We start from the raw sequence: 52,701 nt of genomic DNA, 5'->3' as shown, positions 1-52,701 counted from the left end.
ACCTTGCCAACCTCAAGCATTAAGGAACGAGTATAATAACCGTTTCGATAATCCCGGGAGCCTGTCCCGCGCTCGTAAGGCTTATTATTTAAGTATTCATCACGCTCCTTTTCCATGTACTCGTTTAGAATCAATACGATGGTTGATTTGGTAACTGCTTCGATATTGGAATTCATAATGGAATCTTTTAATTTATCCATATTTAGGGTAAACTGGATTTGGGTCATTTTAATCCCTCCTACTTTTTTTCTCGGTTGAAAACATTGTAACATGGGGGATTAATTTGACCCTTTTTTTGATTCCTTTTTACACAATTATATGGACTTTATCCAGAACGAGCGAGAGCGGCACCGAAACGAGCGGGAAGCGTACCGAACCGAGCGAGGACGGCGCCAAAACAAGTGACAAGCGTGTCAGAACGAGCGGGAGCGACACCGAAACGAGCAACAAGCATGCCAACTCGAGCGAAAGCGCCTTGGACTCGCGCGAGAAACGCCCCGAACTCAAGCGCAATCACCCAAAATAAAATGCTTGCAGAGAAGAGCGCCCCTCTGCAAGCATACCGCATAATCTATTTAACATGTTTCTCTTTATACGCTTTTGCATACTGATCTGCTGCATAGACAGCGTCGGCCACATCATCAGCGGTTACATCAAATGCTTGATGGATGGTTTCACCTTCAGTGGTTGCTGCTTCAGCGACCTTCATGATATCTTCTCTTGATGCGTCTTTTAAGTGAATATCTTCTAATGTGACCGGCAGGCCAAGGCTTGTATAAAGCTCAATATAGCGTTCGATTTCTTTCTTATCATGATGTTCCAAGGCAAGCTGGACGAGTGTGCCAAATGCGACTTTTTCGCCGTGTGTCATGTGGTGAATGTCACCTTTCAGTGCTGTGAAACCATTATGAATCGCGTGAGCTGCGCCTAGTCCGCCGCTTTCAAAGCCTAAGCCGCTGAGTAGTGTGTTGGCTTCCACAACGGCTTCGAGTGCCGATGTAACCGATTTGGCTTGGACGGATTCATATGCGAGATTAGCATATTGGAAAAGCGTTTCTTCGCATTTTTCAGCGATCGCTTGTCCAGCAATGGTTGTGCTGCCGCCAGCCATTGTGTCGCCGCCTGCCTGAATGACGCTACGGGCTTCAACCCATGTGGCAAGCGCATCAGCAATGCCGGAAGCAAGGAAACGTGGGGGCGCGCCTGCAACGATTTTTGTGTCAATAACAACCAAATCAGGGTTCTTTTTATAGAAACGATAGCCTTCAAATACACCGTCATCGGAATATACAACAGAAAGCGCGCTTGTCGGAGCGTCAGTTGATGCCGTTGTTGGAATGATGACAGTGGTGCCATTTACTTCATCAGAGACTGCTTTTGCTGTATCGAGCGTTTTACCGCCGCCGACACCGATAACGACAGATGCCTCAGCTTTATTGGCGATATCTGCAATCCGGTTAATTTCAGTTTCGGAAGCTTCACCATTGAAAACAACTTCTTCCGCTTTAAGGTTTTCTTGTTTCAGTTTATCGACAACATCATTTCCGGCGATATCCCATACTGTTTCGTCTGCTATAACGACAGTGTTTTCGCCTAAATCTTTAACATAGTCACCAATGTTCTGAATCGCGTCTTTACCTTGCACATATTTGGCAGGGCTGATAAAAATACGTTCACTCATGATGTCACACTCCTTTACCATAATTACTCCACTTGTTATTTTCCCAAGTTTGAGGAGAATATAACACCACATTAGGTTCCTAATTCCAACTAGTCATTCACCATTTCCTCATTATTTTTAATCATATCCTGCACGATGCGGGTTGAATCGAATTCACGCTTGCCGCTGATTAAATCAAGGTAAAATTTATGTGTGGCCAATGTTCGTTCGATGCTTTGTGAGTTTTTAAAGTGGATCATTTTAGGCTTAATAATTTCATAGATCGTTTTTCCAATCTCAATGACAAACGGATTGTTTGTGGCTTCCAACACGGCATAATGAAACTCGAGGTCAATTTCCACAAGTTGTGCCGGGCTTAATTCGGTGGTCATTCTGTCGATTTGTGACTGGTAGACGTTCTCGATGGCATGAATGTCTTTATCGTCTTTAGTAATGATCATGTTCATCAGGAGTACTTCAAAATGCTGCCTGAATTGGATTAACGCTTCCATGTCATTACTGTGCAAGATGAGGCTGAAGATTAAAGGGTTTAACGAAAAGTGGGACAAATTATTTGTGATATACATCCCCTCACCGCGCTTGATTTGTATGACACCGATCGCTTCGAGAATTTTTACAGCCTCTCTTACCGGCGTTCGGCTGACACCTATTTGCTCCATTAATTCTTTTTCTGTCGGCAGTTTATCACCGGGTCTCAAGTTTCCGTTCAATAGATTGTCTTTAATGATTTTGACAATTTCAGAGGAGATCGTTCCCTCTAAGTTGATTTTTTCAATTGATAAATCCATAGGCATTATCACCATCCATGTTGGCAAAATTTTCAGCAATTTTCTATTTACATTATGTTCTGAATTTGATAAAGTATATAACCATACTACATATTACGTCATACATCATACGTACGATCTAATCGACTGTAAATTTAATATACTATTAATTTTCTGATTTGCAAAGCCCCAGTAAACACAAAAACATTATCTAATCAATCGTGTAAGCGGTAACAAAGGGTTTGGATTAATTTCGAAAGGAGGCAGTTCCGTGGATTGAAATTCGTGACGCTAAAAAGCGAATGATGCGGCAGCTGTATTGCTCGTAACAATTGATATATAGGAGGGGAAAGAAGGATGAAAGATACTTATTTTAATGATGACTGGCGGTTTAAGGTAGCCAATCGTGAAGCAATAGTGGGCTGTATTCTAGCTGCTATCAATATTTTATGGTGGTTTGGTTTTGCTTATGGACTCGGTTCGAAGCCGCCTGAAGAATATACGTATGTCTTAGGGTTCCCGGCTTGGTTTTTCTGGAGTTGTATCGTCGGGTATCTTGTGATGGTGGTGTTGGTGTTTATCGTCGTCAAATTTGTTCTGAAAGAAGTTCCGTTAAACGATGACGTTGAAGACGAAGAGGAGGAGTCGGCATGAATTGGGGTGTGGTGTTACCACTGTTAGTTTTTTTATTGGTTGTTTTTATGGTAGGTATCTGGTCAAACCGGAAAATGGCTGCGTCCAAATCGTTTCTCAGTGATTATTTCCTGGGCAGCCGTGAATTTGGCGGACTGGTTCTGGCGATGACAATGGTTGCGACCTATGGCAGTGCTTCAAGCTTTCTGGGAGGTCCGGGTGCTGCGTATTCGATCGGGTTCGGCTGGGTGCTGCTTGCGATGACACAAGTGGCAACCGGTTACTTTGTGCTTCTGGTGCTGGGTAAGAAATTTGCCATTGTAGCCAGACGGTATAAAGCTGTTACGCTGATTGATTTCTTGAAAGAACGTTATAAAAGTACACCCGTTGTGCTTCTTTCGGCATTAAGTATCATCATCTTTCTATTTTCAGCGATGGCTGCGCAGTGGGTAGGCGGTGCGTATCTGATTCAATCCCTGACAGGCTTGTCCTACACGGCGGCGCTGTTTATTTTCACATTATCCGTCTTAATTTATGTAATTATCGGGGGTTTTCGTGCGGTTGCCATGACCGATACGATTCAAGGTATTGTCATGTTTATCGGGACATTCGTGCTGCTAGTTGCAGTCATTATGGCTGGCGGGGGTTTATCGAGCATATTTTCTGAACTTGTTGCCGAAAATCCAAATTTTGTCACACCATTTGGTCAGGACGGCCAACTTTCAGCTGCCTACATATCGTCTTACTGGATTCTTGTCGGGGTCGGTGTGATTGCATTGCCTCAGGTTACCGTCAGGGCGATGTCCTATAAAAGTGCAAAAGCGATGCACCGGGCGATTATGATCGGGACAGTTGTTGTCGGTTTTATCATGCTCAATATGCATTTAATCGGCGTTTTTGCACGGCCGGTTCTCCCTGGGATCGAAGTGGCGGATCAGGTGATTCCGCTGATTGCTCTGGATGTGCTGCCGTCATGGCTGGCGGGAATTGTGCTGGCAGCGCCTTTGGCTGCTATGATGTCGACCGTTGACTCACTACTCTTGCTTGTCAGTTCATCCGTCGTTAAAGATGTTTATATCAACTATTTTAAACCTGAAGCATCCTTCAATCACGTTAAAAAGGTAAGTATGGGTGTGACAGCTGTCATTGGAATTGTGGCATTCCTGTTATCAATCAACCCGCCGGAATTGCTTATATTCCTGAACCTGTTTGCGTTTGGCGGCTTGGAAGCTGCGTTTATTTGGCCGATTGTACTGGGATTATATTGGAAGAAAGCGAATAAATCGGGAGCAATTGCCTCAATGATTACCGGTATCGTGTCTTATGTAGCGATACATTTCTACAACCAAGCATATGGCGATCTCTTTGGTGTTCATACCGTCACCGTGCCCGTGTTCTTGTCATTGCTGGCTTTTGTGCTATTCAGTCTTCTATTAAGAGAGCCGGCATACGAATTTCCTAAATCAACAATGAAAAAAGAAGCCTAAGGAGTGGACAGATCATGACGACAATTAAAACAGACCGATTAAAACGAGATTATGAACGGGCGGTCGCTTTAACACAGCAGCTTGTCCGAATACCGAGCGTCTATCGGCCGGAAGACCCGAAAGGCAATGAGGAAGAAGTCGCCAGTTTTACGGCAGATTATTTACGCGACCTGGGCATTGATGTCTATGTTGAGGAAGTTGAGCCAGGCAGGCCGAACGTAATCGGTGTGATAGATTCCGGTAAACCGGGCAAAACGCTTATCTTTGAAGGGCATACCGATGTTGTGACAGAGGGGGATCGCGAAAGCTGGAACTATGACCCGTTTGGGGCGGAGATCGTCGATGGGCGCATGTATGGAAGAGGAACAAATGATACAAAAGGCAATCTCGCATGTATGATCACGGCAGCTCAATCGATTATTGAGGATAAAGAGGCGTTCACCGGTAAAATCATTTTATGTATTCCTGTTGATGAAGAACGCATGATGATTGGCATTAAGCATTTCATTGAGCAAGGCTGGGCAGATAATGTGGATGGCGCCATCATTTGTGAGCCTGAAGAGAACCAGATTTGTGTTGCACAGCGCGGTGCTCTAAGAATTCAAATAACGGTAAATGGCAAAATGGCTCATGGCGCCATTTCCTGGAGCGGGATTAATCCGAATTGGCGCCTGGCTAAAATTATTACGGCATTGGAAGCATTGGAAAAAGAAGAACAGGAAATTCACGGGGAACATCCTTATTTAAAGTGGCCGAGCATTACGCCAACGATTGTTAAAGCACCCGTCACAGGGGATGCTCAGATTAATGTCATTCCGGAAAAAGCGATGACAGCATTGGACATTCGAACGATTCCTTCACAGGACCATGATGTTTTGATCGAAAAAATTGAAACGATCTTTAACACGTTAAAGAAAGAAGATAAACACTTTGATGTTGACTATGACGTCATTGAAAACAGACCGGCAACCGAAACTGACCGGAACGAGCCAGTCGTTGGCGCTGTCCATGCCGCCGTGAAACAAACGCTGAATATAGAACCTGAATACAACGGCGTTCCGGGTGCAACAGACGGCACGTTTCTCCATCTTCATGGGGTGCCGATTGTAACCATTGGAGCGGGTGACCGAGAAGTGCCGCATCATATTAATGAATATGTGGATATCAAGGAATTAGGTGAGACGACCGAAATCTACCGTCAGGCGGCTTTAAACTTTTTAAATGAGGAAGGTAACAACAATGGCGAGTAAAATTGCAATTATCCCGGGTGACGGGATCGGACCAGAAGTGATGAAACAAGCTTTAAAGGTACTGGAAGCGTTGAAATCCGATTATACGCTTGACGTGGATTATGATGTTTTTGACTGGAGCAGTGATTATTATTTAAAGCATGGCCGCATGCTGCCGGAAGACGGTCTTGAAAAACTGAAAAACTATGATGCTATCTTATTCGGTGCCATTGGTGATAGCCGGGTACCTGATGATGTCACGGTATGGGAATTGATTATGCCGATTCGAAAGACATTTGAGCAGTATGTCAATTTCCGGCCGGTTAAACAGCTCAAAGGGATCACGAGCCCTTTGGCCGATTCACACAGCGGAGAAATTGATTTTGTGATTTTGCGTGAGAATTCTGAAGGTGAGTATTCGAATTCAGGTGGTTTAATGTTTCACGGCCAGGAAAAAGAAATGGCCATTCAAAATTCTATCTTCACAAAGGCGGGAATAAAGAATATTGCCGAATTCGCTTTTGAATACGCCCGTAAGCATCATTACAGCAAAGTCACGAGTGCAACAAAATCCAATGCGATTACCCATACAATGAAATTCTGGGATAAAGAAGTTGGGAAAATAGCTGAATCCCACAGGGACATCGACTATGAAAAAGTATACGTGGACGCTTTAGCAGCTAAATTTGTCCAGCAGCCTGAAGAATTCCAAGTCGTATTAGCTTCAAATTTGTTCGGTGATATTCTATCCGATTTAGGTTCCGCAGTTGCAGGCGGACTGGGGATCTCGCCGTCAGCGAATATCAATCCAAGCGGTGAGTACCCATCGATGTTCGAACCCGTCCATGGATCCGCGCCTGATATAGCAGGTCAAGGACGTGCTAATCCGATCGCGCAAGTATGGTCGCTCGCTCTGCTGCTTGAACATATTGGAAGAAACGATTTACATGATCATATTCTAAAGGCGATTGAAAAACTTTTATTAGACAAGACCCAAGTGACGAACGATATTGGCGGATCTGCCAGTACCGAAGAAGCCGGGGATGCGTTAGTAAAAATTTTGCGTGAAAGCAAGGTGGAACTGACATGACATTTGGAAATAAAACCATTGTCGTTGCCGGAGCCGGCGGCGGAATGGGTAAAGCAATTGTGGAAACGCTTCTCAATGAGAATGCCAATGTGGTCGGATGTGACTTGAATATCGCGTCGCTTGAGGCTCTCGAAGCTAATGACCAATTTTTAGGAGTAGAAGGGAACCTGCTTGATGAAGAAACAGTACGAACTGTTTTCAAACAAGGCAAAGCGACGTTTGGCAGAATTGACGGGCTTGTTAATGCAGCCGGCGTGGCACAAAACTCAACCCCGATTGAACAAGTGGAGTTGAAAGAATGGTATAAAATTATCGATATTAACATGACGATGACATTTTTGACCTGCAGAGAAGCGGCCGTCTATATGAAGGAACAAGGAAGCGGTGCGATTGTTAACATTGGCTCGGTTTCAGTAACCAGACCAAGGCCCGGCCTGCAGTCATATGTTGCATCAAAAGGTGCGGTTGAATCATTTACAAAAGCATTGGCTTTGGAACTGGCAGATGACAGGATTAATGTCAATATTCTGCACCCCGGACCGAGCGACACGAACATGCTTGGCCAATTTGCGCAGGAAGGTGCTGATGTTGAAAAAATGAAAGCGACGGTGTTCAAAGACAGTGTGCCGCTCGGCCGGCTTATAAAACCTGAGGATATCGCCCGTTCTGTTAAATTTTTATTATCCGAAGACGCCGGTATGGTAACCGGAAGCGTCTTTCATGTCGACGGCGGTAGGAACATTTGATGTTGGAGGAGGCGGTTTGATGGAATCTTTAAAAATGTATATTAACGGAAATTGGGAAGACAGTCACGACAAAGAAACGATTAATGTTAATAATCCGTCCACCGGAGAAGTCATGACGACTATACCGCGGGGAACAAAAGATGATGTCGATAGAGCGGTTAAGGTTGCCAAAGATACGTTTGGCAGTGCGGAATGGCGCCGTGTCAAACCCTTTGAGCGGGGAAGAATCCTGTTTGATGTAGCAGCTCAAATTAAAGAAGATCGTGATGAGCTGGCGAGACTTGAATCGATGGATGTCGGCAAACCGTTGACGCAAGGGTATGCCGATATCGATGCAGCCATCCGTTATTTCGAATTTTACGGCGGTGCAGCCGATAAAGTAATGGGGGACACGATACCAATTGAGGATGGTCTGATTGATTATGTTATCCGCGAGCCTATCGGTGTGACTGCTCACATCGTACCGTGGAATTATCCGATTCAAATATTATCGCGGAGCGTAGCCGCAGCGATTGCAATGGGTAATACCGTTGTTGTAAAAAGTGCTGAAGATACCCCTTTAACAGCCGTGAAAATAGCGGAATTCTTTGACCGGACAAGCTTGCCAAAAGGAGTTTTTAACCATGTGACGGGTTACGGGTATGAAGCAGGGGCAGCATTATCATCACACCCCCTGATTAACCATTTGACGTTTACAGGGTCGGTCGGAACTGGGACAGCTGTCGCCCATGCCGCCACCTCGAATGTCGTACCTGTAACGCTTGAACTTGGTGGCAAATCGCCTAACATCGTATTTTCGGATTGTGATATTGATAAAGCGGTCGAGGGTGTTGTAAAAGCGATTATCCAAAATGCCGGCCAGACGTGTTCCGCCGGTTCAAGATTAGTGATTGAAGAATCGTTTAAGGAAACGTTTTTGGAAAAGTTGATCGATCGATTTAAAAGCTTATCGGTGGGTCCTGCTTTGGATGATTATGACCTTGGCCCAATTTTAAATCAAAAACAGTTTGACCGGATTATGGAATTTATTTCCTCAGCTGAACAAGAAGGCACAGTCGTTAGTGGCGGCAAACGTGTGAAATATGATCAATACGAGAATGCGTGTTATCTGGAGCCGACAGTTATTGACAACCTGTCGCCTGACAGCGAGGCTGCACAAGAAGAAATTTTCGGGCCGGTTCTATCGGTGTTTACCTTCAAAGACGAGGACGAAGCGATTGAGATCGCCAACAGCACTGATTACGGTCTCGTCACAGGCATTTGGACGAGAGATATCAACAAGGCCCATTTATTAATGAGCCGAATCGATTCCGGCCAAGTGTTCATAAACAATTATGGTGCCGGTGGCGGGATCCAAATGCCGTTCGGCGGTTATAAGAAGAGCGGTTTCGGCCGCGAAAAAGGCTGGATTGCTTTATATAATTACACACAAGTGAAGAATGTGGCGATTAAGTTTGATTAGGTCAGTCGATTGCACTTCAAGGTTGGAAAGGTGAACAGAAATCAAATTAAATTTATAAAAACTGTCTTAAATTTTTTAACTATAATTTAGGACAGTTTTTTAATGGCACTAAAGATAGCTTTACTGATAAGAGGGTTGTTTAGTGGTGATTTAACAGTTCGAAAATGGTCTGGAGATTAAATTAATTGAAACTGTGCATGAAAATACATAATTAATAATTGTTAACAGAATGTCAAAATTATATCTATGATTCTGAACAATTTGTCTAATGCCACAAAAGAATATAACATTCATACTTATATGTAAACGGATACAATTTGAACGAGAGGATGATTAGAGATAAAACAACAAAAAGTGCTTATAAACGGCGAACGCTTAAAAGAACAATTGGATAATTTTGCTGATTTTGGTCGTACGGGTAATAATGGAGTAACGCGCTTAGCGCTAACAGAAGAGGATAAACAAGCAAGAGATCATTTCCAAAAATATTGTGAGGAATTAGGAATGGTAGTAAAGATAGATGATTTAGGTAATATATATGCCATTTTAGAAGGGGTAGAAAATGAAAAACCCCCGGTTGTAATTGGCTCACATTTGGATTCAGTGAAAAAGGGAGGTCGTTTTGACGGGGTCTTAGGTGTGTTAGCAGGTTTGGAAGTCGTTCATACAATGGTTGATTATGGTATCAAACCTCAGATTCCAGTGATGGTCGTGAATTTCACAAATGAAGAAGGTGCAAGGTTTGAACCTTCAATGATGGCCTCAGGAATCCTTTCTGGGAAGTTTGATAAATCTAAAATGATGAATAAAACTGATTCTAGAGGCGTTACATTTGCAAAGGCATTGAATTCCATTGGGTATGTAGGAGAGGAAAAAAACCGATTAAAAGAAGCTAAAGCATTTATAGAAATGCATGTGGAACAAGGTCCTGTTCTTGAAGAGGAATCTTTAAGTATAGGTGTCGTGGAAGGTGTCATGGGAATGGTTTGTTATGACATTGAAGTGACAGGTGAATCCAATCATGCTGGTACAACACCTATGCACTCAAGAAAAGATGCACTATTTGTGACAAATAACTTAATCACTAAAATTCGAGAAAAACTCAATAACTTGGATTCCAGCCTTGTTTATACAATTGGGAGAATGAATGTGCAACCGAACATACACACGGTGATTCCAAACAATGTTTCTTTCACCCTTGAGGCAAGACATCAAGATACAAGAATAATTCAACAGGTGGAGGGAATTATCAAAGAACTTCCTGGATCTATAAATAATGAAGGTTGTAAAGTGGAAACCACCAAGTTATGGGATAGAAATACAGTATGGTTTGATGAAAAAGTAGTTGAATCATTGGAAAAGTCAACTGCTCCATTAAACTATCCATATAAACGAATGGTAAGCGGAGCCGGACATGACGCCCAGTTTGTTGCAAGCTATATACCCACAGGAATGATTTTTGTTCCAAGTGTGAATGGCAAGAGTCATTCTGAAGATGAGTTGACCACGTGGGAAGATTGTGAAAAAGGTGCAAATGTAATGTTGGAGACAGTTCTATTATTAAGTCACTGAGCAGGATCAATAAAAGAAGTTATTTTTTGATTTGAAAACGCTTCATTTAAGTTAAAACAGCATTTCGTATTTACACCAATATGTGAGAAAGGAGATAATCCATGAGTAATAAAAAAAGTAAGATGTTTTTTCACGTAGCAGTCATCTTCGGTTTGATTATGTTGGAAACCCCAATTGTACTAATGGCCAACAATATCGAGCCAGTGATTTTTGGCATGCCTTTTTTAGTTTTTTGGGTGTTATTTTGGTGGTTTTTTTGCACCATTATTTTCTTAATAGCTTATATGAAAAAATGGGGAAAAAAGAATTCTATTAGATAGTTTTATTACTTAATGGGAGGTTCACTTATGTCAGCCGGAGTATTTATTATCTTTCTGTTTTTATTTATACCATTGGTAGTTGGTTTTATAGCAGCTGCTAAATCAAACAAGTCAAGCAGTGATTTTTTTATCCAAGGAAGAAATATGGGCTCTGTGGCTGCTTTCTTTACTGTTGCAGCCACATGGTGGAGTTCATTTGCTTTTTTAGGTTCAAATGCTTCATTTTATACGGAAGGACCAGTATATTTAACCGCCTTTGCATGGAATATTCTTTTTGGGTACCTGTACTACATAGTAGGAAAAAGAGTATGGTATCTGGGGAAAAAATTTGATTATGTGACGCCTTCTGATTTTATGGGGGATTTTTACGATAATGAAAAAGTTCGAATTATTGTCGGGGCAGTTGTCACCATTTTTACAATCCCTTATTTGCAGATTCAATTAACTGGTGGCGCTTATCTAATAGAAGTAGCCTCGGGAGGGGTCATTCCTTTTTGGCTGGCAGCATTTCTATTTTACGCAGTTATAATTGTATACGTTTGGGTGGGTGGTATTAGAGCGATAGCCTGGACGGATATTATATATGGCGCAATTTTGTTCTTTGGTTTACTTTTGAGTGGTGTTTATATATCTAACGTAGTAGGGGGCCCCATTTCCATGTTTAGTGAGATGCAACGTTTGCACCCAGAGTTCTTGACGTTGCCTGGACCAGATGGTGCAGCTGGGTTCTCATCATGGATTTCTTTATGTATTGTTACTGCACTTGGTGCTCTTATGGGACCTCAACTTTGGTTGCGTATGTATGCAGTTAAGGATGGTAATTTATTTAATTTGATGCCCTTCTTAATAGCGCTTGTAGCTGTTACTTATTTAGGTTCTGTTTTAATAAGTTGGACTGGTGTTTTGGAAATGCCTGGAATTGAAAATGCGGATCAAGTTTTACCGGTTATGGTTACCGAATACATGCCATTAGCCCTGGGAGCATTAATTTTAGCTGGAGGAGCAGCTGCAGCAATGTCAACATCCAATAGTCAAATTCATGCAGTTTCAACTGTTATTACAAAGGATTTTTACCAAAGATATAATAATCCTAAAGCTTCAGACAAAAAATTAACAAAAGTTTCGAGGTACGCCATCCTTATCTTCTCTATAATTGCTTACTTTATGGCAATATTTGTTCCTGGTGTTCTTGTTACGATAGGGCTAGTTGCTTTTGGGGGGACAGCACAGCTAATTGTCCCGACAATAGGCGCTCTTTTTTGGAGTAGATCTAATGCAAATGGCGCAATCTCAGGTTTAGTTGGCGGCGTTGGTATAACGGTAATCTTGACTTTTATACCTGGTTTGAATAGCCCGTTGGGTCTGGATCCTGCGATGTGGGGACTTGCGCTTAATATGATACTGTTTGTAGCAGTCAGTTTAGTTACTGCCCCAAGAAATGAAAAAGTGATTGAAAAATTTGACTCAGCCTTAAAATCGTTTAAAAATCAGGAAGAAGGAACGCTGGAAGCAAATGAAGAAAAGGCTCTATAAAAACTTCGTGTGCGAATATTCGAAAGAGGTCAGCTTCCAATGTCAAGAACAATGGAAAGCAAACGAATAAATAACACTGATTAAAAAACTGACTAAACAAAAATCGAACCTTTGCCACCTTGGTTGAAATCTATACTACAAATCGGGGAGAGAGTTTAATGTCGGAAGAAAAAACGCTTTTAGATTTTATGGAAAAACATACTGATCAATTTTTGAAGATGTTAAAAGAAGTCGTAACTTTAGAATCGCCCACTGAAGGCAGTAAGGAAGATTTAAGAAAATGCAGGAATTATTTTGAAAAAATTTTTTCTGAGATAGACTTTGAATGCAGTGTTGTACCAAGTAATGACAGTCGTTATGGGGACCATCTTCTAATGGAATTGGGGGAAGGTGATGAACAGGTCCTTTTTGTGGGTCACTATGATACTGTGTATGAAAAAGGTGCATTTGGGAACCTGTGGGACCAAGAAGGTGCGAAGGTGTGGGGGCCCGGTGCACTTGATATGAAGGGTGGAGATGTGCAGGTTTATATGGTTGCAAAAGCACTGAAGGAACTTAGGCTGTTACCTGAAAATAAAAAAATAGTATTCTTTTTATCCTCGGATGAAGAGGCTGGCAGCCCTTCATCGAACATGCATTATAAGGATCTAGCCAAAAAAAGCAAAGCTTCTTTTGTAATGGAGCCCACTTTTGGAAACTATTCTGGACTTTTGACAAATGGACGCTATGCTCGAGGGAACTATACATTTGTTGCAGAAGGGAAGCCAGCGCATTCCGGTCAGGAACCAGAAGCAGCTGATAGTAGTTTAACAGAACTGGCAAAGCAGGCTATTTACCTGGAAAGCCTTAGTGATTTGGATAAGGGTGTAACAATCGCTTGTACTAGCTTAAATAGCGGGAATGCCGGCTGGCCCACTGTACCAGGTGTTGGAGAACTTACAATAGATGCCAGATTTTCGTCAGGCGATATCGCAAAAAAGTACGATCTACTTCTTCAAAATCTAAAGCCATATAACTCTGAGGTAAAAATAACAACTAAGGGAGGAATAGAAAAACCCCCTTTTGATGAAAAAGATCCCGTACATAAATCCCTATATGAGAAAGCCAAAAAGGTTGGGAAAAAGTTTGATTTGGAGATGGAAGGTTTTGTAGGAAGAGCTGGTACTGATGGCAATTTCACTGCGTCTGTTGGCTGTCCAACTCTGGATGGTATGGGAATGAGTGGAGATTTCGCGCACCAGCCAGGAAAGGAATATATTAACACGGACGATATTGCCGTTAGAGGTGCTTTTGTAGCACGTATGGTACTTGAGGTTTTAAGAAATGAGTAATAAATTTTCGATAGGTTGTTGTTCTACAAAAGTTTTATCATTACAAAAAATATGTTTACTGAGTCCGTCAATGACCAGATGAGCTTAATTGTAAAGAATAACCAAACACCTTAAAGCAGGTGCTTGGCAGGTGTTTGGTTATTCAAACCGCTTTATTCTTTGGGGTAAACATTTTGTGTTAAATGGTATGCCTTTATTGCTAGCTCTGTCGCCAGCCGGTTGCCAGGTTCGAGGTAATCTTTTCCCAATAGTTCTTCTATTTTTTCAAGGCGGTGGTAAAGTGTTTGCCGTACAATGAATAAGCGGTTTGCTGTTTCTTTCTTTGATTCATTAAATGTTAAATAGGTTTCTAGTGTTGTTAGCAAATCCGTGTTCATTTCTGCATCATGCCTGAGCAGTGGACCGATATAATCATCAATATATGATTCGAGTAATTGGTTGTCCTGGAGCTGAAAAAGCAAGCGGTAAACGCCGATATGTTCGTAAAGCGAATCCTCTAAATCGTAATAATCATTTAAATAGAGAACTTCATTTGCTTCCTTGTAAGCGCGCATAAATTTGGAAAGGTCTTGATGTCTGCCGCTGACGCCTATATTTTGAGGATTAATGTTCGGTATTTGTTTGCATTCGGAGGTAATCTCAGTGAACTTAGCCGCTGCTGATTTATCTTGTTTTTCATTAAAAAAACTGATGACGGCTATTTCGTTCTTTTTCACAGAGATCGCCGGATAGAAACCATAACGTTCAAATAATGATCGAATTGACATTGACTGCTGTACTTTCAGTTCATCCCATCCCTCATTCGTATTGGTTGCTGATGCGTGATTATTTTGACAAATAAAGACTCTGAAGTTCAACTGTTTCCTGGACGATGGCAAGATCGTTTTTAACTCATCAGGATTATATGGTTTTCCAAGCAGCAAATTTTGGACTAATTCATCTTCAACATTGAGTTTTCGTTCTTCAATGGTCCGGTTTCTTAATAGAATTTGTGCAATTGCCATGGCTGCCCTGTCCAGTAAGGTAAATAAATATTCATCCGGTGATGTTTCTGTAACTTGAAGACATAAATAACCCCAATTTTGACCGACAACATTTACCGGGGTCAGGGCAAATGTTTGATGGGCCACTTCCACCGTATTGTCGTAAAGCGTGCCAATAGGATAATTTTGAACATATGAGGCGAGTGACTCAATAAACGTTTTACTTTCAGGCGGGTAATAATAAGCTTTGCCCTCATCTGTAATGAATAATGCGTGCGATTTAAATTGGCCGTTCAACTTTTGCAGGATTTTTAGAATGCCATTGGGTGCAAGCGACAGTTCGTTAAATTCTTTGGTCAGGTCACTAATCTCATGGAGCATTTGGTGGTGCTGATTGATGATATGTGTATGTAACTTTTGGGTGATTTCAACAAATTTGACAACGGTTTCAAATGCTATAACAGGAAAGTGATGATCATCCGCAAATTGCTTGATTTCTTTCGGAAGCATTGTGAAATGAGGTCCAATTTCAATGCAGATGCCTGCAACGTCTTTATCGATTAACCTTTTATACGTCTCTAATGAAGAATCCAGATTGAGACCTGTTCCTGTTGTGAGAACAAGTTCGCCGCCGTTGAGCAGGGTGTCAAAATTATCCGTTTCGATAATATGGGTCCATTTAATCGTTTTGTTTAAACCCTTTTCACCGGCTATAACGCGAGCACTTTTAAAGGAATTAGTGGTAAGCGCATCATTAATGGTTAAGTTATAATTGCTCATTACCTTGCCCTCCAAACTGTTAAACTAAAAGAAGGTTTATTTAACATATTGTAAAATGATAATTTTTCGAACACTAAGTATAATGCTAATTATAAAGGAAATGTAATCGCTGTCAATTGTTTAAAATTCATAACAAGGAGTGATTGCAGTTTGTTGGGCAATGAAAAATGGTCACTTGGACATTGTGTAAAAATTTATGAATGAACAGCTGTTTATTACTTTCAGTTAGGAAAGGAGCGTCTAAATGAGTACTTTAAAAAAGGATTCACAGGCACTTGTGGCAAAGGATCAGCAAAATATATGGCATCATATGTCCAAAGATGATGCTAAGAAGGAGCCAATGATTGCAACGAAAGCGGAAGGCTCATGGATTACCGATCATAAGGGTGATAAATACCTTGATGGCTTGTCGGGACTGTGGTGTGTGAACGTCGGGTACGGGCGTGAGGAATTGGCACAAGCAGCCTATAACCAAATGAAAGAGATGGCATATACATCCATGGCTCAAAGTCACTTGCCTGCTATTCAACTCGCTGAAAAACTGAACGACATGCTCGATGATGAGTATATGATTTTTTATTCTAATAGTGGTTCTGATGCCAACGAAGTCGCGTTTAAAATGGCTCGGCAATATCATCAGCAAAACGGCGAGTCATCCCGGTATAAATTTATCTCCCGATACCGGGCGTATCATGGCGGATCACTGGGTGCGCTGGCTGCTACCGGGCAAGCACTCCGTAAATATAAATATGAACCGCTGACTTCAGGTTTTCTACATGTTGCTCCGCCGGATAATTACCGTAAACCCGAAGGCATGTCGGTTAAAGAATATAACCTGCAACGCGCACAGGAAATTGAAGAAAAAATCATTTGGGAACAGAAAGAAACCATTGCAGGCATTATTATGGAGCCGGTCATCACGGGCGGGGGCGTGTTAATCCCGGACCCGGCGTATGTCGAAAAAGTCGACGAAATTTGCAAGCGCTATGGCGTGTTGTTAATCATTGATGAAGTCATCTGCGGATTTGGCAGGACCGGCAGAACATTTGGCCACATGCATTATGATATTAAGCCTGATATTGTCACGATGGCAAAAGGGCTGACAAGTGCGTATTTGCCTTTGTCTGTCACGGCTGTTCGCAAGGATATCTATGAAGCTTTTAGCGGGACTGAGGATAACCACCATTTTCGTCATGTAAATACGTTCGGCGGAAACCCTGCATCGTGTGCTGTCGCGCTCAAAAACATCGAAATAATGGAGAAGGAAAATTTAACACAGCGTGCTGCGGTATTGGGTGAAAGATTACGAGACGAATTAAAAGAATTGGAAAACCATCCATATGTAGGGGATATTCGGAACCAGGGATTTGTAATGGGAATTGAAATGGTGGAAAACAAAGAAACAAAAGAACCAGCAACTGACCAGCGGGTAAGCAAAATTATGTCTGAATGTAAAGCAAATGGTTTAATCATCGGGCGTAATGGCGATACGGTAGCAGGCTATAACAATATACTGGCACTGTGCCCGCCGTTGGCATCGACCGATGAAGATCTCGAATTCATCGTCTCTGTTATAAAAAAAGTGTTTAACCAAAATCAATGAAATTAAAATCAACACTTATAAGGAATTAATTCAGGAGGTTTTATAATGGCACAATCACAAACTGACGTAAAAGCACTTCAAAATTATATCGGCGGTAAATGGGTTGAATCAGGCAGTGACAAAACTGAAGCTGTTATCAACCCGGCTACCGGTGAAACGATAGCGGAAGTTCCGATATCGAGGCAGGAAGATGTCGATCATGCGGTCAGTGTTGCTCAGGAAGCATTTCAGGAGTGGAAAGAGACCGCTGTTCCAAAACGTGCGCGTATTTTATTCAAGTACCAGCAGCTGCTGGTGGAGCATTGGGATGAACTGGCTGAACTCATCACAATTGAAAACGGAAAAAATTTAAAAGAAGCAAAAGGCGAAGTTCAGCGCGGAATTGAAAACGTGGAATTTGCGGCAGGCGCACCGAATTTAATGATGGGCGACCAGCTGTCATCGATTGCTTCAGGTCTCGAGTCAGGCATGTATCGTTACCCGATCGGTGTTATCGGTGGCATCACACCATTTAACTTTCCGATGATGGTACCGTGCTGGATGTTTCCGATGGCAATTGCGACAGGCAACACGTTTGTTATGAAGCCGTCTGAGCGGACGCCGATGCTGGCAAATCGTCTGGCAGAACTGCTCACAGAAGCAGGTCTTCCTGATGGTGTGTTCAATATCGTTCATGGGGCACACGATGTCGTTAACGGTTTACTCGACCATAAAAAGGTAAAAGCAATTTCATTTGTCGGGTCCCAGCCGGTTGCTGAGTATGTGTACAAACGTGCGACAGACAACCTGAAACGTGTGCAGGCGTTGGCTGGTGCGAAAAACCATTCGATTGTCTTGAATGATGCCAATATTGATAATGCATCCACGCAAGTACTGAACGCTGCGTTTGGATCTGCGGGTGAGCGGTGCATGGCAGCGTCGGTTGTCGCTGTTGAAGAATCGGTCGCAGATGAGCTTATTGATCAGCTTGTACAAAAAGCCAACGACGTCAAGATAGGTAACGGGCTTGATGATGATGTTTTCCTGGGACCGGTTATCCGTGAACAGCATAAAGACCGTACGTTAAATTATATTAAAACGGGTGAAGAAGAAGGCGCGAAACTCGTTCGTGACGGGCGTGATGAAGGCCGTGCGCAGGAAAAAGGCTATTTCGTCGGCCCGACCATTTTTGATAACGTGACGACTGACATGACGATTTGGCAGGACGAGATTTTTGCCCCTGTGTTATCGATTGTACGGGTAAAAAACCTTGATGAAGCAGTTGACGTAACGAACGAATCGCCATTCGCAAACGGTGCATGCATTTTCACGCGCGATGGTGGCAGTGTGCGTCAGTTCAGGGAAACAATCGATGCAGGGATGCTCGGTGTTAACATTGGTGTTCCGGCTCCGATGGCGTTCTTCCCATTCTCAGGCTGGAAGGATTCCTTCTATGGTGACTTGCATGCCAATGGTAAAGACAGTGTTGAGTTTTATACACGCAAGAAAGTTATTACGACACGTTGGGTATAATCGTGTAAAAGTGATGGAGTGCAGGGCTGTAATGGCGCTGCACTCTTTTTGTGATTCATGCATAAATATTCTTCCCCCAACTCAACTTAATTATTGCAAAACTCTATAATTTGTGGAAAAATCAGAACTATATACATTATTTTGGGGGAGTGAACGCTTATGAAAATACTTGTTACAGAACTAATGTGGGAAGATGGGATTGAAGAGTTAAAGCGTCTTGGATATACGGTTGATTACGATATGGAATTGGGGAGGAAACGGGAAGAACTGCTCAAACTGCTGCCGGATTATGATGCACTGATTGTTCGTAATGAAACCCGCGTTGATACGGAATTCCTTGACGCGGCAAAACATACGCGCGTCATTGGCCGGCTCGGGGTAGGGCTGGATAATATTGATCTTCAAGCTGCAAAAGAACGCAACATACCCGTGATTGCTGCTAAAAACGCAAATGCCACGTCAGTCGCTGAATACGTTATGGCAGCGATGCTCGATGCGTCCCGTCCGCTTTCAGACGCTGATGCGGACGTACGGCAGGGCAACTGGGACCGCAAGTTCTTCACGGGGTATGAATTGAATAAGCGGACTCTTGGACTCGTTGGAATGGGTGAGATTTCACACCGTGTAGCAAACCGGGCACGGGCTTTTGGTATGGATGTTGTAGGCTATGACCCATTTGTTGCTCCGTTCGATCATATTCTGGCGGAAACGGGTGTCAGACCGGCAGACACGCTGGATGAGCTTCTGGAGCAATCGGATTTTGTCTCGGTCCATGTGCCGTTGACAAACGCGACGAAACATATGATTAATAAGGATAAATTTTCACTGATGAAAAAGCATGCTTACGTTATTAATTCGGCCCGGGGTGGTATTGTCCATGAGGAGGATTTGATTGATGCTGTCCGGTCGGAGGAAATCGCCGGTGCTTACCTCGACGTTTTGGAAAAGGAGCCGGTGCAGAAGGATTCACCGCTTGCGCAGATTGAATCAATCAGACTTTCACCGCACATCGCCGGACTGACGATTGAAGCGCAATCCCGCACCGCCATGCTCATCGCCCAAGAAGTTCACAACGTAGTGAACGGCGAAAAATCAATCTGTGCCGTAGTGTGATTTTCGGGGGACAGGTGTCTGACACTGTCCCCCTCACTTTATAGCCTTCGCGTTCGAGTATATGGCAATGTTGTACATAGTTTTGTGGAGGACTGTTCAAAACCGGACGCCGATGCACTTTTTGTATAAGGAAGATGCGTAAATTCCGTCTTCGAAACTTATATACCAAACTAAAAAACGCCCTTCCCTCAGAAAGGCGTTCTCCAGCAATTACTCTTCAATTAAGTCATTCTCCACTAAAAATTCACGTGCGACTTCATCAACACTTCTTTCCTCGATGTCTACTTCATAGTTCATGGCGCGCATGGTTTCGCTTGTTAGCAAGTCATCAAGGGGTGCAAAGATCTCTTCAATTTCTGGATATTTTTCATACGTTTCGGTTGTCATAGCAGCTGCTGCATTGTATGACGGGAAAAATGTCTGATCATCTTCCAGGTTAATAAATCCGAACGCATCGATACGGCCGTCTGTTGCAAATCCGACTGCTACATCCACTTCTTCATCACGGAGGGCATTGTAGGTCAACCCGGTTTCCATTTCATTTACATTTCCATCTGAAAATTCAAAACCATAGTGTTCCTCAACACCTGGGAGGCCATCTGGACGGTTGTAGAATTCTGCATTCGTTGCGATCGACAGTTCATCAGGGTTGTTATTTATATAGTCTGCAAGATCACTGATGGTGCTGATACCCAGCTCATTTGCATGGTCTTCACGCATCATTAAGGTATACGTATTATCGACCTCATTTAGGTTGGTCCAGACGATATCATTTTCAGACTGGTCAATTTCATTCAATGCGTCAAATGCTTTCTGCGGGTCAGTAATTGGCTCTTCATCAAGATAAGTGACCAGTGCTGTACCAACATAATCCCACGTCAAATCGACTTGTTGATTATTCAGTGCTTGTCTAAGTGCAGTACTTCCAAGATCAGTCGTTTCTTCGATATCAAACCCTTCTTCTTCCAGAAGCAGGGTGGATATTTTAGCAAATAAGTATTGTTCCGTGAAAGTTTTTGAACCAATCGTGATCTGTTTATCACCGTCATCACTGCCACTACAAGCACTTATTATGAGCATAAATATAATCGATAAAATCAGTAAACTCACTTTCTTCATGAACTATTTCCTCCTCGTGTACATTTAAAATGCTACTGTTTTTATTCTGGTTTTTATGTCTGCTTATGAAAGCGATTTTCATTAACTGACTGCTTGTCTAGCCAGGCGAAGGCCTTTAGGAACGAGAACAAACTGCATCCCTCTGAATAAGTAATCAACTGCTATCGCAAGCATTGATACCGGAACGGCACCAGAGATTAAATATGCGTTGTCAAACAATTGAATTCCCGTGAAAATCCATACGCCGAATCCGCCGCCACCAATAAGATAAGCGAGTGCAGCGGTGCCAATATTCATAACCAGGGCTGTACGAACACCGGCGATAATGGAATAGGCTGCATTGGGAAGCTCAATCCGCCAGAGGATCTGTGTATTCGTCAGGCCCATACCGCGTGCCGCATCTTTTTTATCCTCGTCTACGGAGTTGATGCCTGCAATAGTGTTTTGCAGAATGGGAAGAACCGAGTAAGCAAACAGAGCGACGAGTGCTGCTTCCATACCGATGCCCATAAAGCCCATCACCAATGCAAGTATCGCAAGGCTTGGGATGGTTTGACCCAGGTTTGCAATATTGACAGCAAAGAATTCCACTTTACGAAATCGGGGTCTTGTAAGGAAAATCCCCAGCGGAATAGACGTCAAAATAGCCAGAGATCCTGATATCAATACAAGAATCAGATGCTCTCCCAACAAATTAAAAAATGCTCCAGGTTCTTCAAAAATGGGCAAAAACATGTCATTTGAAAAAGCCCAGCTGAAAAAAACGATAAGACCAACCCAAAAAATTATCTTGACAATAAGGCTGATTAATTTATTCCTATTCATGCTGTAATGACACTCCATCGTTTTTCTCTCTGACTTCAACCTGGAGGAATTTCTCTATGTGGTCGAGTGTCAAACTTCCTTTTTTGTTTCCATGAGAATCCTCGACAACCAGATGATCAGCTTCCTGATTCAACAGCATAGAGAGAATAATTCGAAGGGATGTGTTTTCTTTTATGGTCTTTATACGGGCGGAATCATCGTGTGGACTCAGTCCAACTGTTTGTTCAAGATCCTTTACGGAATAGAGGCTGGTACTCTTCAACACGCGGTCCTGGCCGACAAATTCGGATACAAAGTCATTTTTGGGGTGATTCAGTATTTCGGCAGGACGGTCATATTGCATGATTTGTCCGTCACGGAGAAGTGCGATTTTATCTCCCATTTTGACAGCCTCATCGATGTCGTGGCTGACAAACAAAATCGTCTTATTTACTTCTTTTTGTATCTGCAGGAACTCTTCTTGCAGACGGTTACGTATAATCGGGTCAAGCGCACCGAAAGGTTCATCCATCAGCATGACAGGCGGATCTGCCGCAAGTGCACGCGCAACCCCAATCCGTTGTTGCTGTCCGCCTGACAGTTCATGCGGATAACGTTTACGAAATTCATCTGGATGGAGTCCGATCAATTCCATCAGGTGATTGAACCGGTCCTGTCGTTTTTTTCGATCCCAACCTAATAAATCCGGAACAATCATGACATTTTTTTCAATGGACATATTCGGAAACAGCCCATTACTTTGGATGACATAACCAATTTTTCGGCGCATTTCAATTTTATTCAATTCTTTAAGGCTTTTACCGTTAAGAATTATTTCACCATCCGTGATGTCTTCCAATTGGTTAACCATGCGGAGCAAAGTGGTTTTTCCGCACCCGGATGGACCGACCAGAATGACAAATTCACCATCCTGGACATCAAAACTAACATTATCGACAGCTTTTACGCTGCCATTATATATTTTTGAAACATCATTAAACTGTATCATCTGCTCACCTTTTCTAACCCCCTTTAGGCGTAAATTTCTTTTGTATATACTTTAGAACTAAATCGGCGATAATAGCCAAAATTGAAACTACGATTGCTCCAACAAGAACCATCGTGTTGTTGGATCTGGATATACCCTGGTTAATTAATGAACCGAGGCCCCCTGCGCCTATATAAGCGGCAATAGCCCCAATACCAATATTTAAAATTGTTGCTGTACGGACTCCGGCCATAATGAGCGGCATGGCATTAGGAATTTCTACTTTCCAGAGTCTTTGGACAGTAGTCATGCCTATCCCTTGTGCGGCATCCCGAATATTGGGATCCACGTCTTTAATTCCGGTATATGTATTTCGGATAATGGGTAGTTGGGAATAGAGTATAAGCGCTATTAAAGCGGGCAGGAATCCGATGCCCTGACCAATGATGGATAGAATTGGAATCATGATGCCAAACAAGGCGATACTTGGAATGGTCATGATAATGGACGTTATTTGCAGGACAGTACTGGCTAATTCATCATTGGTTGTTAAATAGATTCCAAGTGGAACACCAATGAGAATCGAGATAATAATTGCAAGTCCCACCAATTGAATGTGCTCAAGCGTGTAGTCAAAAATTTGCTCAGAGTTATTTGTGAAGTAGTTTAAGAAATCGGTAATTGTTAACACCTCCAATATTTAAGCCCTAGCTGAAAACTCTTAGGTGGGAAGGAAATGAGTCAACTTTTTAATTCTATCAATATTACCTTAAAGGCACAAAAGCGAATTAACTATCTAAAATCAAGAAAAGTCAAGATAAGCTAAGATATAATGCGATTTAGCGGAGAATTTTGCATATTTCGAAATAAAACACGTAAATATTGAAAAATATAGCGACTTTTGTCTGAAATCTATGAATTAATTGATTTCATGCAAAATCTCATCTATACTGTACAAATGTTCTTATAAGGCATGGTGTCTTTGAGAAGCATCTTAAAAACGAATACAACTAGAGGTGACCAATTGTAATGAGTGGAATATTTGCTATGACAGGCTCAATAGCTGATGGAGAAGTGAGAGAAGTACTGAAATCAATGCATCATCGGGGCCCGGATGAAGGAGACGAAATAATATTAGATTCCTTTCACCTGGCTCATCAACGTCTGTCAATTGTAGGTGTGAATAAAGGAAAACAGCCCATTGCCAACGCGGATAACACTAAATGGATTGTGGCTGATGGGGAAATCTATAATTATTTGGATCTGAAAAAACAAATTTCGGATAAAACAATATTTTTGACTGAATCAGATGCTGAGGTGCCACTGAAACTTTATGAACAGCAAGGATCGAAAGCAGTTAAGCACTTGGACGGCATGTTCGCTTTTGTGATTGTCGATACGGAGAATGATACATTTTTGGCTGCCAGAGATACGCTTGGGAGTAAGCCACTTTATTATGGTGAAAATGACGCTGGGAATATGATTTTTGCGTCTGAGCTAAAGGCGTTATATAAAGTAACTGAAGACGTGAATGAATTTCCGTCGGGGAGTTATTACACGCCTGAGGAAGGCTTTGTCATGTACAGAGAGATCCAGCAACCTGATAGCCTTGAGATTTTTTCCGAAAGTGAATTGCCGCAAATGATGGATGGTATCCGTCACCATCTTGAAAGTGCTGTTCAGAAACACCTGACGGCAGATGTTGAAGTAGGTGTGCTGTTGAGTGGCGGTTTAGACAGCAGCTTGATTGCCTTGCTTGCTCAGGAAAACCGGAAGAGAAAAGAACCATTAAAATCATTTTGCGTCGGCAGTGCGGATAGCGAAGATGTGAAGCGTGCCCGTCAAGTGGCCAAAGAAATTGGCAGTGTGCATGAGGAGTATATATTTGATGAAAAAGACATGATTGATCACTTACCAGAAGTTATCTATCATTTGGAGTCATTTGATTCCTCACTTGTCCGCAGTGCTATTCCAAGCTATTTCGTCTCTAGGCTGGCTGCTGAACATGGCGTGAAAGTAATTCTTTCAGGGGAAGGCGCTGATGAGCTGTTTTCGGGTTATCAGTACCTCAAAGGAATAAATAATACAGAGAAACTGAATCAGGAATTAGTACGGATCATCAATACCATGCATAACATAAACTTGCAGCGGGGTGATCGGATGAGCATGGCCCATTCGGTTGAGCTGCGTGTGCCGTTTCTTGATTTGGAGTTCATTGAGTATGCGCTCAAAATTCCGGCCGAACTGAAATTAAATGCTGCTCAAATCGAAAAGTGGATTTTGAGAAAAGCATATGATGGCCGGTTGTCCGATAATATTATCTGGCGTGATAAGGCAGAGTTCTCCGAGGGAAGCGGGGCACTGGATATATTGGAGAGTTATGCAGAAGGTAAGTTTAGTGATGGCGAACTGAACCGGGCCAACGCAGAGAATGAATGGGTTCGCTCCAAACAGGAACTGCTTTATTACAATATATTTAAAAAATACTTCCCGCAACAATCAGTGCTTGCTACTGTTGGCCATTGGGCAACGGTTTGATCGAAAAATAATGAGGTTGGGACATAACTTATTTATCAGATATAAAAGACGAACGATAATCAAGGTTAGCGGAGGAAATATGCGTAGACTCCTGCGGGAAGAGAGGCATAGGTGAGACAAGGAAGTGCCTTGGCACAAAGCAAGACTTCATCGAGTATGCTTCGACCTGCGAGGAGTGCTGCATCACAGAAAAACTTGCAACACGACGAGCACGAGTTGGCTCACCAGCCGCCCGCGGAAAGCGAAGCATATTTCCGGAGCGGTGTATCCCGCTCCCTTTCCTAATATAATCGTTCGTCTTTTCTTTTACTTTTAAAACTTTTGTCCCAACCTCATTTATTAATTCGTGAAAAAGAAGAAACGAGATATGATATTAAGTCTTTAAATCAGCTTTCTTTCCGATAGAACAATGCCGTCTTCATCAGCATAGGCAAAATTTCCAGGCGTCCACGATACTTCTCCAAAATCAAGCGTGATATCTTTTTCACCTTCGCCTTTTTTGTTGCTTTTTATAGGGTTTGTTCCGAGGGCAAGAACCCCGACGTCCATTTGGGCGATATTTGCAGTGTCCCGGATGCAGCCGTATATAATGACGCCCGCAAGATTACGATCCTTGATAATGCCGGCAAGACGGTCGCCCATTAAAGCACAATTTCTCGAGGCGTGACCATCCACAACAAGAATATGGCCTTCCGGGATTGTCTCAAGTGATTCTTTTACAAGCACATTATCCTCCAGCACTCTAACAGTCGAAATCGGACCGGCGAATGCTTTTTTTCTTCCATAGAACGTAAACGGTTGTTTGCAGATAGATAGTTCATTTGAGTAGTCGTCACATAGGTCTGTCGTTTTGATACGCATTGTTTTTCATCCTTTTTAATGAAATAGTTAGGTTGCTTTTTTCAAACTTATCCGACATGTCAACGACTGTCAAGGTTTAACACAATCGAGTGCTGGTCCGTCAGAAGACAGCAGGATTCATTTCGGAAAACAGGAGCGGCAACCAACCTCATCACTCCCGCTTATTGGGGTCGATTACGCGCATAGGACGCATCATGTCATAATCTTCGTGTTCGAGAATATGGCAATGCCATACATAGTCGCCGGTAAACGGCCCGAACTTTGCAATGACACGTGTGATTTCGCCCGCTGGGGCCGCCACGGTATCCTTCCAGCCCTTTTCATTTGATAGTGGCGGTTTTGCCGGGCCTGTAAATACAATTCGCCCGTCTTTATTATAGCGGTCAAGATCGAATGGGCGGCGATCGAGCACCTGAAACTGTATTAAGTGTATATGGATCGGATGGAGAAAGTTGGTGATATTGATGAATGACCATATTTCGGTTGAATTGAGTTCAGGCGTTTCGGTTACAGGATCCATCCATTTTTTGTTGTCAAGCAGCAGTAATGGCCGGCCGAGGTCATCCGTTGAGCCAACTAATTTTAGATTACGGATACGCTTGATGCTGTTTTGCTTGAGTGAAGGAATGTGTGTTAAATGGCCTGGAATCCGGCTCGTGTCTTTTGAAGATAAAGGCAGGGTTACGTTGAATTGCATAACATCGTCTGTTTCGTCTTCCGGATCAGCGTCGGGTCCAAGGTCATTTTTCAATGTGATCGTTTCACCTTTGTGATTGGAAAAATCAATGATCACATCAAATCGTTCGGCCGGCTCTATCGCTAATGTGGTCAGCTTGGCTGTTTTTCGCATTAGACCACCGTCAGATCCGATCTGATAAAATGATTGCCCCGAATCTAAATAGAGCTGATAGGCGCGTGTGTTGGCGGCATTTAGAATACGGAATCGGTATTTACGCGGTTCTACTTCAAGGTACGGCCAAATTTTCCCGTTCACGACGTTTGTTTCCCCATTAAAGAAAGGTCTGATGGACGGGTTGGGCCAGTTTTCCTGCGGGTCATCAGGCTGCGGAGGATAAAACAAGTCGCCGTTATCCTGGAACGATCGATCCATAATGATGAGTGGAATTTCGTAGTCGCCGGCAGGAAGCTGCATATGTTTTTCCCGTTCGTCCCGGATAAGATACATACCAGCGAGACCGGCATAAACATTCAGCCGTGTAATTCCCATGGCATGGTCATGGTACCATAAGGTGGCACCACGCTGCTGGTTTGGATAATGATAGACGTCGGTCTTAAAATCAGGCCCTGTCTCTCGGGAATTGCGCGTATACCAAGCTTCGGGATAGCCGTCACTTTCCGGCTTTGTCTCACTCCCATGCAGATGGGTTACCGTTCGGACTTCAGGAAGTTTATCGAGATTGTGAAACGATTTGTCAATTGGAAGTAAATGTTTATCAGGGAGTTTATTGGTCCATTTAATGTTAACCGGTTCGCCATGGTTTACATCAATAACAGGCCCGGGGAACTGACCGTTGTATCCCCAAAGCCGGGTTGGTCTTAAATCGCGGTGAAGCTTTTGACGAAACTCTGTCATTTCAACCTCATAAAACGTTTCATTTTTGTTTTTGTGCGAAGGTTTCATTGTTTTGGGGATCGGCAGGGCATCCACAAATTTCTTCAGCTTATTATTCAACAAATTCAACCCCTTAAATGTGCATTTATAATAGTAGATGAATTAAAGGGGCAAAGTGCAATAGGCAAAAGAAGCAAAAATTATGGGACAGGGTCTGACCCCGTCCCATTTATGATGATGTCCATGAGCCGCCGTTGATGTGGATGGCTTGACCCGTCATGTAGGATGATTCATCTGCTGCGAGCATGACGTAGGCCCAGGCGTGTTCGGATGGCTGGCCGGGTCGTTCCATTAAGCTGTCTTGTCCAAATGTTTTAACACCATCTTCATTAAAGGAAGATGGGATCAGCGGGGTCCAGACAGGTCCTGGAGCGACAGCATTTGCCCGGATGCCTTTTTTGGCAAGGCTTTGGGCGATGCTGCGCATAAACGCGGTGACAGCCCCCTTCGTTGCAGAATAATCCATGAAAATCGGATTGCCGCGGTATGCGTTAATGGACGATGTGCTAATAATGGCATCACCTTCCTGCATGTGACGGACCGCTGCTTTGGTTGTATAGAAATGAGAAAAGAAGTTGGTTCTGAAAACTTCTTCAAACTGTTCGGATGAAATATCCAAAAGATCTTCACGCACGTATTGGATGGCTGCATTATTGACAAGTATGTTCAACTTGCCGAATGCTCCAACGGTTTTTTCCACAATATCGATGCAGTGTTGTTCATCTTTTACATCACCCGGCAGCAATACACAATGAGCGCCTTCTGCTTCCACCATTTTTTTCGTCTCCTCGGCGTCTCCATGCTCGTCCAAATAAGAGATGGCCACATTTGCGCCTTCTTTGGCATATAAGATGGCGACTGCACGACCGATGCCACTGTCTCCGCCTGTTATGAGCGCGCTTTTTCCTTTTAATTTTCCAGTGCCTTCATAATCGGTGGGCTGAGCAGGGCGTGGGTTCATATCTGATTCGATACCAGGCTGTTTCGTTTGTTTTTGGCGTGGTGTACTGCCTTTTTGCATTTTTCTTGGATCCATAAGGGAACCTCCTATTCTTTTTGTCTATAACAAGGATAACCGTTTTAATGGAACAGGAAACATCTGAGGAGCAACCCCCGGAGGGTCGTTGCTCTCACCGAATTTTTATTAACATGCCGAGAATGTCTACTCAAAAGATAGTTACAATATTTGTGATAGTATGCGATAATAGAAACTAGAATAGTGTATCGGAGGCTAAGGACGTGGACGAAACAAGAACAAATCGAAATCGTAAAAAACCGAAAAGACGTTGGCTTAAAATTACATTAGCTGTCGCGGCTGTCGTTTTAATCTTAATCGCAGGAGCCGGGGCGTATGCTTATTCCATTTATGGCAATGCCCGGGATACGGTGAATGACGAGATGCATGAACCGGTGGACTCAATCGACCGGGATATGACGAAAAAGAAAATGGAGGCCTCAGAACCGCTCAATATCCTCCTGCTCGGTGTGGATGAGCGCGAACATGACAGCGGCCGTTCAGATGCTTTGATGGTGCTGTCATTGAACCCTGAGAAAGACTCGATGCAGCTTGTAAGTATTCCGCGGGATACGCGGACCACAATCGTGGGTAAAGGTTTTGAGGACAAAATTAATCACGCCTATGCATTCGGCGGGAGTGATATGTCTGTCGCCACCGTTGAAAATTTTCTCGATATCGAACTCGATCACTATGTCCGCATGAATATGGAAGGGTTGAGTGAACTCGTTGACAAGCTTGGCACAATTACGGTCGATAACGAAATCGCCTGGCAGAACGGGGAGTATGATTTTAACACGGGTCCTGTTGAGATGGATGGGAATAAGACAATGGCGTATGTCAGAATGCGCAAACAGGATCCAGATGGTGATTTTGGCCGCACTGAACGCCAGCGCAAAGTGATTCAGGGTATTATTGAACAGGGCGCGTCTGTCGGTTCTGTCGGCAAGATAAATGATTATATCGATGTGCTTGGCAATAATATGGCGACAAACATGGATTTTGACGATATGAAAAGTTTGTTAAACGGCTATCGGAATACCCGTCAAAATATTGTCAGCTATCAGATGAAAGGAAGCGGGACAAATATTGACGGTATCTATTATTTGATGGTGCCCGATGAGGAAATTGCCAAGGTGCATGGCATGATTAAGAAAGAGCGCTCATAATAGCGGAAGGCGCATGTCGCAAGGATTGTGGCGTGCGTTTTTCTATGTGTGCCCGCGGTTTAATATTGCGTCTCAGGGGAATAGGTTAACGTTTCAATGCAGTTTTTGAAGTGAGTGGTTTTAGATGAAAGATGTATTAAAGCTGAGTCTGATTGGTATTATCGCAGGTGTCATTTTATTGGGCATTTTAAAAATTGTTCAGCTGGCTGCCGGCAGTGATGCGTATGTTTTGCTGTTCAACACGGATTATATTCCGCTGCTTCCTGATTGGGGGCCTGAAGACGTTGGCGGAATCGCCTTTCACTTTGTTTTTTGCATTGTGAGTGTGGGCGCGCTGTTTTTTATACTGAAAATGGTGCATCTGGAACGGTCAATACTTTTATATTTCTTAATTTATACAATCGGGAGTGCTGTCTTATATGTGCTGACCGGTCTCACTGATCGGGAGCCGGCGATAGATGACGTGTCTGCATGGGCTTACTGGACAAGCGCGCATGCAGTGTACGCCGGTGTGGTTGGCTGGCTGGTTAGATCATGGGTGTAACCTTGCAAAGAAGCCCTCTTACACAGCGATGGCGCAAGAGGGCTTTTAATGCGTGTTATTTCTTTTTATCCGATCGATCGCTGCGGTATTTTCGTTCACTTTGTGAGTCTTTTTGTGCTGTGAATTTTTGCTTTTCACTTCGCATATTTTCTTTTAAATCTTCATCGGGCGGCTCATCCATAAATTTTTTGCTTTCTTCAAATTCTTCCGGGTTATAGTTCCCTCTATCATTATTTGTTTTCTTCATGTGATCACTCCGTTCAGGTTTTATAGATGTTTTTCCTGTTTGGCGTGACAGTAAACATAGTGCTGACATATCAAAAGAGTGCGGATTTAATCCTGCAGCATTACCCAAGGGCGCTCCCGGTGCCACTCAACGTTAACCGGCATGCCGTAAAACCGGGTTAAATTATCCCCCGTCAAGATTTCACGGCTTTTACCTTGTGCAAAAACAGATCCTTCGCTTAATAGCAGCGTCCGGGAAAATGTCGGCAGTACTTCTTCAATATGATGCGTTACAAAAATAATGGTTGGTGCGTCGTCCTGCTTTGTCAGTTCTTGAACCGTGGCGAGCAATTCTTCACGTGCAATAAAATCAAGTCCGCTCGTTGATTCGTCCAGAAGGAGCAAATCAGGTGATGCCATCAATCCGCGGGCGATTAATAACTTTTGCCGTTCGCCCTGAGAACACGTTTGATACGTACGGCCGGTTAAATGGCTGCATTGCAATTGTCCCATGATGTATGAGGCCCGTGCGTAATCAGCTTTTGCCGGTTGTTCAAACGCCAGGCCGATTGATGCATATTTACCGCTTACAACAATATCTTCGGCGATTTCAGTTTCTTTAATCCGTGCCTCGAGCGACGAGCTTACCCAGCCGATCGATTTGCGAAGCGTACGGATATCAATTTTTCCAAACGGCTGATCCAGAACACGCACGTGACCGGCTGTTGGCCACGAGTAGCCGGTGACAATATTTAACAGTGACGTTTTGCCTGAACCATTCAGGCCCAACACAGCCCAATGTTCACCTTTTTCAACATGCCAGTTGATATCGGATAAAATTGTTTTCTGCTGGCGTCTCCACGAAACTTCTTGCAGATCGATTACACTTGTCATTTGTATCCCCCTTAAAAAATCCCAAGCCGGGCAATCCGCTCTGCAGCTTCTTCAAGCCGTTCTGCTGATTCGAGCAAACCCACACGAACATAGCCTTCTCCATAGTCGCCAAACCCGTTGCCCGGGGCTACTACCACGTGTGCTTCTTCCAATAATTTATTTGAAAATTCTTCAGATGTGTAGTTTGCCGGTACTGGAAGCCAGGCAAAAAAACTTCCGCTTGGTGTGTCAGCATCCCACCCAATATTATGGATGGCCATCATGAAGCGGTCACGGCGTTCAGTATATGTATTAACGAGTTCCCTTACAGATGTCTGATCATCCGTTAGAGCTTTAGCTGCTGCACTTTGGACAGCGCCGAATAAACTCACAAACATATGGTCCTGCAATTTGTTAAGGGCTTCGATTACTGACGGGTTTCCCGCAGCAAATCCGACACGCCAGCCGGCCATATTATATGTTTTAGATAATGTATAAATTTCCACACCAATATCCTTGGCGCCTTCTGACTGAAGAAAGCTCTGTGGTTTAGAATTATCATAAGCCAGTTCACCATACGCAAAATCCTGCGCCACACAAATGTTATGTTCTTTCGCGAGTTTCACCGTTTCATCATAAAATTGTTTGGATGCTACTGACGCAGTCGGGTTGTTCGGGTAATTTAAGATCATTAATTTTGCTTTGTCGAGTACCGCGTCAGGTATAGTGTTGTAATCCGGCAAGAAGTTATTCTTATGCTGCAAAGGCATTGCATAAGGTTCAGCATCCGCCATGGCAACCCCCGACATATAATCCGGGTAGCCCGGGTCCGGTAAAAGCACCGTATCACCCGGGTTTAACAGGCATTGACTTAACTCGATGAGCCCCGCTTTGCCCCCGAACAGAACAGAGATCTCGGATTCCGGGTCAAGTGTTACGCCAAATTCCCGCTTATAATAATCGGCAGCGGCTTTTTTAAAATAAGGAAATCCCCGAAATGGTGCGTATTTATGATTGACGGGGTCCTCAGCTGCGTCTTGAAGTTCTTTAATGATATGATCCGGTGTCGGCAAATCAGGATTTCCCTGCCCAAGATTAATAATGTCATAACCTTGCTGTTTGTAGTCCTGAGCTCTGGCTGCAAGTTTTGCGAAAAATTGCTCCGGTAAACGCTTTAGCATTGCTGATTGTTCGAAGTTCCGTGTCATGCTTGTTCCTCCTTATGACTGAGTACAGGTTTGGTTGTCGAGTAATGTGGAGATCGACAGAATAAATGATAATTTTTGCAAATTTGGGTTGTGTTAATCATAGCTTTGATTGGGGCTATTGTAAAGGGATAGTGAACCGCGTTTAGCAACGTATAGGAACGATAATAAAAGCGGCTTTTTAACAGAATTTTTAGGGCAAAGGGGGGACAGAGATCCCGTCCCTCTGTCCCTATTTTACGTCACCGCCGATGATGGTCATTTCGATTTTGGTTTCCAGCAGTTCGTCGGGGTGTGTCATTTTGAATGGGTCTTGTGAGTAAACCGTCATGTCAGCGAGTTTGCCGCGTGAAATGGTGCCTTTCATGTTTTCTTCATTTGTCGGATAGGCCCCCAATTCAGTAAATAAGCGAAACGCCTCGCTCATGGATAGTTTTTCATCGGGATTCCAGCCGTTATGTGTCTCGCCGGGTGCTTTCCGTGTAACAGCCGCATGAATGCCGAGAAGCGGGTCGATTGGTTCAACGGGAGCATCCGATCCGCCGGCGCAGATGATGCCTGTATGTTGCATCGTTTTCCAGGCATAGGAAAAATCGGACCGCTGTTTGCCAAGGCGCTCGTGCACCCACGGGAAATCACTCGCTACAAACCGTGGCTGAATGTCGGCAATCCGGTTTGGTCCAGCGAGCCGCTTGATCAATTTCTCATTGACAATCTGTGTATGTATCAGCCTGTCCCGGTATGATACGGAGGGAAACTGATCGAGAATATCGAGCACATTTTTAAGCGCCTGGTCACCAATCGCGTGAACAGCCACCGGCATAGATAGTTTCCGCGCCGCATGAATGATGTCATACATTGTTTCCTGATCAAACATTGCTTCGCCGTATGTATCCGGGGCATCGCTGTATGGCTCTGATAGCAACGCTGTACGTCTTCCCAGCGCGCCATCTGCAAACATCTTGACCGCACCAATTTGCAGTCGGTCATTGCCGTATCCTGCGTACATGCCGTGCGCCCGCAAATCCTCCAAGTAGTCATGATCGATGAGCAGGTTGCTTCTTGGGCCTGCCAGTTCGTGATTCAGAAGTTCATCGTAAAGTTGATATGTTTGACTGAGACCGCCGAGAAAGTGTGGGTCATTTGTATGAACACTCGTCAATCCTTTGGAGGCCGCATATTTCAATGCTTGCCGCAGGGCTTTTTTCAGTTGGTCATACGTTTTCTCCGGTATATGCTCGGTGAACAGTTGTGACGCTGATTCAAGGATGAGCCCTGTCGGTTGTTTCGTTCGTTCATCGTGAACAATTGAGCCGCCTTCAGGAACTGCCATTTCCGGATGGTATTGTGCTAAGTTGAGTGCTGTGTTGTTAACGAGTGCAGCATGACTGCAAACACGCGGTATGTATAATGGATGGTTCCGTGAGACGTTGTCCAGCTCATCAATTGTCGGGATGCCGCTGTCGGTAAACAGGTTTTCATCCCAGCCCCGTCCAAGCAGCCATTCACCTGGTCCGAGCGATTTGGCGTGATGATGAATTTTCTCAAGCATTTCCTGTTTGGACGTCACACCTGTTAAATCGAGATTCATAAAGTTTTCAGCGACAATCGACAGGTGCAAATGGCTGTCAATCAGACCAGGGGTAACCGTTTTGCCTTGTAAATTAATTGTTTTACTATGCGGTGATTCCCACTGCAGACGCATATTATCAGTTGTGCCGATATCGATGAAGCGGTCATTTTCAACCACCACCGCCTGGGCAAGTGGTTGGATGTTATCAAATGTATAGAAGTTGCCGTTTATGTAAATTTTGCGCATTGGTGCTACCAAACCTTTCAGTGTGGAGGATACATTAGTTGAACACTATTATACCAAAAATCGGACTGCATCGTTATAGCGTTGACTTATAAACTTTATATTTGAATTGAAATCTAATCATATGTATAGGAAAATAGAATAAATTGGAATGCTACAGCAGATGGGAGGCCGCTTGATGATTATTAATGAAGATTATGTTGATAAGCGGGAAGTTGTTTATGTACATGAAACCGATAGTAAGCAGGCAGCGCTGGATAAGCTGGTGGATTCAGGTTACCGATGTATCCCGGTGCTTGATGAAGCCGGAGAAAAGTACGTCGGCAATATTTACAAGGTTCACTTAATGGAAGAGGAAATCGAAGGGTTATTAGAAGGGCCGCTCAGTGACCTTATTACTGATGAGAAAGGATTCGTCAACTACAAAGATCCATTTGTCAAGGTATTTTCATCGATTAAAGAATTGCCGTTTCTAGGTGTCGTTGACGATGACAAAACGTTTCTTGGCATCTTAACGAACGGAAATATTATTCAAGTGCTGGAAAACGCGTGGGGTGTCCATAATGGCAGCTATTCACTAACGATAGGTACCATTGAATACTCGGGGGCGCTGAGGCGCATGCTGAAAGTCGTCAACAAGTATTGCAATTTACAGAGCGTTATCTCACTTAACAACGATTCGCAGTTTGTCCGCCGTGTCTGTATTGTGCTGCCCGAAGATGTCAATGAAACTACGATGAAACAAGTAGTTGCCGATCTTGAAAAAGACAACTTTACCGTAACCGATATCGAAGTTCTGCAATCATAGAGGGACAGGTGTCAGAAGCCCTGTCTCAAAAATAACAATTAAATAGGTTTGGGAAACGCGGGGAGAACATCCTCGCGTTTTTTTATATGGTTCAAGTTAGCTGATTTCGAGTAATCGATGTGTTGTTGATGAACTTCCGTTTATGCTTTTTGATTGTTTTTGAACGTTTTTGATGGTATTATAATGGTTGAGGAGGTTGGACGTTCATGTTAACAGAAGAACGGCATCAGCTGATTTTGAATCGTTTACAACAGGAAGGCATATTAAAATCGCAACAGCTCATGGATCTTATCGGATGCTCGGAATCAACAATTAGACGGGATTTAGCCCAGCTTGAAGAAGACGGTTTGTTAATACGCATTCATGGTGGAGCGAAACGGACTTATCAATTGAGCGAAGAACTGACTGCTTCTGAAAAAACATTCAAAAACCATCAGTCCAAAGAATCAATAGGTAAATTAGCTGCTGGGTTGGTTGAAAACAATGAGGTCATTTTTATTGATGCCGGCACAACCACCTATGCCATGCTGCCGTACTTAGCAAACAAATCTATTGCGGTTGTGACAAACGGCATACAGCATGCATCGCTTCTGACCGATCAGGGCATCGAAACGTACGTGCCGGGTGGGAAAATTAAACCTTCAACCAAAGCAATAATTGGATCACAAACTTTGAGCGAACTCAAAAACTATCGTTTCGATAAAGCTTTCCTGGGGATGAACGGGATTGATCCTGCTTTTGGCTGTACAACCCCTGACCCTGAGGAAGCGGCGTTAAAACAGATAGCGCATCAGCATGCGGCTTCTGGTTTTCTTTTAGCTGACCAAAGTAAATGGAATCAGGTTAACTTTGCCAAAGTATGTGAGCTTGGTGATGTTACGATCGTTACCGATGCATTACCCGATCATCTTGAAGACTATCAAGAAATCACGACAATTATGGAGGCGGCAAAATGATTTATACGATAACGCTTAACCCTTCGATTGATTATATCGTTCACGTTAATGAGCTGAATCTCGGTGAACTAAATAAAATGGATAATGAAATGATGTTTGCTGGCGGTAAAGGGATTAATGTATCCCGGCTATTGCATGAACTGGGCTATGAGACCACGGCTCTTGGCTTTTTAGGCGGCTTTACAGGAAGTTTTATTGCCGAAACACTTAAAAACAAGGGTATACGAACCGATTTCACGCCGATTCAAGGTGCAACCAGAATTAACATTAAATTAAAGGCTCGCAGCGAAACGGAAATTAATGGCCGCGGACCGGACATTATGCCGGAAGAAGCTGAACGTTTGCTGCAACAGCTTGAAGGGGTGACCAGTCAGGACATTGTAATTGTATCAGGAAGCACACCGCCATCTTTATCAAATGACTTTCAAATTCGATTAGCGGAGCGAATTAACCGATCTGGTGCATCGTTTGTTATTGACACGACGGGAGAAGCTTTAAAATCCGTTCTGGAGTACCGGCCGCTGCTGGTCAAGCCAAACAAAAACGAACTTGCCGAACTATTCGGGGTAACACTTAATAATCAGGATGACGTTATCTATTACGGAAAACATCTTTTGAAATGCGGTGCCAGAAACGCGATTGTGTCCATGGCCGGCGAAGGGGCACTGCTATTCACGGAAGAAGGTATTTACTACGGTCAAGCACCACGGGGACAGGTGAAAAATTCTGTCGGGGCAGGCGATTCAATGATCGCTGGTTTCACTGGAAAGTTGACAGCAACCCCGGATATGACAGAAGCATTTCGGGTGAGTTTGGCAGCAGGCAGTGCGACTGCTTTTTCGGATGATTTGGCCAAGGCGGCTGACATTTCACGCTTACTGGATAAAGTCGCGATTACCCGCGTGTCTACAAGCGAAAAAGGAGGAAAATGATGAACATTAATGACTTGCTCCGCAAAGATATCATGATTATGGATATGAAGGCGTCTGACAAAGCATCTGCTATTGACGAAATGGTCGCGTCATTAGCAGCAAATAATGTGATCAATGATCGGGAGACGTTTAAAGAAGCCATAATAAAACGGGAAGAGCAGACATCGACCGGGTTGGGCGATGGAATTGCGATGCCGCATGCAAAGACGGATGCAGTGAATGAGGCAACGGTGCTGTTTGCCAAAAGTGAAGCCGGTCTTGATTATGAAGCCTTGGACGGACAACCGACATATCTGTTTTTCATGATTGCCGTTCCGGATGGAGCTAATGATACGCATCTGCAAACGTTGGCGGCGCTGTCGAGAATGCTGATTGATCAGGCGTTTGTCTCTCAATTGAAACAAGCTTCAACACCGGAAGAGGTTCAGAGGCTTTTCCATCAAGAGGAGAACCCAGCAGAAACGTCCGTTGATGAACAAGCAGAAGGTGAAAAGACGGAAGAAAAACCGTTCGTTGTTGCCGTCACAGCTTGTCCGACCGGGATCGCCCACACTTATATGGCTGAAGATGCGTTAAAGAAACAAGCGGCTGAAATGGGCATTGATATTCGTGTGGAGACGAACGGCTCTGATGGCGCTGCGAATGCCTTGTCACCAGAAGAGATTAAACGAGCGGCCGGTGTTATTGTGGCCGCTGATAAAAATGTGCCGATGACGCGTTTTAATCAGAAACCCGTGCTGGAACGTCCGGTATCAGAAGGCATTAATAACGCGGAAGAACTGATTACAAAGGCAATGAAAGGCGATGCTGCCATTTATCATGCGAATGAAGCTGCAGAGAATGAGGGTGAATCTGAAGCATCAATGTCTGTGTGGCGAAAAATTTATAAAGATTTGATGAACGGTGTTTCTCATATGCTGCCATTCGTCGTTGGCGGCGGCATCTTGATGGCGGTATCGTTTTTATTGGAAGGGATTCTCGGAAGTGATCACGAGCTGTTTAACTTTTTTAATACGATCGGAAGTAATGCCTTTAATTTTCTGATTCCAATTCTTGCCGGTTATATTGCCATGAGTATTGCCGATCGTCCCGGATTGATGCCTGGTCTTGTCGGCGGTTTTATGGCAGTGGAAAGCAACGCCGGTTTTCTCGGCGGATTGGTTGCCGGTTTTCTCGCCGGTTATCTTGTATTGCTCGTTAAACGGTGGTTCCGCAACTTGCCGAAATCACTCGACGGGTTAAAATCAGTGTTGCTTTATCCGGTGACAGGGTTGTTATTAATCGGCCTTTTCATGTATTTTATTATCGGTCCGGTTTTCTCCACAATCAATACCAGTATGATCAGTTTTCTGGAAAACCTGGGAACCGGCAATGCCGTTATTCTTGGTGCACTGCTTGGCGGCATGATGGCTATTGATATGGGTGGTCCGTTTAATAAAGCCGCTTACACGTTTGCGATTGGTATATTTACTGATACCGGTGACGGCAGCCTGATGGCGGCTGTTATGGTTGGCGGGATGGTTCCGCCGATAGCGATAGCACTGGCGACGACGTTTTTCAAAAACAAATTCTCAGAACAAGAGCGGGAGTCAGGTTTGACGAATTATGTGATGGGACTTTCGTTTATTACAGAAGGTGCTATTCCGTTTGCCGCTGCCGATCCGGTTCGTGTCATTGGCTCGTCGGTTGCCGGCGCATTAATTGGCGGCGGCCTTACCCAGCTATGGGCAAGTTCAATACCTGCACCGCACGGCGGTATCTTTGTCATTCCATTGGCCGAAAATGCCTTGTTTTTCCTGGTAGCCCTGGCAATCGGCTCGGTTGTAGCAGGCATCATGCTAGGCATATGGAAGAAAACCGTCAGGTCATAAATTAAGCTGGAGTATCTTTTGATTTCAATATAAAAGACGAACGATAAGTAGGGTGCTGAAACGGTGTAATTCAACTCCCATGCTATCAATCGTTCGTCTTTTCATTTATTCTTTAATTGTTTTATCCCGGTCCCTAAATTTCGTCGGGCTGGCGGGTGAAATTGGGTACTTCTTTAACCCCGGTCATGCGGACGTATGTGAATAGTTGTCCTTTGTGGTGGACTTCGTGATCAATGGCATTGGAAAACCAATATGTACCGGGTGCCCGCAGTTTGTTGAACTGAATGTATCCTTTCATTTGATAGGAAAAAATGGTCGATATTTCTTCTTTTGTTTCTTCGGTGTACCGCTGGACAATTGTTCGGACATCGTTAATTGTTTTGTAATTTGTTTCTTCCGGTGGCGCTTCGAATTCGCCTTTTTTGATGCCCCTGACAAACATATAGGTTGACGTTACAATGTGAATCGCAAGTTCGCTTAGTGACATCGCACCATCCCACGGTCTGTAATGTATGTTCTCATCATCTACCAGGGCAAGTAAATCATCCAGTACCATCCGATGCTGCAGCCAGCCATTCACGGCACCTTCCATTCCGTTACTCATATGACTCCCCCTAACTAAAAATAGTCTATCGTCAGTATAACGTCTTATCCCTATGGTTGCCCATTTGTTTGCCTCATCGTTTACTGCGCGGACGTGTTTTCAATTGTAATCAAACTGATCTGGCTTTTGTTTAAAAACCGTATCGGAAGTCTAGTCGTTCCCACGCCGCTGTCAATATAGAGATGTCTGTTCGAACTTAGTTTATATGTTCCTTTGTCATATTTTGGGAAATATCCCTGACCGGGTGCAATCAGGGCGCCGATCAATGGAAATCTAATCTGACCGCCATGAGTATGGCCGCTTAAAATAAGGTCAGCAGGTATTGGCTCATCCTTCATTATAACCCCTGGGGCATGTGATAAGAGAACAGTGTAATTGTGGTTGCTGATATTTTTAAAAGTTTCAGTGACATTGTCATGTTCTGTCGAAGAATCGTTAACACCGGCCAGCGTGATGGTGGCTTTTTCGTGTATGACGCTTGTGTTTTCGTTGTCCAATAGTGTAATGCCGCGTTCACGCAGTCCTTTTAAAAATTGCGCTGTCATGCCGTTTTCCCATTCATGATTACCGCATACAAAATAGACGTGCTGGTTGATGGCTGTTAAACGTTCAACCAGCGAATAGACATGGTTGAACCACACCGTTGATTTATCAATCAAGTCACCCGTCAGAACGATTATATCAGCATTGGCCTGTTGGACCGTGTTTATAAGCTGTTCATTGTCCCTGCCAAATACATGGTCATGAATGTCACTCATCTGGAGCATGGTAAAACGCGAACGAGGCGGGATTTTCGCACTGTTGAAGACAACTTTTTTCACTTTGAAATCATGCGTATCAAACCGTATTTTCATCAAACCAGCTAACAATAACACTAAAAAGGTTAAAGCAGCATACAACTTTTTCATCATCCATCATCTCCAGGTCAACTAAGTCATCTCAGTTTAGCACGATTCATTCTATCCAGGCAACGTGGGGAAGAAAGGGGTCTGACCCTCGTTTCAATCTTTCACAAAATTGACACAGGAAGGTGTGATGCAGGTCACACCTGAGTGACGTTTTCACGCTTAACATAGTGTTTACAGGAAAAATATTATTACTTAGCTGGAGGGGACTTCATTGAGTCTAGATACAGAAAAACTCGAAATTGTTAAATCAACAGCGCCAGTTTTAAAGGAACACAGTTCTGAAATAGGCAAGCATTTTTATGAATTGCTTTTTACAAAGGTACCGGAACTGCGTAACGTATTTAACCAGACGAACCAGAAGCGGGGACTGCAGCAGGAAGCGCTTGTTTATTCGGTGTATGCTGCAGGTGAGAACATTGACAGTCTGGAAAATATCAATCAGCTTGTCGAACGAATCGCTGAAAAACACGTCTCACTCGGTGTGAAGCCTGAGCAATATCCAGTGGTCGGCGAAGTCTTGCTCAAAGCGGTCCAGGATGTGCTGGGAAATGCCGCAACCGATGAGGTAATTGAGGCATGGGGCGCTGCATATGATTATATTGCGAATTTGTTTATTGAAATTGAACAGAAAAAATATAACGAAACTGAACAACAGGAAGGCGGCTGGACAGGCTTTCGTGAATTTGTTGTTGATAAAAAAATTCAGGAAACAAGCGACGTTGTGTCATTCTGCCTGAAGCCTGCAGATGGCAAGCCACTTCCACCATTTAAAGCGGGGCAATATTTGACCATTAAAGCTGATATCGATGGTGAGCCACATACGCATATGCGGCAGTACAGTCTTTCCGGACCATCCGGCAAGGATTATTATAAAATCAGTGTCAAGCATGAAAAAGGCCGTGGGGATTTGCCTGATGGCATTGTTTCCAGTTACTTGCACGAACGTGTTGCAGAAGGCGATACCTTAGAATTTTCTGCTCCTGCCGGTGACTTTACAATCGAAAGTGAGAAAAGCCCGGTTGTATTGCTCAGTGGAGGGATCGGTATCACACCGGTCATGAGCATGCTGGAAACACTTGCTGAAAAGGAATCCGACCGCCCGGTAACATTTATTCATGCCACACAAAACAGTTCATCCCATGCTATGAAAAAGCGGGTCGAACAGGTTGCTGCAGGGCATTCAAATATAGCGTCGTTTGTCTGCTACGACAGCCCAAGCGATGGTGACCGGGCAACTCGGAACTATGATAAGGAAGGCTTTGTTGATTTGCCCTGGCTTCAATCAATCTTATCGGAGGACACCAAAGCTGATTTCTATTGCTGCGGGCCTGCGCCATTTATGAAAGCTGTCGACAAAGGGCTTAAAGAATGGGGCGTTCCCAATGCGAACCGTCATTATGAGTTGTTTAACCCGGTAAGTATTTTGAATCAGAAAGACGAGAAAGAAGCGGAAGCGGTAATGTAATTGGCATAACAATAACACTGTTAGCAATAGTAACAAATCCGGACTCAAAGATAGAACGAATGGCATTAAAAAATCTTTATCGCGCAGACTAAAATAAAATCGCAATGGAGGTTTTTTAATGAAGAAAGATAATCAGATTAATGCAGAATCAATTAAAGAACAGAGCCGCCGTTCAGGGTTGTCATATAACGAGGCAAAGGAATATATTGCCCGGACAACAGGCGGGCACGGGACGAATATATACAGCAACACGGACCTAGAAGCAGTGAAAAGAAAAAATCAGAAATCGGAAGACAATAAATCATAGAACTGCCGCCGAACTACTTCAACTCGAGCGGGGAAGGGCCGAACTCGTGCGGGGAGATCAGAAACTCGAGCGGGGAAGGGCTGAACTCGTGCGGGGGGAGCGGAAACTCGAGCGGGAGAGGGCCGAACTCGTGCGAGAAGAGCAGAAACTCGTGCGGGGAGGGGCTGAACTCGTGCGAGGAGAACAGAAACTCGAGCGGGGGAGTGCGGAAGCAGCACCAACTCGTGCAGCCCGGTGGAAAAATGCTTTTACACTATAGCGCCACTGCCCTCGCGCCCGTTGACAGTTCGGTTTTCTCCCGCACGAATAAAAAACGCCATGCGCCCAAGTAAGGCTGCATGGCATTTTTCTGTTTTAACCGCGTTCCAGCCGTTCGATACGTTCGTCAATCGGCGGGTGCGATGAGAAAAGTGAGACCACTTTGCTTTTTTGATTTATTTTCATCGTTTGAATCGCTGCATCATCGGTCTGGTCTTTCATTTGAGCCAGTCCAGTGTTATTTTTCAGCGAACGCAACGCATATGCCATTTTGTCACGTCCGGCCAGGTCTGCTCCACCGCGGTCAGCACGGTATTCGCGGTATCGTGAGAAGGCGCTGACAACGATGCTGCCAAGGATGGAAAACAGAATTTGAAAAATGATAATCGAAGCAATATGCACCACCGTCTGCAATTCTGAACGCACGAGACGCGAGACGATAATAGCGGCAATCCTTGATAAGAATACAACAAATGTATTGACGATTCCTTGCAGCAGCGTCATCGTTACCATATCACCATTGGCCACGTGGGCAACTTCATGGGCGATGACACCTTCAACCGCGTCGTCATCCATTTGCTGCAATAAGCCGCTTGATACAGCAACAAGCGATCGCTTTTTAGTAGGTCCTGTTGCAAAAGCGTTCACTTCACGGGACTGGTAAATACCGACCTCTGGCATATGCATAAGTCCCGCGGCCCGTGCCAGCCGGTGAACTTTTTCAACGATAGCACGCTCCTGTGCCGACAACTTGCCATCGGGATCCAAAACTTTGACCCGCATCATTTTCTTGGCAACAATCCGGGAGATCGCAAGCGAAATAAACGAACCAATAAAGCCGACAAGTAAACTGAACACCATGATCGATCCGTAGTTAATACCGGCAAGCCCTTCGCCGCCATTGGTAAATGAGCCGCTCAAGTCGGTGAATGATATAATGATTGACCAAACGATAACGATTGTGGTCAATACAAGAATATTTGTCAGTAAAAATAGAAATAGCCGTTTAGCCATTTGGTTCCTCCTCAATTTTATATCTATACGATAATTATAGCACGATTGCTGAATAAAAGAGAAACGCTGCATATAATGTGTTATGACATGAAACTTTTTGTTAAGCAGTGCGTAATAATGTTAGCAATTATCAGAAATGACGGAGGGGTTTTATGACTGGAAGAGTTTGGACAGGTGTGTTTTTCCTTTTGTTTGGTGCCGGATTTCTGTTGCATCAAGCTGAAATTATTGATTTCCCGGAGTTATTGTCGGTTTCATGGCCGCTTATTTTAATGATTATTGGTGTCGTTCAATTGCTCAATCGCACACATTCTACTGCTGTCTCAGGTCTTTTGTTTTTATTGATCGGGGGGATATTTTCAGCAAATCAGTGGCTCGATTTAAATTTAACGCCTTATCTATGGCCCCTCATTTCATATTTATTGGTGCTGTTATCATTTTCACCCGAGGAAAACATGAAAAGGCGTCGCACACGGGCGAGCGTTTAAACACTTTTGTGCTGTTTTCTGGCGCTGAGATAAAGAGTCAGTCGAAGAACTTTCAAGGTGGAAGTGTGACGACGGTTTTCGGCGGTGCTGAAATTGATCTACGTGATGTGTTTGTAGGAGAGGGCGCGTCACTTGATTTAGCCTCTATCCTGGGAGGCGCAAACATTAGAGTGCCGGAAGATGTTCAGGTGGAAATATCCGGAAGTCCCATTCTTGGCGGGTGGGAAAATAAAACAAAGGTTCATGAAAAGCATTCGGATCTTCCCGTGTTAAAAATTAATTGTATGACGATTCTCGGCGGTGCAGAGATTCAGAATTAAGCCTTGGGGATGTGAAATTTTGACGTACAATTTTTAACAATCGATAATCTTCACGTGGATCCGATAGCACGTGGGGGTTATTTTTTATTTGGCCAGGTGTTTTATAACGTTTATTTTAAACACGGCTTTTTTCAAGATGCCTCACAGGAAAATATTAGTTTATCCTGTTATCATAGTAAAATATATGGTTTAAAAAATCGGGGGAATAGGTTCATGGCTCGAATTTATATATTATTGTTATTAGTTATGCTGATGTGGGGTCTGAATGTTTCAGCGATTAAAGTGCTTGTCGATGCCATTGATCCGATTCTGTTAACCGGATTTCGGGTCATGACAGCAGGGGTTGGTGTATTGACAGCATGTGCGGTTATGGGATTATTCCGTCTGCCGCGTAAAAATGAATGGCAGGTTATTTCCTACATAGCGATTTTTAATGTTGTCCTGCATCACTCATTTGTGGCGATTGGTCTTGATTTAACGAGCGGCATCAACGGTTCTTTGATATTGGGGATGAACCCGCTTATCACAGCGATGATGGCTTATTTGATTTTACGGCAGCGGATGACATGGGTGCGTGTTTTAGGATTTGTGCTCGGTTTTGTTGGCGTCGTCATAACAACCATGATGGGGACAGGTGAATTGTCCAGCGTTTCACTCGGTGACATGATTGTCTTTTTAGGCGTTTTGGTGCAAGGGTTCAGTTTCGTCCTGATCAGCAAACTGAATCCGACATTGGACCCAAGACTGGCGACTGGATATATGCTTGTCATAGGGGCAGCGGCAATCTTGCTTACAAGTCAGGTGTTTGGTGCAGACGTTCAGGAGATAACGCGTCTGATTGACTGGCAACTGGGTGGAGCTTTCTTGTTCAGTGCTCTGCTCGCGACAGCATTCGGGCATATGACGTATAATTATGCGATAAAAAAAGCAGGACCCGCCGAAACCGCAATCTTTCTAAATCTCAACACATTATTTGCCGTCCTTGGATCATCGATATTTCTCAACGAAACGATCACGCTGAATCATATGCTCGGATTTCTCCTCATATTATGCGGGGTGTTTTTGGGAACCGGAGCCTTGGAATACATGCTGCTGAAACGACGAGAAAGAACCCGCTATTGAAATCCAGGGCCTTGTCCCACATCAAACGACTTTCAACAGCAATTTTTTGAGGAGCGGGGCGAAATGGTCAGGCAAGTCGGCGACGCTTGGTACCATAATGCGTTCGCGTCCGTATATATTGCGCATGAGTTCGTCATCTTGTTCGCTGATTTCGCCTTCAGCCAGGAATAAGCCGACAACGTCAATGCCTTTTTTTCGCGTTTCGGAGACGGCCATATTCGTATCAAGGATGCCATTTTCAGTGTAATTGGAAGCAGCCGGTTCACCGTCAGAGAAAACGAGCAGGAAGCGGTTTTTGTCGCTTCGGGCTTCCAATTCTTCAGCGGCAACACGAATACTATAGCCGTCACGGTTGTCTTCCTGGGCTTCCAGCTGCATAATGTTTGCGCCATTGTTTGCATAAAGCGAATGATTGAATGAATGGATCTTATGAAAATAATTGGGCTGAACGTGCTCTTTGACACCCGTTGCTTCTTCCCAGAATCCAATGATGGTATGCGGAATCTTAAGTCTTTTCAATACTTCATGAAACAAAACGACGCCTTTTTTCGTTTCTTCCATTTTGTTCATCATTGAAGCGGAACAATCCACCAGCAGCGTGAAGGAAGCATCCATTTCGTTTGATTCGTCATCTTTCTTGTAAAAAAGGCGCGGATAATCCTCAGTCACAGCCGGGATTAGATTTTTGGAGAGCCGGCCTGTGCTCAAATTGCCGCGGGGCATCTGCCGCTTATGTTCGAGCATTTTTTCAATTGTATTTGACAACCGACGCTGATACGGCGCAATTTCTTCTGCATATTGCCGGTAGAGCGCCTCATCCTCTGCAGATGGTTTTTCGGCGTTTTTGAAGATTTTTTTGGCATGCCGATTTTCCCTTCCGTAGATGCCGCTGCTCGCTTCCTCACTCTGTGTTGACTGGCTTTTTTCCATCGCTTGCATGTCGGAATAGTCATTTTGCTCGCTTTCACCGGATGCACCTTGTATGGAAGCAAGCGCCTGGTCACCTTCTTCTGTTTCACGTGCACCTTCACCCAACAGACTGGAGCTCGTACCCTGTTCCAATTCAAACTGCATAAAATTTTGGTTTCGGTCGGCGTTTTCATTTTCGCTGTGCCAGCTGGAAAATTGCTCATCGAACGTGTTGCTGTTTTCTTCACTGACGTCTTCTTGGGCGCTGTCGTTCGCGAGCGGATCAGTGCGTGTTAATGCATCAAACACATTTTTTTCCGTGTAGGTGGATAGGTTTGAAATCGGGAAAATAAAATAATCATTTGTCATATCCTTATAGACCGGTTCCAGCCGGTAAACAACTTTTTCGGTTATCCGGGCGATGTCACGTGTGCGTTTTGCTTCAAAAAGTTCAAATAAAATAGGCTGGAGTTTTTCGAGTTGTACTACTTGTTTGCTGTTGGCATTCGGGAATGAAGGATCCGGCGTTTCGGATTGCACCAGCAAATATATCAGGCAATAGAGCTCATCGAGTAAATAGCTTCGCGTGACATTTGCTTGCAGCTGCTGATTAAAGTACTGTTTTAAATAACTTCGGCGGATGGAAAATAAGTCTGCTGTACCGGGGCGTTCTTTTTTTATAATTTCTTCAAGCCTGATATCTTCAAACAGTGTAAAGAGCTGATCCGCAAACGTTTGGATTGGTGACTCGGAAATGTTTTTTTCAAAAGCCTGCATAGCAGGGATGTCAGAATGATGTAACGTACCGATTGTCCGAAGCAAAATATCGGTTTTGAAGCCTGCTTTGCGCGCAATGGTATTCCCAATTCCCCAGTTGGCACTTGCGGTCATCTTGAAATGGTCTTTATCAATTGTTGACCCGTAAGCGTAATCAAATTTCAACTCAGGAAGACCCGACAACACCGCGGTCAAATCCTGCAGCTGCAAATAAAGCCCCGTATCAATATCATTTTCTCGAAAACGAAACATATAAATTCTCCTATCCAGAGGGGGAAAAGGGGGTCAGACCCCGTTTATCCACAGACCCCGTTTATCCAAATAGTGTTTCGGCGATGGTTATGACGAGTTCTTTTTCTCTGTCTTCGTCGAGTTTGTCGGCGATTGCGCGTTGGATCGCCCGTTTTGGTGGGATCATCGCGCTTAAATCGCATGCATCAAGAAGGGCTCTGATGGAGGCTGCGTCTTCTGCAAGTTTGCCTTGGGCTACTGCCTGAATCAGATCTTCTGAAAGGCGCACAAATAAATCGATCGTACGTTCATCTCCCAGACGGCTGGTTTCCTGAATAAGCTGATTCAGCTGCTCGCCCTGCAAGTAAGGTATATCGATGACGACAAAACGGTTTTTCAGTGCCTCATTGAGCGGCACGGTGCCGACATAGCCTTCGTTAATGGCAGCCACAACGCCAAAACCATCAGCCGCCGTGATAATCTCTTCTGTGAATGGGTTCGTAATCGTCCGTCGATAATCAAGCACACCATTGATGAGCGGCAGTGTTTCCGGCTTAGCCATGTTAATTTCATCAATATAAAGAAAGGTCCCGTTTTTCATAGCGTTGGTCACCGGGCCTGGGACAAAATCAATCATTTGCCGACCGTCTTCATAATCGAGTGTTTTAAACCCCATCAAACTTTCGGCATCCAAATCAACCGAACAGTTCACACTGAACATCGGCTGGTTGAACACGTTTGAAAGTGTTTCGGCGAAGCGTGTTTTCCCCGATCCGGTTGGTCCTTTCAGCAGAACGTTTTTGCCCATGCTTAATGCGATGATAGCGTCATGAAGCAGCGCCTCATCCGGCGGGACATAACCGCCTTCCCGGATAAGATCGGTGAATTCATGACTGTTTTCGGTATATGGTTTATTTTCGATTAAATTTTTTAGTGTTCCAGGTAGATCGTTGTATTGTGTCATTGGGACGGGCTCCTTTCTCCATCCATTGTAACTTTAATCTGATGGCTGACCAAGCGTTTTGGCATGGAGGTGTGTGTCTGGTTTGGTACGAAGGCGCGCGCCGGCTTGTTGAACCGGGTGATGCTGGTGAATCACGCGTGATTCCTTTGTATATCGGTTGATCCTGGTTCGGTATCGCGTGCTCTTCTCCCAAAGTCGATTGGTGCTGCCATGATTTCGCGTGATGCTCCACGATTTCGCGTGATACCACCTCATTTTCGATTGGTCCGGGTGGCAGCCGCGCTTAACATTGATGATCATAAAAAAACGTCCCGCTCGTTAGTGAGCGGAACGTCGTCAGCCAATTCAAGCTGCTTCTTTTTTCTCCTTTTCGCGTATTGAATTAAATCGTTTCGTTTCTTTGACGACAACACCTGATAAGAAGAGAAGCCCGATCAAGTTCGGCACAGCCATTAAGCCGTTGAAAATATCACCGAAATTCCAGACAATTTCCAGTGATAATGTAGCGCCGGGCACGATAGCCAGAACAAAAATAATTCGGTAAAGCAAGGTGAAATTATCGCCAAATAGGTAGGTAAAGCATTTTTCGCCAAAATAGCCCCAGCCTACAATCGTTGAGAAAATAAATGTCAGCAGGGTCACTGCCACGATAATGTCACCATAGCCCGGCAGTAATAATTCAAATGACTGCGCGGTGAGTGCCGCTCCTTCTATACCGCTTCCGTAAAGGTTTGCCATTGTCAGCGTGAGACCTGTAATCGTACAGACGATAATCGTGTCAATAAATACTTGTGTCATTGATATTAAAGCTTGGCGTGCGGGTACGTCTGTACGGGCAGCTGCAGCAGCAATTCCACCTGTACCCAAACCTGCTTCATTGGAAAACAGCCCGCGTGCGACACCCATTCGGATAACGGTACCAATTGTACCGCCAGCGGCTGCCTCACCTGTAAAAGCATCGGAAAATATTAAACTGAATGCACTTGGCACCGCATCAATATTAAGGAAAATTATGATGAAGCCGGCTATCAGATAAAAAACAACCATAACCGGTACGAGAACGCTTACTGTCCGTCCAATTGTTTTAACACCACCGATAATCACGAGCCCGACAAGAATCGCAAAGACTACACCGGTTAACCAGAGCGGGGTGTTAAATACATCGTTGGCAACATCGGATGCAGCGTTCGCCTGGATCATGTTACCGATGCCAAAGATAGCAGCAAAGACTGCAAAAAAGGCGAACAATAACCCAAGCCATTTCTGGCCCAGTCCTTTTTCAATATAATACATCGGCCCGCCGGACATTTCGCCTTTGGCATTGGTCTGCCGGTATTTAACGCCTAGAATACCCTCGGAATATTTTGTGGCCATACCGACGAGTGCAGTGATCCACATCCAAAAGACAGCTCCCGGTCCACCGGCGACAACAGCTGTTGCTACCCCAACGACGTTTCCTGTCCCAACTGTCGCAGCCAGCGCTGTCATAAGCGCCTGGAAATGCGATATGTCACCTGTGGATTTTCCATCATGTTTTTTAAACGTAATGCTTAATGCATACGGCAGCATTCGAAACGAGAAAAATGCTAATCGGATCGTTAAGTAGAGCCCTGTCCCCACTAAAAGGATAATAAGCGGCAGTCCCCATATGTAGCCGCTGATTTGGCCGCTTATAGTTGTAAGCCATTCGATCATTTCTTTTCCCCCTTAGTCATCATATAGGGGAAAGGTATAGGAATATTAAAAAAATGTCAATATTCCTGACAAATCGTCTGGTATGAAGCAGGCATATTTTAAAAGATTGCGGAAAACTTAAAAAGGAAGGAGGGAATCTTTATGTCAGAGGAAAATAAAAACCGTAACAAAGATAAAAACACGCAAAATAATAAAAACAGATTTGTCAAACAGAAGCCTGATGCCGATGATGTGGAATTGGCCGAGGACCGGGAGTTTCTTAATCTTGAGAACAAACGGAATAAGCGGCATAGAAAGAAGTGACAAATCAGGCGGGCAATTGCTTTTCAAATCAGGTTAAAAGGACCAGAACGCTTCCGTGCGTTCTGGTCCTTTTGCTGTTCTCATTTTTTGTTTTGTTGCATTTCCCAATAATCCTGCTGGAAAACGCCCATCATAATGCCATCGATATATTCGCCATTGACGAAAAAGTGTTCTTTTAATTTGCCTTCAGTCTGAAAACCCACTTTTTCATATACATACCCTGCTTTTTCGTTCGTGTTTGCTACAATTAAATAAAGTTTATCCCGCATGTAACTGGCAGTAATCTTCCAAAGAACGGAAGATACTGCCAGTAAATGTCCGATTCGGCTCAACTATCAATCAGTGAAGAAGAACGCTTCACTGTTTGGAGTTTCGCTTTATGAAGATTAAGCACGGAAAACGCATACTCCATTGCTAATACAGTTCCCGGTGCTGCATAACCATTGCCTTGGTGGAGGGGATCAATTATAATAGCAAACTCTGCGTTTCGGTGTCGATTTTCAATATCATACAGGCTCACGAAACCGAGTTTTTCCTCATTGCTATTTGTCAGCATGAATTCCCGGTTATCTTGGTTGTCTTTATTTTTATCCCGCATGTAACTGGCAGTAATCTTCCAAAGAACGGAAGACACTGCCAGTAAATGCCCGATTCGGTTCAACTAACAATCAGTGGGCACCCCCCACTGATTGAAGTTTCACTTTATCAAAACTCTCTTTCAGATGCTCCATCGACATATAGGATTCACTGAACCAATAGCTCATGATGTCCGGGCTGTTAAAGAGTTTGTGCAGGAATGTTAAATCATCCTTCTCCAATGTACGTAGTTTTAAATTGTTTGTCATGTTATATTGCCCCTTTTGCGTTAAATTTTGCTAATTGCTGTTCGGTTGAGTATAGAGATAAAATTGCCATTTTATTTTTAACTTCAGTTTATAGTATAATAGAGTTATAGTTAAGATGCATCAAGCGGCTCTGACTCACATGCTGCAATATAAGTCGAGGGAGTTTTTGTGATGACGAACATGACACGGGATTTTTTTATTGGTTTATCTAATAACCGGTTTTTGAACAATCAGGCGAAAAAGTGGGGTTTTTCACTTGGGGCTGATAAATTTGTTGCCGGAACTTCGGTGGAGAGCGTGCTGCAAGAGGTTAAAAAACTGAATGAACTTGGCATAAGCTGCACGCTGGATAATCTCGGTGAATTTGTAACGGATAAAACAGAAGCTTTACAAGCAAGGGACAAAATCATTTCGCTTCTTCAATCAATCCATGAAGAAGATGCTGATTGCCACTTATCAGTCAAGCTAACCCAGCTCGGTCTCGATATAGAGAAGGACTTTTGTATTGAAAATATGAAAGCGATTTTACAAACAGCGAGCGCATATAATATTTTTGTCAATATCGATATGGAGGATTATTCACATTATGAGCAGACGCTTGAGGTTCTGAGGGTTTTGCTTCAGGATTATGACAATGTGGGGACTGTCATTCAGACTTACCTATACCGGGCAGAAGACGATTTGGAAGCGTTAAAAGACGTGCGCATCAGACTCGTAAAGGGCGCTTATAAAGAAAGTGAAGAGGTGGCTTATCCGAATAAGCAGGCTATTGACGAAAACTTTTTGAAGCTTGCCAAACAACGACTTCTGGGTAACGCATTCACGTCAATTGGCACGCATGACCATCATATTATTAATGAATTGAAAGCGTTTGCCGAAGAAAATAATATTGATGACGCTAAATATGAGTTCCAGATGCTTTACGGCTTCCGGAATGACTTGCAAAATAAATTGGCACAAGAAGGGTATAACTTCTGTACTTATATTCCGTTCGGGAGTGATTGGTTCGGCTATTTTATGCGGCGCCTGGCTGAGCGTCCGCAAAATGTTAATCTCGTTCTGAAAGATAAATTTTACGACGAAGATAATCGGCTAAAAAAAGGTCCTGTTATGGCCGGCGGGGCAGTCATTTCTGCTTTGGCGTTGTGGCGTGTGAAAGCGAATAAAACTAAGAAGAATAATTAATTGTTATGAAATGGGATTGGGCCGCGGATTTATCCCCGCGGCCCAACCCGTAACTCGAGCGACAGCGCCCGTAACTCGAGCGACAGGGCCCGCAACTCGAGCGACAG

General features: G+C 43.9%; 51 protein-coding genes and 1 pseudogene. 28 read left to right on the top strand and 24 right to left on the bottom strand.

Features of this window, described 5'->3' with window-relative positions:
- Window positions 1–227, bottom strand: a 227-nt coding sequence (locus BMZ22_RS16030) for a transposase (RefSeq protein WP_177183475.1), incomplete at its 3' end; no start/stop codon positions are given.
- A gap of 56 nt (window positions 228–283) precedes the next feature.
- Here BMZ22_RS16030 and BMZ22_RS16025 point away from each other — a divergent pair.
- Complete coding sequence (locus BMZ22_RS16025; RefSeq protein ID WP_090087486.1) at window positions 284–526, top strand: hypothetical protein; 243 nt, start codon at window positions 284–286, stop codon at window positions 524–526.
- 45 nt (window positions 527–571) lie between these two features.
- On the opposite strand, the gene BMZ22_RS16020 is transcribed toward BMZ22_RS16025, so the two are convergent.
- Both BMZ22_RS16020 and BMZ22_RS16015 read right to left on the bottom strand, forming a co-directional pair.
- The gene (locus tag BMZ22_RS16020) at window positions 572–1,681 is read right to left on the bottom strand and encodes a glycerol dehydrogenase (protein ID WP_090087484.1); all 1,110 of its coding nucleotides are present in this window, start codon (window positions 1,679–1,681) and stop codon (window positions 572–574) included.
- A gap of 89 nt (window positions 1,682–1,770) precedes the next feature.
- Window positions 1,771–2,469, bottom strand: a complete 699-nt coding sequence (locus BMZ22_RS16015; RefSeq protein ID WP_090087499.1) for a FadR/GntR family transcriptional regulator — start codon at window positions 2,467–2,469, stop codon at window positions 1,771–1,773.
- Window positions 2,470–2,805: 336 nt separating this feature from the next.
- Between BMZ22_RS16015 and BMZ22_RS16010 the strand changes: the two genes are divergently transcribed.
- From BMZ22_RS16010 to BMZ22_RS15965, 10 genes are all read left to right on the top strand, one after another.
- On the top strand, window positions 2,806–3,102 hold the full coding sequence (locus BMZ22_RS16010; RefSeq protein ID WP_090087482.1) for a YhdT family protein: 297 nt from the start codon (window positions 2,806–2,808) through the stop codon (window positions 3,100–3,102).
- Window positions 3,099–4,568, top strand: a complete 1,470-nt coding sequence (gene panF, locus BMZ22_RS16005; RefSeq protein ID WP_090087478.1) for a sodium/pantothenate symporter — start codon at window positions 3,099–3,101, stop codon at window positions 4,566–4,568. Before BMZ22_RS16010 ends, panF begins: the two co-directional genes overlap by 4 nt.
- A 14-nt stretch (window positions 4,569–4,582) precedes the next feature.
- Entirely contained in the window at window positions 4,583–5,818 is a 1,236-nt protein-coding gene (locus BMZ22_RS16000) for a M20 family metallopeptidase (RefSeq protein WP_090087475.1), read from the top strand.
- Window positions 5,808–6,887 (top strand): tartrate dehydrogenase, encoded by a 1,080-nt coding sequence (locus BMZ22_RS15995; RefSeq protein ID WP_090087473.1) that lies wholly within the window; start codon window positions 5,808–5,810, stop codon window positions 6,885–6,887. Before BMZ22_RS16000 ends, BMZ22_RS15995 begins: the two co-directional genes overlap by 11 nt.
- The gene (locus BMZ22_RS15990; protein ID WP_090087471.1) at window positions 6,884–7,633 is read left to right on the top strand and encodes an SDR family NAD(P)-dependent oxidoreductase; all 750 of its coding nucleotides are present in this window, start codon (window positions 6,884–6,886) and stop codon (window positions 7,631–7,633) included. Before BMZ22_RS15995 ends, BMZ22_RS15990 begins: the two co-directional genes overlap by 4 nt.
- A 19-nt stretch (window positions 7,634–7,652) precedes the next feature.
- Window positions 7,653–9,095 carry an aldehyde dehydrogenase family protein gene (locus BMZ22_RS15985; protein ID WP_090087468.1) on the top strand — a complete coding sequence of 481 codons (1,443 nt, stop codon included), beginning with the start codon at window positions 7,653–7,655 and terminating at the stop codon, window positions 9,093–9,095.
- Between the two features lie 339 nt (window positions 9,096–9,434).
- Complete coding sequence (locus BMZ22_RS15980) at window positions 9,435–10,667, top strand: Zn-dependent hydrolase (RefSeq protein ID WP_090087467.1); 1,233 nt, start codon at window positions 9,435–9,437, stop codon at window positions 10,665–10,667.
- A gap of 101 nt (window positions 10,668–10,768) precedes the next feature.
- Complete coding sequence (locus BMZ22_RS15975; RefSeq protein ID WP_090087464.1) at window positions 10,769–10,987, top strand: DUF3311 domain-containing protein; 219 nt, start codon at window positions 10,769–10,771, stop codon at window positions 10,985–10,987.
- A gap of 27 nt (window positions 10,988–11,014) precedes the next feature.
- On the top strand, window positions 11,015–12,520 hold the full coding sequence (locus BMZ22_RS15970; protein ID WP_090087461.1) for a sodium:solute symporter family protein: 1,506 nt from the start codon (window positions 11,015–11,017) through the stop codon (window positions 12,518–12,520).
- Window positions 12,521–12,678: 158 nt separating this feature from the next.
- Entirely contained in the window at window positions 12,679–13,851 is a 1,173-nt protein-coding gene (locus tag BMZ22_RS15965) for a M20/M25/M40 family metallo-hydrolase (protein WP_090087458.1), read from the top strand.
- A gap of 152 nt (window positions 13,852–14,003) precedes the next feature.
- Here BMZ22_RS15965 and BMZ22_RS15960 read toward each other — a convergent pair whose 3' ends face one another.
- Entirely contained in the window at window positions 14,004–15,614 is a 1,611-nt protein-coding gene (locus tag BMZ22_RS15960; protein WP_090087455.1) for a PucR family transcriptional regulator, read from the bottom strand.
- A 244-nt stretch (window positions 15,615–15,858) separates the two neighbouring features.
- On the opposite strand from BMZ22_RS15960, the gene BMZ22_RS15955 reads away from it, so the two are divergent.
- The 3 genes from BMZ22_RS15955 to BMZ22_RS15945 all read left to right on the top strand — a co-directional run bounded on the left by BMZ22_RS15955 (window position 15,859) and on the right by BMZ22_RS15945 (window position 19,842).
- Window positions 15,859–17,217, top strand: a complete 1,359-nt coding sequence (locus tag BMZ22_RS15955) for an aspartate aminotransferase family protein (RefSeq protein WP_090087452.1) — start codon at window positions 15,859–15,861, stop codon at window positions 17,215–17,217.
- Between the two features lie 45 nt (window positions 17,218–17,262).
- Window positions 17,263–18,729 carry a CoA-acylating methylmalonate-semialdehyde dehydrogenase gene (locus BMZ22_RS15950; protein ID WP_090087450.1) on the top strand — a complete coding sequence of 489 codons (1,467 nt, stop codon included), beginning with the start codon at window positions 17,263–17,265 and terminating at the stop codon, window positions 18,727–18,729.
- A 159-nt stretch (window positions 18,730–18,888) separates the two neighbouring features.
- Entirely contained in the window at window positions 18,889–19,842 is a 954-nt protein-coding gene (locus tag BMZ22_RS15945) for a hydroxyacid dehydrogenase (protein ID WP_090087448.1), read from the top strand.
- A gap of 210 nt (window positions 19,843–20,052) precedes the next feature.
- Here the strand turns inward: BMZ22_RS15945 and BMZ22_RS15940 are convergent, their stop codons facing one another.
- From BMZ22_RS15940 to BMZ22_RS15925, 4 genes are all read right to left on the bottom strand, one after another.
- On the bottom strand, window positions 20,053–20,961 hold the full coding sequence (locus BMZ22_RS15940) for an ABC transporter substrate-binding protein (RefSeq protein ID WP_090087446.1): 909 nt from the start codon (window positions 20,959–20,961) through the stop codon (window positions 20,053–20,055).
- Window positions 20,962–21,042: 81 nt separating this feature from the next.
- Window positions 21,043–21,786 carry an ABC transporter permease gene (locus tag BMZ22_RS15935; protein WP_090087443.1) on the bottom strand — a complete coding sequence of 248 codons (744 nt, stop codon included), beginning with the start codon at window positions 21,784–21,786 and terminating at the stop codon, window positions 21,043–21,045.
- Window positions 21,779–22,774, bottom strand: coding sequence for an ABC transporter ATP-binding protein (locus tag BMZ22_RS15930; RefSeq protein ID WP_090087440.1), 996 nt, complete (start codon window positions 22,772–22,774; stop codon window positions 21,779–21,781). The genes BMZ22_RS15935 and BMZ22_RS15930 overlap by 8 nt, the downstream gene beginning before the upstream one ends.
- Before the next feature lie 13 nt (window positions 22,775–22,787).
- Complete coding sequence (locus BMZ22_RS15925) at window positions 22,788–23,444, bottom strand: ABC transporter permease (RefSeq protein WP_342710721.1); 657 nt, start codon at window positions 23,442–23,444, stop codon at window positions 22,788–22,790.
- A 338-nt stretch (window positions 23,445–23,782) separates the two neighbouring features.
- Between BMZ22_RS15925 and asnB the strand changes: the two genes are divergently transcribed.
- Window positions 23,783–25,291, top strand: a complete 1,509-nt coding sequence (asnB, locus tag BMZ22_RS15920; RefSeq protein WP_090087437.1) for an asparagine synthase B — start codon at window positions 23,783–23,785, stop codon at window positions 25,289–25,291.
- 381 nt (window positions 25,292–25,672) lie between these two features.
- Here the strand turns inward: asnB and rraA are convergent, their stop codons facing one another.
- The 3 genes from rraA to BMZ22_RS15905 all read right to left on the bottom strand — a co-directional run bounded on the left by rraA (window position 25,673) and on the right by BMZ22_RS15905 (window position 28,821).
- On the bottom strand, window positions 25,673–26,152 hold the full coding sequence (gene rraA, locus BMZ22_RS15915) for a ribonuclease E activity regulator RraA (protein WP_090087434.1): 480 nt from the start codon (window positions 26,150–26,152) through the stop codon (window positions 25,673–25,675).
- A gap of 151 nt (window positions 26,153–26,303) precedes the next feature.
- Window positions 26,304–27,845, bottom strand: coding sequence for a multicopper oxidase family protein (locus BMZ22_RS15910; protein ID WP_281242098.1), 1,542 nt, complete (start codon window positions 27,843–27,845; stop codon window positions 26,304–26,306).
- 109 nt (window positions 27,846–27,954) lie between these two features.
- Entirely contained in the window at window positions 27,955–28,821 is an 867-nt protein-coding gene (locus BMZ22_RS15905; protein ID WP_090087432.1) for an SDR family oxidoreductase, read from the bottom strand.
- Window positions 28,822–29,024: 203 nt separating this feature from the next.
- On the opposite strand from BMZ22_RS15905, the gene BMZ22_RS15900 reads away from it, so the two are divergent.
- Together BMZ22_RS15900 and BMZ22_RS15895 are read left to right on the top strand one after the other, a co-directional pair.
- Window positions 29,025–29,969: an LCP family glycopolymer transferase gene (locus BMZ22_RS15900; RefSeq protein WP_090087429.1), complete on the top strand. Its 945-nt coding sequence runs from the start codon at window positions 29,025–29,027 to the stop codon at window positions 29,967–29,969.
- Window positions 29,970–30,093: 124 nt separating this feature from the next.
- Window positions 30,094–30,513 (top strand): hypothetical protein, encoded by a 420-nt coding sequence (locus BMZ22_RS15895; protein ID WP_090087427.1) that lies wholly within the window; start codon window positions 30,094–30,096, stop codon window positions 30,511–30,513.
- Window positions 30,514–30,568: 55 nt separating this feature from the next.
- On the opposite strand, the gene BMZ22_RS16825 is transcribed toward BMZ22_RS15895, so the two are convergent.
- The 4 genes from BMZ22_RS16825 to BMZ22_RS15875 all read right to left on the bottom strand — a co-directional run bounded on the left by BMZ22_RS16825 (window position 30,569) and on the right by BMZ22_RS15875 (window position 34,635).
- A complete protein-coding gene (locus tag BMZ22_RS16825) occupies window positions 30,569–30,760 on the bottom strand; it encodes a hypothetical protein (RefSeq protein WP_143069997.1) in 192 nt (63 codons plus the stop codon).
- 86 nt (window positions 30,761–30,846) lie between these two features.
- The gene (locus tag BMZ22_RS15885; RefSeq protein ID WP_090087422.1) at window positions 30,847–31,632 is read right to left on the bottom strand and encodes an ABC transporter ATP-binding protein; all 786 of its coding nucleotides are present in this window, start codon (window positions 31,630–31,632) and stop codon (window positions 30,847–30,849) included.
- A gap of 11 nt (window positions 31,633–31,643) precedes the next feature.
- Window positions 31,644–32,819 (bottom strand): pyridoxal phosphate-dependent aminotransferase, encoded by a 1,176-nt coding sequence (locus BMZ22_RS15880; RefSeq protein WP_090087420.1) that lies wholly within the window; start codon window positions 32,817–32,819, stop codon window positions 31,644–31,646.
- A 229-nt stretch (window positions 32,820–33,048) separates the two neighbouring features.
- Window positions 33,049–34,635, bottom strand: a complete 1,587-nt coding sequence (locus BMZ22_RS15875; RefSeq protein WP_090087417.1) for an amidohydrolase — start codon at window positions 34,633–34,635, stop codon at window positions 33,049–33,051.
- Window positions 34,636–34,810: 175 nt separating this feature from the next.
- Here BMZ22_RS15875 and cbpA point away from each other — a divergent pair, with 175 nt between their 5' ends.
- The 4 genes from cbpA (at window position 34,811) to BMZ22_RS15855 (ending at window position 39,199) form a co-directional block, all read left to right on the top strand.
- Window positions 34,811–35,440 carry a cyclic di-AMP binding protein CbpA gene (cbpA, locus tag BMZ22_RS15870; RefSeq protein ID WP_090087414.1) on the top strand — a complete coding sequence of 210 codons (630 nt, stop codon included), beginning with the start codon at window positions 34,811–34,813 and terminating at the stop codon, window positions 35,438–35,440.
- 206 nt (window positions 35,441–35,646) lie between these two features.
- Window positions 35,647–36,396: a DeoR/GlpR family DNA-binding transcription regulator gene (locus BMZ22_RS15865; RefSeq protein ID WP_090087412.1), complete on the top strand. Its 750-nt coding sequence runs from the start codon at window positions 35,647–35,649 to the stop codon at window positions 36,394–36,396.
- Window positions 36,393–37,328, top strand: a complete 936-nt coding sequence (gene pfkB, locus BMZ22_RS15860; protein ID WP_090087409.1) for a 1-phosphofructokinase — start codon at window positions 36,393–36,395, stop codon at window positions 37,326–37,328. Before BMZ22_RS15865 ends, pfkB begins: the two co-directional genes overlap by 4 nt.
- On the top strand, window positions 37,328–39,199 hold the full coding sequence (locus BMZ22_RS15855; protein WP_090087407.1) for a PTS fructose transporter subunit IIABC: 1,872 nt from the start codon (window positions 37,328–37,330) through the stop codon (window positions 39,197–39,199). Before pfkB ends, BMZ22_RS15855 begins: the two co-directional genes overlap by 1 nt.
- 133 nt (window positions 39,200–39,332) lie before the next feature.
- Here the strand turns inward: BMZ22_RS15855 and BMZ22_RS15850 are convergent, their stop codons facing one another.
- Window positions 39,333–39,803, bottom strand: coding sequence for a DinB family protein (locus BMZ22_RS15850; protein ID WP_090087406.1), 471 nt, complete (start codon window positions 39,801–39,803; stop codon window positions 39,333–39,335).
- A gap of 80 nt (window positions 39,804–39,883) precedes the next feature.
- A complete protein-coding gene (locus BMZ22_RS15845; protein ID WP_245745511.1) occupies window positions 39,884–40,714 on the bottom strand; it encodes a metallophosphoesterase in 831 nt (276 codons plus the stop codon).
- A gap of 208 nt (window positions 40,715–40,922) precedes the next feature.
- Here BMZ22_RS15845 and hmpA point away from each other — a divergent pair, with 208 nt between their 5' ends.
- Together hmpA and BMZ22_RS15835 are read left to right on the top strand one after the other, a co-directional pair.
- Window positions 40,923–42,176 (top strand): NO-inducible flavohemoprotein, encoded by a 1,254-nt coding sequence (gene hmpA, locus BMZ22_RS15840; protein ID WP_090087403.1) that lies wholly within the window; start codon window positions 40,923–40,925, stop codon window positions 42,174–42,176.
- A gap of 118 nt (window positions 42,177–42,294) precedes the next feature.
- Window positions 42,295–42,483, top strand: coding sequence for a hypothetical protein (locus BMZ22_RS15835; RefSeq protein ID WP_090087401.1), 189 nt, complete (start codon window positions 42,295–42,297; stop codon window positions 42,481–42,483).
- 354 nt (window positions 42,484–42,837) lie between these two features.
- Here the strand turns inward: BMZ22_RS15835 and htpX are convergent, their stop codons facing one another.
- Window positions 42,838–43,755 (bottom strand): protease HtpX, encoded by a 918-nt coding sequence (gene htpX / locus BMZ22_RS15825; protein WP_090087396.1) that lies wholly within the window; start codon window positions 43,753–43,755, stop codon window positions 42,838–42,840.
- 152 nt (window positions 43,756–43,907) lie between these two features.
- Here htpX and BMZ22_RS17025 point away from each other — a divergent pair, with 152 nt between their 5' ends.
- The 3 genes from BMZ22_RS17025 (at window position 43,908) to BMZ22_RS15810 (ending at window position 45,685) form a co-directional block, all read left to right on the top strand.
- Window positions 43,908–44,243 (top strand): LiaF transmembrane domain-containing protein, encoded by a 336-nt coding sequence (locus tag BMZ22_RS17025; protein WP_090087393.1) that lies wholly within the window; start codon window positions 43,908–43,910, stop codon window positions 44,241–44,243.
- Between the two features lie 65 nt (window positions 44,244–44,308).
- Complete coding sequence (locus BMZ22_RS17495) at window positions 44,309–44,563, top strand: hypothetical protein (RefSeq protein WP_090087392.1); 255 nt, start codon at window positions 44,309–44,311, stop codon at window positions 44,561–44,563.
- Window positions 44,564–44,776: 213 nt separating this feature from the next.
- Window positions 44,777–45,685, top strand: coding sequence for a DMT family transporter (locus tag BMZ22_RS15810; RefSeq protein WP_090087389.1), 909 nt, complete (start codon window positions 44,777–44,779; stop codon window positions 45,683–45,685).
- A gap of 21 nt (window positions 45,686–45,706) precedes the next feature.
- Here BMZ22_RS15810 and BMZ22_RS15805 read toward each other — a convergent pair whose 3' ends face one another.
- From BMZ22_RS15805 to BMZ22_RS15795, 4 genes are all read right to left on the bottom strand, one after another.
- Entirely contained in the window at window positions 45,707–47,623 is a 1,917-nt protein-coding gene (locus tag BMZ22_RS15805; protein WP_090087386.1) for a vWA domain-containing protein, read from the bottom strand.
- A 61-nt stretch (window positions 47,624–47,684) separates the two neighbouring features.
- Window positions 47,685–48,566 (bottom strand): ATP-binding protein, encoded by an 882-nt coding sequence (locus BMZ22_RS15800; RefSeq protein ID WP_090087384.1) that lies wholly within the window; start codon window positions 48,564–48,566, stop codon window positions 47,685–47,687.
- Window positions 48,567–48,599: 33 nt separating this feature from the next.
- On the bottom strand, window positions 48,600–48,866 hold the full coding sequence (locus tag BMZ22_RS16815; RefSeq protein ID WP_143069995.1) for a hypothetical protein: 267 nt from the start codon (window positions 48,864–48,866) through the stop codon (window positions 48,600–48,602).
- Window positions 48,867–48,911: 45 nt separating this feature from the next.
- A complete protein-coding gene (locus tag BMZ22_RS15795) occupies window positions 48,912–50,261 on the bottom strand; it encodes an alanine/glycine:cation symporter family protein (RefSeq protein WP_090087381.1) in 1,350 nt (449 codons plus the stop codon).
- 141 nt (window positions 50,262–50,402) lie between these two features.
- Between BMZ22_RS15795 and BMZ22_RS17015 the strand changes: the two genes are divergently transcribed.
- The gene (locus tag BMZ22_RS17015) at window positions 50,403–50,564 is read left to right on the top strand and encodes a hypothetical protein (protein ID WP_177183473.1); all 162 of its coding nucleotides are present in this window, start codon (window positions 50,403–50,405) and stop codon (window positions 50,562–50,564) included.
- Window positions 50,565–50,644: 80 nt separating this feature from the next.
- Here the strand turns inward: BMZ22_RS17015 and BMZ22_RS17490 are convergent.
- Together BMZ22_RS17490 and BMZ22_RS15780 are read right to left on the bottom strand one after the other, a co-directional pair.
- A pseudogene (locus tag BMZ22_RS17490) lies at window positions 50,645–51,156 on the bottom strand (GNAT family N-acetyltransferase); the annotation flags it as partial.
- Window positions 51,157–51,232: 76 nt separating this feature from the next.
- Window positions 51,233–51,409 carry a GNAT family protein gene (locus tag BMZ22_RS15780; protein WP_177183472.1) on the bottom strand — a complete coding sequence of 59 codons (177 nt, stop codon included), beginning with the start codon at window positions 51,407–51,409 and terminating at the stop codon, window positions 51,233–51,235.
- Between the two features lie 171 nt (window positions 51,410–51,580).
- On the opposite strand from BMZ22_RS15780, the gene BMZ22_RS15775 reads away from it, so the two are divergent.
- Entirely contained in the window at window positions 51,581–52,594 is a 1,014-nt protein-coding gene (locus BMZ22_RS15775) for a proline dehydrogenase family protein (protein ID WP_090087377.1), read from the top strand.
- Window positions 52,595–52,701 lie beyond the last annotated feature (107 nt).

Origin of the sequence: Lentibacillus persicus (genome assembly GCF_900112705.1) — a bacterium.
In the GTDB taxonomy this organism is placed as follows: Bacteria; Bacillota; Bacilli; order Bacillales; family Amphibacillaceae; genus Lentibacillus; species Lentibacillus persicus.
This window is presented reverse-complemented; position numbering and strand designations above follow the sequence as displayed.

Bases quoted from the DNA above. Each gene is read 5' to 3' on its own strand.
- BMZ22_RS15965 (WP_090087458.1), top strand. From the start codon at position 12,679: ATGTCGGAAGAAAAAACGCTTTTAGATTTTATGGAAAAACATACTGAT.
- BMZ22_RS15940 (WP_090087446.1), bottom strand. From the start codon at position 20,961: ATGAAGAAAGTGAGTTTACTGATTTTATCGATTATATTTATGCTCATA.
- BMZ22_RS15885 (WP_090087422.1), bottom strand. From the start codon at position 31,632: ATGACAAGTGTAATCGATCTGCAAGAAGTTTCGTGGAGACGCCAGCAG.
- rraA (WP_090087434.1), bottom strand. From the start codon at position 26,152: ATGCGTATCAAAACGACAGACCTATGTGACGACTACTCAAATGAACTA.
- BMZ22_RS15775 (WP_090087377.1), top strand. From the start codon at position 51,581: ATGACGAACATGACACGGGATTTTTTTATTGGTTTATCTAATAACCGG.
- BMZ22_RS15795 (WP_090087381.1), bottom strand. From the start codon at position 50,261: ATGATCGAATGGCTTACAACTATAAGCGGCCAAATCAGCGGCTACATA.
- cbpA (WP_090087414.1), top strand. From the start codon at position 34,811: ATGATTATTAATGAAGATTATGTTGATAAGCGGGAAGTTGTTTATGTA.
- BMZ22_RS15955 (WP_090087452.1), top strand. From the start codon at position 15,859: ATGAGTACTTTAAAAAAGGATTCACAGGCACTTGTGGCAAAGGATCAG.
- BMZ22_RS16015 (WP_090087499.1), bottom strand. From the start codon at position 2,469: ATGGATTTATCAATTGAAAAAATCAACTTAGAGGGAACGATCTCCTCT.
- BMZ22_RS16000 (WP_090087475.1), top strand. From the start codon at position 4,583: ATGACGACAATTAAAACAGACCGATTAAAACGAGATTATGAACGGGCG.
- htpX (WP_090087396.1), bottom strand. From the start codon at position 43,755: ATGGCTAAACGGCTATTTCTATTTTTACTGACAAATATTCTTGTATTG.
- BMZ22_RS15960 (WP_090087455.1), bottom strand. From the start codon at position 15,614: ATGAGCAATTATAACTTAACCATTAATGATGCGCTTACCACTAATTCC.
- BMZ22_RS15905 (WP_090087432.1), bottom strand. From the start codon at position 28,821: ATGGATCCAAGAAAAATGCAAAAAGGCAGTACACCACGCCAAAAACAA.
- BMZ22_RS15945 (WP_090087448.1), top strand. From the start codon at position 18,889: ATGAAAATACTTGTTACAGAACTAATGTGGGAAGATGGGATTGAAGAG.
- BMZ22_RS15805 (WP_090087386.1), bottom strand. From the start codon at position 47,623: ATGTTTCGTTTTCGAGAAAATGATATTGATACGGGGCTTTATTTGCAG.
- BMZ22_RS15850 (WP_090087406.1), bottom strand. From the start codon at position 39,803: ATGAGTAACGGAATGGAAGGTGCCGTGAATGGCTGGCTGCAGCATCGG.
- BMZ22_RS15835 (WP_090087401.1), top strand. From the start codon at position 42,295: ATGAAGAAAGATAATCAGATTAATGCAGAATCAATTAAAGAACAGAGC.
- BMZ22_RS15845 (WP_245745511.1), bottom strand. From the start codon at position 40,714: ATGATGAAAAAGTTGTATGCTGCTTTAACCTTTTTAGTGTTATTGTTA.
- BMZ22_RS17015 (WP_177183473.1), top strand. From the start codon at position 50,403: ATGTCAGAGGAAAATAAAAACCGTAACAAAGATAAAAACACGCAAAAT.
- BMZ22_RS15895 (WP_090087427.1), top strand. From the start codon at position 30,094: ATGAAAGATGTATTAAAGCTGAGTCTGATTGGTATTATCGCAGGTGTC.
- BMZ22_RS15855 (WP_090087407.1), top strand. From the start codon at position 37,328: ATGAACATTAATGACTTGCTCCGCAAAGATATCATGATTATGGATATG.
- BMZ22_RS15880 (WP_090087420.1), bottom strand. From the start codon at position 32,819: ATGACACGGAACTTCGAACAATCAGCAATGCTAAAGCGTTTACCGGAG.
- BMZ22_RS15935 (WP_090087443.1), bottom strand. From the start codon at position 21,786: ATGAATAGGAATAAATTAATCAGCCTTATTGTCAAGATAATTTTTTGG.
- BMZ22_RS15985 (WP_090087468.1), top strand. From the start codon at position 7,653: ATGGAATCTTTAAAAATGTATATTAACGGAAATTGGGAAGACAGTCAC.
- BMZ22_RS15780 (WP_177183472.1), bottom strand. From the start codon at position 51,409: ATGACAAACAATTTAAAACTACGTACATTGGAGAAGGATGATTTAACA.
- BMZ22_RS15810 (WP_090087389.1), top strand. From the start codon at position 44,777: ATGGCTCGAATTTATATATTATTGTTATTAGTTATGCTGATGTGGGGT.
- BMZ22_RS16815 (WP_143069995.1), bottom strand. From the start codon at position 48,866: ATGATCATCAATGTTAAGCGCGGCTGCCACCCGGACCAATCGAAAATG.
- BMZ22_RS15990 (WP_090087471.1), top strand. From the start codon at position 6,884: ATGACATTTGGAAATAAAACCATTGTCGTTGCCGGAGCCGGCGGCGGA.
- BMZ22_RS16825 (WP_143069997.1), bottom strand. From the start codon at position 30,760: ATGAAGAAAACAAATAATGATAGAGGGAACTATAACCCGGAAGAATTT.
- BMZ22_RS15865 (WP_090087412.1), top strand. From the start codon at position 35,647: ATGTTAACAGAAGAACGGCATCAGCTGATTTTGAATCGTTTACAACAG.
- BMZ22_RS15970 (WP_090087461.1), top strand. From the start codon at position 11,015: ATGTCAGCCGGAGTATTTATTATCTTTCTGTTTTTATTTATACCATTG.
- panF (WP_090087478.1), top strand. From the start codon at position 3,099: ATGAATTGGGGTGTGGTGTTACCACTGTTAGTTTTTTTATTGGTTGTT.
- pfkB (WP_090087409.1), top strand. From the start codon at position 36,393: ATGATTTATACGATAACGCTTAACCCTTCGATTGATTATATCGTTCAC.
- BMZ22_RS15975 (WP_090087464.1), top strand. From the start codon at position 10,769: ATGAGTAATAAAAAAAGTAAGATGTTTTTTCACGTAGCAGTCATCTTC.
- BMZ22_RS16010 (WP_090087482.1), top strand. From the start codon at position 2,806: ATGAAAGATACTTATTTTAATGATGACTGGCGGTTTAAGGTAGCCAAT.
- BMZ22_RS15950 (WP_090087450.1), top strand. From the start codon at position 17,263: ATGGCACAATCACAAACTGACGTAAAAGCACTTCAAAATTATATCGGC.
- BMZ22_RS15930 (WP_090087440.1), bottom strand. From the start codon at position 22,774: ATGATACAGTTTAATGATGTTTCAAAAATATATAATGGCAGCGTAAAA.
- BMZ22_RS15875 (WP_090087417.1), bottom strand. From the start codon at position 34,635: ATGCGCAAAATTTACATAAACGGCAACTTCTATACATTTGATAACATC.
- asnB (WP_090087437.1), top strand. From the start codon at position 23,783: ATGAGTGGAATATTTGCTATGACAGGCTCAATAGCTGATGGAGAAGTG.
- BMZ22_RS15800 (WP_090087384.1), bottom strand. From the start codon at position 48,566: ATGACACAATACAACGATCTACCTGGAACACTAAAAAATTTAATCGAA.
- BMZ22_RS16020 (WP_090087484.1), bottom strand. From the start codon at position 1,681: ATGAGTGAACGTATTTTTATCAGCCCTGCCAAATATGTGCAAGGTAAA.
- BMZ22_RS17025 (WP_090087393.1), top strand. From the start codon at position 43,908: ATGACTGGAAGAGTTTGGACAGGTGTGTTTTTCCTTTTGTTTGGTGCC.
- BMZ22_RS15995 (WP_090087473.1), top strand. From the start codon at position 5,808: ATGGCGAGTAAAATTGCAATTATCCCGGGTGACGGGATCGGACCAGAA.